Origin of the sequence: Ralstonia sp. 1138, from assembly GCF_040544795.1 — a bacterium.
Taxonomy (GTDB): domain Bacteria; phylum Pseudomonadota; class Gammaproteobacteria; order Burkholderiales; family Burkholderiaceae; genus Ralstonia; species Ralstonia flatus.
The window spans coordinates 1,595,660-1,652,562 of sequence record NZ_JBEPKQ010000001.1; the positions used below are offsets into that span (position 1 = coordinate 1,595,660).

General features: G+C 65.6%; 50 protein-coding genes and 1 tRNA gene (2 of these 51 running past the window's edge). 35 read left to right on the plus strand and 16 right to left on the minus strand.

Features of this window, described 5'->3' with window-relative positions; genetic code table 11:
• The 6 genes from ABIC76_RS07080 to ABIC76_RS07105 all read left to right on the plus strand — a co-directional run.
• Positions 1-354, plus strand: partial view of a winged helix-turn-helix transcriptional regulator gene (locus ABIC76_RS07080; protein WP_354533442.1) — the 3' portion only. The gene continues 48 nt to the left of window position 1, outside the view; the window shows 354 of its 402 coding nt (coding positions 49-402); the start codon falls outside the window, past its left edge; the stop codon is at positions 352-354.
• Positions 355-418: 64 nt separating this feature from the next.
• Positions 419-946 (plus strand): hypothetical protein, encoded by a 528-nt coding sequence (locus ABIC76_RS07085; protein ID WP_354533443.1) that lies wholly within the window; start codon positions 419-421, stop codon positions 944-946.
• A gap of 113 nt (positions 947-1,059) precedes the next feature.
• The gene (locus tag ABIC76_RS07090) at positions 1,060-2,406 is read left to right on the plus strand and encodes a TolC family protein (RefSeq protein WP_354533444.1); all 1,347 of its coding nucleotides are present in this window, start codon (positions 1,060-1,062) and stop codon (positions 2,404-2,406) included.
• Entirely contained in the window at positions 2,403-3,623 is a 1,221-nt protein-coding gene (locus ABIC76_RS07095; protein ID WP_354533445.1) for an efflux RND transporter periplasmic adaptor subunit, read from the plus strand. The genes ABIC76_RS07090 and ABIC76_RS07095 overlap by 4 nt, the downstream gene beginning before the upstream one ends.
• Positions 3,620-6,769: an efflux RND transporter permease subunit gene (locus ABIC76_RS07100; protein ID WP_354533446.1), complete on the plus strand. Its 3,150-nt coding sequence runs from the start codon at positions 3,620-3,622 to the stop codon at positions 6,767-6,769. The genes ABIC76_RS07095 and ABIC76_RS07100 overlap by 4 nt, the downstream gene beginning before the upstream one ends.
• Entirely contained in the window at positions 6,766-7,089 is a 324-nt protein-coding gene (locus ABIC76_RS07105) for a P-II family nitrogen regulator (RefSeq protein WP_102065294.1), read from the plus strand. The genes ABIC76_RS07100 and ABIC76_RS07105 overlap by 4 nt, the downstream gene beginning before the upstream one ends.
• Positions 7,090-7,196: 107 nt before the next feature.
• On the opposite strand, the gene ABIC76_RS07110 is transcribed toward ABIC76_RS07105, so the two are convergent.
• On the minus strand, positions 7,197-9,437 hold the full coding sequence (locus ABIC76_RS07110) for a M1 family metallopeptidase (protein ID WP_354533447.1): 2,241 nt from the start codon (positions 9,435-9,437) through the stop codon (positions 7,197-7,199).
• A 294-nt stretch (positions 9,438-9,731) separates the two neighbouring features.
• Between ABIC76_RS07110 and ABIC76_RS07115 the strand changes: the two genes are divergently transcribed.
• The 4 genes from ABIC76_RS07115 to ABIC76_RS07130 all read left to right on the plus strand — a co-directional run bounded on the left by ABIC76_RS07115 (position 9,732) and on the right by ABIC76_RS07130 (position 13,142).
• Positions 9,732-9,920 carry a hypothetical protein gene (locus tag ABIC76_RS07115; RefSeq protein ID WP_354533448.1) on the plus strand — a complete coding sequence of 63 codons (189 nt, stop codon included), beginning with the start codon at positions 9,732-9,734 and terminating at the stop codon, positions 9,918-9,920.
• An 81-nt stretch (positions 9,921-10,001) separates the two neighbouring features.
• The gene (locus ABIC76_RS07120; protein ID WP_354533449.1) at positions 10,002-11,474 is read left to right on the plus strand and encodes a sensor domain-containing diguanylate cyclase; all 1,473 of its coding nucleotides are present in this window, start codon (positions 10,002-10,004) and stop codon (positions 11,472-11,474) included.
• A 108-nt stretch (positions 11,475-11,582) separates the two neighbouring features.
• The gene (locus ABIC76_RS07125; protein ID WP_354533450.1) at positions 11,583-12,185 is read left to right on the plus strand and encodes a cysteine hydrolase family protein; all 603 of its coding nucleotides are present in this window, start codon (positions 11,583-11,585) and stop codon (positions 12,183-12,185) included.
• A 63-nt stretch (positions 12,186-12,248) separates the two neighbouring features.
• Complete coding sequence (locus ABIC76_RS07130) at positions 12,249-13,142, plus strand: LysR family transcriptional regulator (protein ID WP_102065290.1); 894 nt, start codon at positions 12,249-12,251, stop codon at positions 13,140-13,142.
• Between the two features lie 15 nt (positions 13,143-13,157).
• Here the strand turns inward: ABIC76_RS07130 and ABIC76_RS07135 are convergent, their stop codons facing one another.
• The gene (locus ABIC76_RS07135) at positions 13,158-13,994 is read right to left on the minus strand and encodes a class I SAM-dependent methyltransferase (RefSeq protein WP_354533451.1); all 837 of its coding nucleotides are present in this window, start codon (positions 13,992-13,994) and stop codon (positions 13,158-13,160) included.
• A gap of 219 nt (positions 13,995-14,213) precedes the next feature.
• Here ABIC76_RS07135 and ABIC76_RS07140 point away from each other — a divergent pair, with 219 nt between their 5' ends.
• Complete coding sequence (locus tag ABIC76_RS07140) at positions 14,214-15,476, plus strand: TIGR03862 family flavoprotein (protein ID WP_354533452.1); 1,263 nt, start codon at positions 14,214-14,216, stop codon at positions 15,474-15,476.
• 9 nt (positions 15,477-15,485) lie between these two features.
• Here ABIC76_RS07140 and ABIC76_RS07145 read toward each other — a convergent pair whose 3' ends face one another.
• Positions 15,486-16,640 carry a methyltransferase gene (locus ABIC76_RS07145; protein ID WP_354533453.1) on the minus strand — a complete coding sequence of 385 codons (1,155 nt, stop codon included), beginning with the start codon at positions 16,638-16,640 and terminating at the stop codon, positions 15,486-15,488.
• Between the two features lie 298 nt (positions 16,641-16,938).
• Here ABIC76_RS07145 and ABIC76_RS07150 point away from each other — a divergent pair, with 298 nt between their 5' ends.
• The 4 genes from ABIC76_RS07150 to ABIC76_RS07165 are packed head-to-tail and all read left to right on the plus strand — an operon-like array spanning position 16,939 to position 21,267.
• The gene (locus ABIC76_RS07150) at positions 16,939-17,673 is read left to right on the plus strand and encodes a DUF3348 domain-containing protein (RefSeq protein WP_354533454.1); all 735 of its coding nucleotides are present in this window, start codon (positions 16,939-16,941) and stop codon (positions 17,671-17,673) included.
• A gap of 18 nt (positions 17,674-17,691) precedes the next feature.
• Complete coding sequence (locus ABIC76_RS07155) at positions 17,692-19,998, plus strand: DUF802 domain-containing protein (RefSeq protein ID WP_354533455.1); 2,307 nt, start codon at positions 17,692-17,694, stop codon at positions 19,996-19,998.
• Positions 19,995-20,648, plus strand: coding sequence for an OmpA family protein (locus ABIC76_RS07160; protein WP_009239900.1), 654 nt, complete (start codon positions 19,995-19,997; stop codon positions 20,646-20,648). Before ABIC76_RS07155 ends, ABIC76_RS07160 begins: the two co-directional genes overlap by 4 nt.
• Complete coding sequence (locus tag ABIC76_RS07165; RefSeq protein WP_502947844.1) at positions 20,626-21,267, plus strand: DUF2894 domain-containing protein; 642 nt, start codon at positions 20,626-20,628, stop codon at positions 21,265-21,267. The genes ABIC76_RS07160 and ABIC76_RS07165 overlap by 23 nt, the downstream gene beginning before the upstream one ends.
• Before the next feature lie 116 nt (positions 21,268-21,383).
• On the opposite strand, the gene ABIC76_RS07170 is transcribed toward ABIC76_RS07165, so the two are convergent.
• Positions 21,384-21,809, minus strand: coding sequence for an HU family DNA-binding protein (locus ABIC76_RS07170; RefSeq protein WP_232039144.1), 426 nt, complete (start codon positions 21,807-21,809; stop codon positions 21,384-21,386).
• A 193-nt stretch (positions 21,810-22,002) separates the two neighbouring features.
• Between ABIC76_RS07170 and ABIC76_RS07175 the strand changes: the two genes are divergently transcribed.
• Complete coding sequence (locus ABIC76_RS07175; RefSeq protein WP_354533456.1) at positions 22,003-23,205, plus strand: DUF2252 family protein; 1,203 nt, start codon at positions 22,003-22,005, stop codon at positions 23,203-23,205.
• Between the two features lie 149 nt (positions 23,206-23,354).
• On the plus strand, positions 23,355-24,212 hold the full coding sequence (locus tag ABIC76_RS07180; protein ID WP_354533564.1) for an NmrA family NAD(P)-binding protein: 858 nt from the start codon (positions 23,355-23,357) through the stop codon (positions 24,210-24,212).
• 33 nt (positions 24,213-24,245) lie between these two features.
• Here ABIC76_RS07180 and ABIC76_RS07185 read toward each other — a convergent pair whose 3' ends face one another.
• The gene (locus ABIC76_RS07185) at positions 24,246-25,541 is read right to left on the minus strand and encodes an Nramp family divalent metal transporter (protein WP_354533457.1); all 1,296 of its coding nucleotides are present in this window, start codon (positions 25,539-25,541) and stop codon (positions 24,246-24,248) included.
• Positions 25,542-25,685: 144 nt separating this feature from the next.
• Between ABIC76_RS07185 and ABIC76_RS07190 the strand changes: the two genes are divergently transcribed.
• From ABIC76_RS07190 to ABIC76_RS07205, 4 genes are all read left to right on the plus strand, one after another.
• On the plus strand, positions 25,686-26,555 hold the full coding sequence (locus ABIC76_RS07190; RefSeq protein WP_102065279.1) for a manganese catalase family protein: 870 nt from the start codon (positions 25,686-25,688) through the stop codon (positions 26,553-26,555).
• A 107-nt stretch (positions 26,556-26,662) separates the two neighbouring features.
• A complete protein-coding gene (locus ABIC76_RS07195; RefSeq protein ID WP_354533458.1) occupies positions 26,663-26,833 on the plus strand; it encodes a hypothetical protein in 171 nt (56 codons plus the stop codon).
• Positions 26,830-27,075, plus strand: a complete 246-nt coding sequence (locus tag ABIC76_RS07200; protein WP_143708227.1) for a DUF6566 family protein — start codon at positions 26,830-26,832, stop codon at positions 27,073-27,075. The genes ABIC76_RS07195 and ABIC76_RS07200 overlap by 4 nt, the downstream gene beginning before the upstream one ends.
• A gap of 89 nt (positions 27,076-27,164) precedes the next feature.
• Entirely contained in the window at positions 27,165-28,340 is a 1,176-nt protein-coding gene (locus tag ABIC76_RS07205; protein ID WP_354533459.1) for a zinc-dependent alcohol dehydrogenase, read from the plus strand.
• Between the two features lie 26 nt (positions 28,341-28,366).
• Here ABIC76_RS07205 and pdeM read toward each other — a convergent pair whose 3' ends face one another.
• The 6 genes from pdeM to ABIC76_RS07235 form a co-directional block, all read right to left on the minus strand.
• Positions 28,367-29,026, minus strand: coding sequence for a ligase-associated DNA damage response endonuclease PdeM (pdeM, locus tag ABIC76_RS07210; RefSeq protein WP_354533460.1), 660 nt, complete (start codon positions 29,024-29,026; stop codon positions 28,367-28,369).
• Entirely contained in the window at positions 29,023-31,638 is a 2,616-nt protein-coding gene (locus ABIC76_RS07215; RefSeq protein WP_354533461.1) for a ligase-associated DNA damage response DEXH box helicase, read from the minus strand. Before ABIC76_RS07215 ends, pdeM begins: the two co-directional genes overlap by 4 nt.
• Positions 31,635-33,281 carry an ATP-dependent DNA ligase gene (locus ABIC76_RS07220; RefSeq protein WP_354533462.1) on the minus strand — a complete coding sequence of 549 codons (1,647 nt, stop codon included), beginning with the start codon at positions 33,279-33,281 and terminating at the stop codon, positions 31,635-31,637. The genes ABIC76_RS07215 and ABIC76_RS07220 overlap by 4 nt, the downstream gene beginning before the upstream one ends.
• The gene (locus tag ABIC76_RS07225) at positions 33,278-34,342 is read right to left on the minus strand and encodes a ligase-associated DNA damage response exonuclease (RefSeq protein WP_354533463.1); all 1,065 of its coding nucleotides are present in this window, start codon (positions 34,340-34,342) and stop codon (positions 33,278-33,280) included. The genes ABIC76_RS07220 and ABIC76_RS07225 overlap by 4 nt, the downstream gene beginning before the upstream one ends.
• A 1,070-nt stretch (positions 34,343-35,412) precedes the next feature.
• A tRNA-OTHER gene (locus ABIC76_RS07230) sits at positions 35,413-35,489 on the minus strand.
• 98 nt (positions 35,490-35,587) lie between these two features.
• Positions 35,588-36,649 (minus strand): SDR family oxidoreductase, encoded by a 1,062-nt coding sequence (locus ABIC76_RS07235; protein WP_354533464.1) that lies wholly within the window; start codon positions 36,647-36,649, stop codon positions 35,588-35,590.
• Between the two features lie 105 nt (positions 36,650-36,754).
• On the opposite strand from ABIC76_RS07235, the gene ABIC76_RS07240 reads away from it, so the two are divergent.
• On the plus strand, positions 36,755-37,660 hold the full coding sequence (locus tag ABIC76_RS07240) for a LysR family transcriptional regulator (protein ID WP_354533466.1): 906 nt from the start codon (positions 36,755-36,757) through the stop codon (positions 37,658-37,660).
• A 127-nt stretch (positions 37,661-37,787) separates the two neighbouring features.
• Complete coding sequence (locus ABIC76_RS07245) at positions 37,788-38,741, plus strand: chemotaxis protein (RefSeq protein WP_027680031.1); 954 nt, start codon at positions 37,788-37,790, stop codon at positions 38,739-38,741.
• Positions 38,742-38,814: 73 nt separating this feature from the next.
• On the opposite strand, the gene ABIC76_RS07250 is transcribed toward ABIC76_RS07245, so the two are convergent.
• Positions 38,815-39,327: a hypothetical protein gene (locus ABIC76_RS07250; protein ID WP_354533467.1), complete on the minus strand. Its 513-nt coding sequence runs from the start codon at positions 39,325-39,327 to the stop codon at positions 38,815-38,817.
• A 111-nt stretch (positions 39,328-39,438) separates the two neighbouring features.
• Complete coding sequence (locus ABIC76_RS07255; RefSeq protein ID WP_354533468.1) at positions 39,439-40,572, minus strand: zinc-binding metallopeptidase family protein; 1,134 nt, start codon at positions 40,570-40,572, stop codon at positions 39,439-39,441.
• Between the two features lie 239 nt (positions 40,573-40,811).
• On the opposite strand from ABIC76_RS07255, the gene ABIC76_RS07260 reads away from it, so the two are divergent.
• From ABIC76_RS07260 to ABIC76_RS07275, 4 genes are read left to right on the plus strand one after another with little or no spacing between them, the layout of a single operon-like run.
• Positions 40,812-44,240 carry a transglutaminase family protein gene (locus ABIC76_RS07260; protein ID WP_354533469.1) on the plus strand — a complete coding sequence of 1,143 codons (3,429 nt, stop codon included), beginning with the start codon at positions 40,812-40,814 and terminating at the stop codon, positions 44,238-44,240.
• Between the two features lie 21 nt (positions 44,241-44,261).
• Positions 44,262-46,832, plus strand: coding sequence for a circularly permuted type 2 ATP-grasp protein (locus ABIC76_RS07265; protein WP_354533470.1), 2,571 nt, complete (start codon positions 44,262-44,264; stop codon positions 46,830-46,832).
• Positions 46,832-47,746 (plus strand): transglutaminase family protein, encoded by a 915-nt coding sequence (locus ABIC76_RS07270; RefSeq protein ID WP_354533471.1) that lies wholly within the window; start codon positions 46,832-46,834, stop codon positions 47,744-47,746. Before ABIC76_RS07265 ends, ABIC76_RS07270 begins: the two co-directional genes overlap by 1 nt.
• A gap of 34 nt (positions 47,747-47,780) precedes the next feature.
• A complete protein-coding gene (locus ABIC76_RS07275; RefSeq protein WP_027680038.1) occupies positions 47,781-48,065 on the plus strand; it encodes a hypothetical protein in 285 nt (94 codons plus the stop codon).
• Here ABIC76_RS07275 and ABIC76_RS07280 read toward each other — a convergent pair whose 3' ends face one another.
• The 3 genes from ABIC76_RS07280 to ABIC76_RS07290 form a co-directional block, all read right to left on the minus strand.
• The gene (locus tag ABIC76_RS07280) at positions 48,066-49,451 is read right to left on the minus strand and encodes an LLM class flavin-dependent oxidoreductase (protein WP_354533472.1); all 1,386 of its coding nucleotides are present in this window, start codon (positions 49,449-49,451) and stop codon (positions 48,066-48,068) included.
• A 5-nt stretch (positions 49,452-49,456) separates the two neighbouring features.
• Positions 49,457-50,296 carry a hypothetical protein gene (locus ABIC76_RS07285; protein WP_316874412.1) on the minus strand — a complete coding sequence of 280 codons (840 nt, stop codon included), beginning with the start codon at positions 50,294-50,296 and terminating at the stop codon, positions 49,457-49,459.
• A gap of 160 nt (positions 50,297-50,456) precedes the next feature.
• On the minus strand, positions 50,457-51,101 hold the full coding sequence (locus tag ABIC76_RS07290) for a TetR/AcrR family transcriptional regulator (protein ID WP_354533473.1): 645 nt from the start codon (positions 51,099-51,101) through the stop codon (positions 50,457-50,459).
• A gap of 125 nt (positions 51,102-51,226) precedes the next feature.
• Here ABIC76_RS07290 and ABIC76_RS07295 point away from each other — a divergent pair, with 125 nt between their 5' ends.
• The 8 genes from ABIC76_RS07295 to paaD form a co-directional block, all read left to right on the plus strand.
• A complete protein-coding gene (locus ABIC76_RS07295) occupies positions 51,227-51,658 on the plus strand; it encodes a YybH family protein (protein ID WP_354533474.1) in 432 nt (143 codons plus the stop codon).
• A 97-nt stretch (positions 51,659-51,755) separates the two neighbouring features.
• Entirely contained in the window at positions 51,756-52,187 is a 432-nt protein-coding gene (locus tag ABIC76_RS07300; protein ID WP_009239862.1) for a VOC family protein, read from the plus strand.
• A 234-nt stretch (positions 52,188-52,421) separates the two neighbouring features.
• Positions 52,422-52,949, plus strand: coding sequence for an SRPBCC family protein (locus tag ABIC76_RS07305; RefSeq protein ID WP_354533475.1), 528 nt, complete (start codon positions 52,422-52,424; stop codon positions 52,947-52,949).
• A gap of 40 nt (positions 52,950-52,989) precedes the next feature.
• The gene (locus ABIC76_RS07310; protein WP_004635038.1) at positions 52,990-54,438 is read left to right on the plus strand and encodes a DHA2 family efflux MFS transporter permease subunit; all 1,449 of its coding nucleotides are present in this window, start codon (positions 52,990-52,992) and stop codon (positions 54,436-54,438) included.
• A 166-nt stretch (positions 54,439-54,604) separates the two neighbouring features.
• Positions 54,605-55,624: a 1,2-phenylacetyl-CoA epoxidase subunit PaaA gene (gene paaA / locus ABIC76_RS07315; RefSeq protein WP_004635036.1), complete on the plus strand. Its 1,020-nt coding sequence runs from the start codon at positions 54,605-54,607 to the stop codon at positions 55,622-55,624.
• A gap of 17 nt (positions 55,625-55,641) precedes the next feature.
• Positions 55,642-55,929: a 1,2-phenylacetyl-CoA epoxidase subunit PaaB gene (gene paaB, locus ABIC76_RS07320; protein ID WP_004635034.1), complete on the plus strand. Its 288-nt coding sequence runs from the start codon at positions 55,642-55,644 to the stop codon at positions 55,927-55,929.
• Between the two features lie 9 nt (positions 55,930-55,938).
• Positions 55,939-56,739, plus strand: coding sequence for a 1,2-phenylacetyl-CoA epoxidase subunit PaaC (paaC, locus tag ABIC76_RS07325; RefSeq protein ID WP_354533476.1), 801 nt, complete (start codon positions 55,939-55,941; stop codon positions 56,737-56,739).
• Positions 56,733-56,903 carry the beginning of a 1,2-phenylacetyl-CoA epoxidase subunit PaaD gene (gene paaD, locus ABIC76_RS07330; protein ID WP_180815200.1) on the plus strand. It continues 342 nt past the right edge of the window, so 171 of the gene's 513 nt are visible here — the first part of the coding sequence; the start codon lies at positions 56,733-56,735; its stop codon lies off the right edge, out of view. Before paaC ends, paaD begins: the two co-directional genes overlap by 7 nt.

The window sequence follows — 56,903 nt, forward strand, 5'->3', positions numbered from 1 at the left end:
GCTGAAGGCGGCGTGGAAGCCTGCCCGTCCACGCGCGCACTCGAACTGGTCGCGGGCAAATGGGCGCTGCGCATCTTCCCCGCGCTGGAAAACGGCCCCGTGCGCAACAACGAACTCCTGCGCCGCGTGGGCGACGGCGTCTCGCAAAAAATGCTCACGCAGACGCTGCGCGAGCTGGAAGCCAACGGCCTCATCCTGCGCACGATTTACGACAGCGTCCCGCCGCACGTGGAATACCGCCTCAGCCCCCTGGGTGAATCGCTCAACCGCACGCTCGTCGGCCTGGACGACTGGGTGCGTGCGCATTGGCCTGAGATGGAACGGATTCGCAAAAGCCAGGTCGATTCCGATTGACATGCGTGCGATCTGCCCGACGTTGTGTGCAGATGCAGCATTTTTCCGATAGTATTCGGGGCCCATGTTTGTGACGAATCTTTCCTCCGCCTTGTCGACGTTGTCTCGCGCCACCGCGCGCGGCGTGCTGTCGCGCGCGCGCGGCGTGCGGTGGATCGTCACGATCTGGTGCCTGTTGTTCACAGTTTCGGTATTCTCGGCCACGCATTTCCCCGACGGCCAGGCTGCGGACGACGCGCTGGAAGCCATCGAAGCCGTGGTCGACGACATGCCCGGTGATGCCCCGCCGGTTGCCAAGCCCAGCAAGGGTTTCGAGCGCGCCATCAAGGTCGCGCTCGGCAAGGCGGTCAAGCAGCCCGGCCAGTGCTTCAGCGTCGAACATTGGGTGGCGCACGCATCCGATGGGCCCGATGCGCCCACGACCAGCGCCGCCGCCCCCGATCACCCCAGCGACGCGCCAGAACTCTGGCTGCCGCCGCCTCCCATGGTGTTGACGCCCGGCCTGCGTGTCGCGCGTGTCCGTGTTTCGCTTCCTCCGTTCCAGGCCGGCCCCACGCCGGCCCCCATGCTGCGCCCGCCCGCACGCGCCTGATCTCCGGCACTCGCCGGAAACCATCCCCTTGAGTTGCTAGTGCTGCACCAACCGGTTCATTGACCGGCTGGGCGTTCGCGCTTGCCTGTTCTTCTTTTTCAGGATGATTTCGGATGTTGTCCAATCAGGATGCGGCCAACCCGCGCCCCGCAGCAGGCGCGCGCGTGTCGCGGCGTGCTGTTCTTTCCGCTGTGCTGGCCGCGATGGCTGTCCATGCCAATGCAGCGCCCCCGACACCGTCGCCACGGGGTGCCCAGACCGCCACCGCCCGTGCCGACGAGGCGCTCCCGCAGCCGCGCTACACCTTGCAGCAGTTGTTGGAACTGGCACGCGCCAACCACCCGGCGCTCGCCGCTTCACAGGCGCAGGTGCAGGCGGCCCAGGCGGGCATCGCCACCGCACGCGCCTGGCCCAACCCCGAGGTGGAAGCCATGGCCGGCCGCCAGCGTGCTCGCATGCCGGGTGCGGCGGAAGGCCGCACCAATAGCGTGTCGATCACGCAAAAGCTCGATTTGCCGTGGCAGCGCGCCGCCCGTACGCAAGCCGCTGATGCCGCGTACGAAGCGTCGCAGGCGACCGCCCGATCGCAGGCGCGCGACGTAGAGGCCGATCTCAAGCTGCGCTTTTACGACGTGGTGCGCCGCGAGGCCGAGCAGCGCAACGCGCGCGAAGACGTGACGCTGGTCGAGCAGATCCGCCGTGGCGTGGCCGTGCGTGTGGAAACCGGCGAAGCCCCGCGCTACGAACTCATCCGTGGCGACGCGGAGTTGCTCAACGCGCAGCGCAACGAGCAGGCCGCCGCACTGCGTGTGCAGCAGGCGCTGGCTGAACTGCGCCGCGCCGTGGGTGCCGATTTGCCGCAGACGTTCGATGTCGATGCCGGTGCGGAGACGCCGTCCGTCGCGCATCTGCCGCCGCTGGCCGATCTCGTCAGCACGGTGCTCGCCACGCACCCGGAGCTGGAAGCCGACCGCGCCGCCGTGCGCGAGGCCGAAGCGCGTCTTGCGCACGAGCGCAGCCAGCGTTGGCCGTCGCTCGCGCTGCGCGGGTCGGTCGACCGCCAGCCCGATCTGCAGGACAGCCGTGTGGGCCTGGTGATGTCGATTCCGCTGTTCGACCGCCGCGATGGTCCCGTCGGTGAAGCTGTGGCGGCCCGCGAACGTGCCCGTGCCCTGTTGCGCGACCGGGAGTTGCGCACGCGCCAGGCGGTGGAATCGGCCTATCGCCAATACGAGATTGCGGAGTCGCAAGTCAGCGCACTGGAATCCGGCGTCATCAAGCAGGCCGAATCGGCGCTGCGCGTGGCCGAAGCCGCATACCGCCACGGCGAGCGCGGGATTCTCGACTACCTCGATGCCCAGCGCGTCTTCCGCCAGGCCCGCAATGACCTGATTGCCGCACGCGCAGACCTGCGCGCCGCTGCCGTTGAACTCGACCGCCTGCGCCCGGAGGCCCAATGAAACGCCCGAGCCATCGCGTTGCCTCCCGAACTCACGAATCCAGCCAGACCATGACCGCACCTTCTTCTTTCTCTTCTTCGATCCGGCTGGCCGGCGTTGCCCTGGCGGCGATGCTGCTGCTGGGTGCCTGCGGCAAAGATGCCGCCAACGATGCCAAGGCTGCGCAACAGGCCGTCGACCCGAACCTCGTGGTTGCCCAGCCCACGCTGGTGCAGCGTCTGAAAGTGGCGCCGGTGGGCAAGCAGCCGATTGCCGAGCGCCTGCGCGTGCCGGGGCAGATTGCGTTCGACGAACAGCGCGTGGCGCGCATCGGCGCCACCGTCACGGGGCGTGTGACCGAGCTGGTCGCCACGCCGGGGCAGAGCGTCAAGGCAGGCGACATCCTCGCGCAACTGCACAGCACCGAGCTTGGCGCCGCGCAACTCGCCTACCAGAAGGCCGCCGCGCAGCGCGACCTGCAGGCACGTGCGCTGGAGCGCGCCAAGCTGCTGCTGGCCGCAGACGTGATCGGCTCGGCCGAATTGCAGAAACGCCAGAGTGAACTCGCGATGGCCGATGCCGAAGTGCGCGCGGCCGTCGACCAATTGCGCGTGATGGGCGTATCGCCCGGCACGCTGGCGAAGATGCGAACGGGCGGCATGTCGTCGATCTCGCCCGTGGTGGCGAGCATCAGCGGCACGGTGGTGGAGCGCAAGGTGACGCGGGGCCAGGTGGTGCAGCCGGCCGACGAGCTGTTCACCGTGGCCGATCTGTCGCGCGTGTGGGTGGTGGGTGAAGTGCCCGAAAACGCCGCTGCCGGCGTGCGCGCAGGCCAGGCCGTGGAGATCGACACCGGCGCGGGCGATCGTATTGTCGGCAAGCTGATCTGGGTGTCGGATATTGTCGACCCGCAAACGCGGACGGTCACGGTGCGCACCGAAGTGGACAACGCGGAGCGCACGCTCAAGCCGTCGATGCTGGCCACGCTGCTCATCCAGTCGCGGCCGGAAGAACGCGTGGTGGTGCCGACGTCCGCCGTGGTGCGTGAAGATAACCGCGACTACGTGTTCGTGCGCGCCAGCGAGACGAACTACCAGCTCACGCCGGTCAAGCTGGGCGATGAATCGAACGGGGTGCGCCCGGTCATTTCCGGCGTGCAAGCTGGGCAGCCGATCGTCGTTGAAGGCGGTTTCCATCTGAACAACGAGCGCAAGCGCGCCGAGATGGAGGGCGCATGATCGACGCATTGATTCGCGGCGCGCTCAAGCAACGGCTCGTGGTGGCGGTGATCGCTGCCGTGCTGCTGTTCTTCGGGTTGGATGCCGCACGCAAGTTGTCGCTTGACGCGTTTCCGGACGTGACCAACGTGCAGGTGCAGATCGCCACAGAGGCGCCGGGCCGCTCGCCGGAAGAGGTCGAACGCTTTGTGACCGTGCCGGTGGAAATGGCGATGACCGGCCTGCCGGCGCTGACCGAGATGCGCTCGCTCAACAAGCCGGGCCTGTCGCTCATCACGCTCGTCTTTACCGACGAAACCGATGTGTACTTCGCGCGCCAGCTCGTGATGGAGCGGCTGATCGAGGTGCAGTCGCGCATGCCGACGGGCGTGACACCGGTGCTCGGCCCCGTATCGACGGGCCTGGGCGAGGTGTATCAGTACACGCTCGACAAACCGGATGACGGCGACAAGGAGCTTTCGGTCGAGGAACTCACCCAACGCCGCATTGCGCAGGACTGGGTGGTGCGACCGCTGCTGCGCTCCATTCCGGGCGTGGCCGAGATCAACTCGCAAGGCGGTTACGAGAAGCAGTACCAGGTGCTCGTCAATCCGGAGCGCCTGCGCCACCACAACGTGACGGTCAAGCAGGTGTTCGAGGCGCTGGCCGCCAACAACGCCAACTCGGGCGGCGGTGTGCTGCCGCACTTTGCGGAGCAGTACCTGATCCGCGGCGTGGGTTTGGTGCGCGACACCAACGACATTGGCGCCATCGTGCTCAAGGAGGTCAACGGCACACCACTCACGATTCGCGATGTGGCCGATGTGAAGATCGGCACGGCGGTGCGCGCGGGGGCGGTGGTCAAGAACGGCGTGACGGAATCCGTCGGCGGCGTCGTGATGATGATGCGCGGCGGCAACGCGAAGGAAGTCGTCGCCCGCATCCAGGATCGCGTGAAGGCCATCAACAACGACGGCATGCTGCCCGACGGCCTGAAGATCGTGCCGTACTACGAGCGTTCGGAGCTGGTGGATTCGGCCTTGCAGACCGTCATCAAGGTGCTGGCCGAAGGCGTGGTGCTGGTGGTGATCGTGCTGTTGCTGTTCCTTGGCGACATCCGTTCATCGCTTATCGTGGTCGGCACGCTGATCCTTACGCCGCTGCTGACGTTCATGGCGATGAACAAGCTTGGCATCTCGGCCAATCTGATGTCATTGGGCGGCTTGGCGATCGCCATCGGCTTGATGGTCGATGGCTCGGTGGTCGTGGTGGAGAACGCCTTTGCGCACCTCGCCAAGCCGCGCGATCCGAACGAGAGCCGCGCGCGTGTGATCCTGCATGCCGTGACGGAAGTGGCCACGCCCGTGATCTTTGGCGTGGGCATCATCATCCTGGTGTTCCTGCCGCTGATGACGCTGGAGGGCATGGAGGGCAAGATGTTTGCGCCGCTGGCCTTCACGATTGCGATTGCACTGTTCTTCTCGCTGGTGCTGTCGCTCACGTTGACGCCGGTGTTGTCGTCGTATCTGCTCAAGCCCAAGGCGCACAAGCACGTGGAAGGCGAACACAGCGACGACCCCCACGCCGAGCACGACGCGCATGACACGTGGTTGATCCGCAAGATGAAGAAGCCGTATCTGCGCTTGCTGGAGTTGAGCCTGAACAACGGCCGCAAGACCGTCGTCGTGGCCGTGGCCGTGTTTCTGGCCACCGGTGCGCTGATGCCGTTCCTCGGCACGGCGTTCATTCCGGAGATGAAGGAAGGCTCGGTGGTGCCCGGCATCAACCGCGCGCCGAACATCTCGCTGGAAGAGTCGATCCGCATGGAGATGGAAGCCATGCGCCTGGTGATGCAGGTGCCGGGCGTGAAGTCGGCGGTTTCTGGCGTGGGCCGCGGCGAGTCTCCGGCCGACCCGCAGGGCCAGAACGAATCGACGCCGATCGTGTCGCTGAAACCGCGCGATGAGTGGCCCAAGGGCTGGAACCAGGACGACATTGCCGAGGCGATGCGCAAGGCGCTGCAGGTACTGCCCGGCGTACAGATCGTCATGGCACAGCCGATTTCCGATCGCGTGGACGAGATGGTGACCGGCGTGCGTTCCGACGTGGCCATCAAGGTGTTCGGCGACGACCTGAACACCTTGCGCGAGAAGGCCGAAGCGATTGCCAAGGTGGCGCAGGGCATCCAGGGTGCGCAGGACATGCGCGTGGAGCGGATCACCGGCCAGCAGTATCTGCAGATCGCGATCGACCGCCAGGCCATTGCGCGCCACGGCCTGAACGCGGCCGATGTGCACAACGTGATCGAGACTGCCATTGGCGGCAAGGAAGCCACGGAAATCTTCGAGGGCGAGCGCCGCTTCAGCGCGGTGGTGCGCCTGCCGGACGCATATCGCGGCAGCGTGGAGGCCATCCGCAACCTGATCGTGGCCGCACCCAACGGCGCACAGGTGCCGATGGAAAGCATCGCCCGCATCGATGTGACTGACGGCCCCGCGCAGATCAGCCGTGAGCTGGGCAAGCGCCGCGTGGTGGTGGGCGTGAACGTGCGCGACCGCGACTTGGGCGGCTTCGTGGCCGAGCTGCAGGCCGCCGTCGCACAGAAGGTCAAGCTGCCGGAGGGCTATTACCTGGAGTGGGGCGGCCAGTTCCAGAACATGGAACGCGCCATGGGTCACCTGAAGGTGATCGTGCCGATCACGGTGGCGGCCATCTTCTTCCTGCTCTTCCTGCTGTTCAATTCCGTGCGCTATGCCACGCTGATCATTCTGGTGCTGCCGTTCGCCTCGGTGGGCGGGATCATTGGCCTGTTCGTCACGGGCGAATACCTCTCCGTGCCGGCATCGGTCGGCTTTGTGGCGCTATGGGGCATCGCGGTGCTCAACGGCGTGGTGCTGGTCAGCACGATCCGTAGTCTGCGCGAGCAAGGCATGTCGGTGGAGGAATCCGTGCGGCTGGGTTCACGCATGCGCTTCCGGCCCGTGATGATGACGGCCACCGTGGCCATGCTGGGCCTGATCCCGTTCCTGTTCGCCACAGGGCCGGGCTCGGAAGTGCAGCGGCCGCTGGCCATCGTGGTGATCGGCGGTCTGCTGACCTGCACGCTGCTGACGCTGGTGATGCTGCCCACGCTGTACAAATGGTTTGATGAGGAGTCGAAGGCATGAAGGAAATCCGCATCGTAGTGCGCCCGCAACTGCTGGAACGCATGCATGAAGCGCTGCGCAGTTGCCCGGGTTTTCCGGGCATGACGGTGGGCGAGGTGAATGCCTATCCGCCAGCGGCTTCACAGCCCGGCGCGCATTCCATCAAGGAAGACCTGACGGAGTTTGTGCCGCGCGTGCGCATCGAGATCATCGCTTCCGATGCGCTGGCCAGCGTGCTGTTCGAAAGCGCCGTCAAGGTGCTGGAGCACGGCCAGACCGGCGAGAGCGCCATCTGGATGACCGACGTGATTCAGGCCACCTTCCTGCATCGCACGGGTTGATGGTCGTGTGACGCGCGCATGAAAAACGGCGGACCATGTCCGCCGGAAATCAGGAGCCACCCTTGCAGCGGGCCGCATCGTAAGACGCGGCCCGCTTGCTTTGGCGCTTACCGCTTGATGTCGGTCAGATGCTTCATGAGACCTTCGTAGCGGAACTTGTGGATCGGGCGATCCATCGACTGCATCTCCTGCAGCTGCACCGCTTGCGGACGCAGCGAGCCGGTCGGCTTCACAGACTGTGCGGCCAGTGTTGCCACCGCAGGCTGGAAGTTCTTGATGCCGACGATCTGGTCGTACTGCGCCTTGGTGATGAGCTGCGCGTTATACAGCTGCGTGGCGTCGCCTGCGATGTTGGTCTTGGCCGCATCGCTGCTGATGGCGCCGGCCTGCGCCAGCAGGTTGGTCCACAGCGTCGGGCTGTAGTTGGTCACGTAGTAGTCCAGGCCCGACGGGTTGGCCAGCACAGCCGAGCACGTCGGCAACGTGACCTGCGCGGTCTGCTGGTCGAGCACGATGGTCTGCGATTGACCAAAGTTGTCGCCATAGGCCAGCGTGAGCGGCACGTTCCACTGGTAGCCAGAATAGACGTTCTTGTTCGGGAAGGCCTTCTGCGTGATCGTCAGCACGTTCTGGTTGGTGGCCGGATTGCACTGCGCATCGATGGTGACGAGCGGCAGGCCGGTCTGGCGCACGAAGCTGTCGCCCACCTTGCCCACCGGCTTGCCGCTGGCCGCTTCCAGTTCTGCCCACAGGCGCGGCGGCGTGCCGTTACCGAACTTGTATTTGTTCAGGTAGCTCTGCAGGCCCTTGCGCATGGCGTCCTTGCCGACGTAGTTCTCGAGCATCTGCAGGACATGGCCGCCCTTGTTGTAGGCAAAGCTGTCGAGGAAGTCCATCGAGCCGGCGTCGCTCAGGTTGTGCTGCACCGGCACGGCTGTCGGCTGCAGATCCAGCGTGATCACGCGTTGCTTGACCGCCGCGTAGTTGGCCCACGTGTTGCCCTGGAACTCGGGGTGCAGCGTGATCTTCGTGACGTTCTCGAACCAGTTGGCGAAGGACTCGTTCAGCCAGATGTCGTCCCACCAGTCCAGCGTGACCAGGTCACCAAACCATTGGTGGGCCAGTTCATGCGACACCACGACAAACGAGCGCGCCTTGCCCATCGAGTGGACCGTCGTCGGTGCGCCATCGGGCGGCACCAGAACCTGGTCGGCAAACTCGAAGATGGCGCCCCAGTTCTCCATGCCGCCAAAGCCGGCATTCTTGTTGTCGTAGCTGTCGTTGGCGACGATGGTGTCCATCTTGTCGAACGGCAGCGGGATCTGGAAGTAGTTGTAGTAGTGGTTCAGCGCTTCCTTCGTGAACTGCATGCCGGCCACCGCCGAGTGCGCCTCGCCAGGCGGCACCCACCAGCGCAGGCGCATGCTGCTGCCATCGAGCGGGTTGGTGAACTGGTCTTCCAGGATGTCGAACTTGCCGCCGCCGAAGAACAGCAGGTACGCCGGCATCGACGGTGTCTTGGCAAACGACACCTGCTGATAGCCATCCGGCAGCTTGGTGGCGCCCGTCTGCCTGCCGTTGGCCACGGCCTTCCAGTCGCCCGGAATTTCCGCCGTCACTTCGAAGGTGTTGCGGAAGGCCGGCTCATCCCAGCTCGGGAACCATTCACGCGCGAAGTTCGATTCGCCCTGCGTGACGATGGCGTCCGAACTCTCACCCGTTGCCGCCTGCAGGCCCAGCTTGAAGATGCCCTCGGCCTTGGTGAAGTTGATCGTGCCCGTCCATTCCATGTGCAGCACGTAGTTGCCGGGCTTGATGTCTCCGGTCGGGTCGCGCAGGTCGTAGAAGGCGCCTTGCGATTGCGGAATCGGCACCAGCACGCGCGACGCGCCGTTGCCCGAAGTGGGCGTGAGCGTCAGGCGCGAGGCGTCGAGCTTGAGGTCGCGCACGGCCAGCGTCACGGCGCCGGTCTGCTTGGTGACCTTGATCTCCACATCGGCGCGGCCGGAGAAGCTGTTCAGGTCTGCGCTCGGGCGGAACCACAGCTTGTAGTTGACCGGCCTGATGTAGTCCGGCAGTTCCACCGGCGGCACTGTTGCGTCGACGGCGGGCGCCTGCGCGTTGGTGTTGCCGGTATTGGTATTGCCCTGCTGCTGCGAGCCGTTTGCGTCCAGCTTGCCGCCGGCCGGCGTGAGCGCGTCATCTCCGCCGCCGCCGCAGGCGGCCAGAATCAGCGCGGCCGCGGCCTGAGCCACGAGTGCCAGCTTGAACGAACGACGTGTCCGGGCGTTGTACGCGCGCCCGGAGTGTGTCGTGGCCGTACGACGGTGCGTTGTCGAATCCCGCATTGCATTTCTCCTGAGGTGGAAACGAATCGGCGGCCCAGGGCTCAAAAGAAATTGGGGGGCAGGCCGCAGAATCGGGACAAGGAATTACCCGCTTCTTGCGCGGTGCAAATCACAGCCCGCGCACGGGATGCACGGATTCTGGAGGAAACGGCCTGCGAATCGAGACGAAGTTTTTTAAATCACGTGCGAGAGAATCTGCTGCGAAATTTGCAGTTTTTGGTATGCGCATCCACGAAGCTGCGCGCGCCCTTCCGAGCGTTGGGTGACTTCTGCAAAGTGCGTTGAAAAAACGAAATGCGTCTCCCGCTTCATGAAAAACTCTTAAAAATCGAAGCGGCGATTTTTACAACGCCAGATAAAGTAAAACTAAATACGGCGCAGCGTCGGAAAATCCCGCCGGGGAACTTTCCCGGCATTCGACGAGGTATTGCGCTGCAGCAGCAGACCGCGCATCGCCTGCATGGGGGTAATCCTTCCGGATGAGCGAGGCGCTGTGCGCGGCTTTACACAAAACCGGTACGCTCGCAACGTTTGCAAAGTGTTTTTGTTTCCGTAGAGCGATTCATGCAATCCGCGTCCGATAGCGTCAGCAGCCCGGCGGCTGTGGGTGTCAACCTGATCGACTTCTTCGATGTCACCCCCACGTCATTGTGGCTGGAGGACTACAGCGATCTGCACCGCCTCTTTGCCCAATGGCGGGCGGCCGGCGTGACCGACCTGCAGCGCTTTCTGGAAGAGGACACCTCCCGCGTGGCGGCCTGTTCGGCCTGCATCAAGGTGCTGCGCGTGAACCGGCGTACGTTGTCCATGTACGCCGCCCCGGATGCCGAAACGCTCACCGCGCGGCTGGCCGACGTCCTGCGCGACGACATGCTCGAGGCCCACGTGGGCGAACTCGTGCAGCTCTGGTCTGGCGAGCCGTCGTTCGAGAGCCGCAGCGTCAACTACACGCTCGACGGCCGCCGTCTCGACATCCTGCTCAAGGGCGTGGTCCTGCCCGATCACGATCAGCCGTGGGACCGCGTGCTGGTGGCCGTGGACGACATCACCGAACTCGAAGACGCCCGCCGCCGTGCCGCGGCCAGCCAACTTTATGCGCGCGGCGTGTTCGAGCATGCGCCGGTGTCGCTGTGGGTGGAAAACTTCAGCACCATCAAGATGCTGCTGGACGAAGTGCGCATGCAGGGCATCACCGACTTCCGCACCTTTACCGACGTGCATCCGGAGTTTGTCGAACGGTGCATGCAGGAAATCCAGGTGCTCGACGTCAACGGCTTCACGCTGGAGATGTTCAAGGCGCGCAACCGCAACGACCTCCTTGCCCGCTTGCCGGAAATCTTTCGCGACGACATGCGCCCGCACTTTCGCGAGCAGTTGATCGACCTGTGGGAGGGCAAGCTCTTCCAGCAGCGCGAGGTCGTCAATTACGGGCTGGATGGCCACCCGCTGAACATCCACCTGCAGTTCTCGGTGTTCCCCGGCCGCGAGAAGGATTGGGACATGGTGCTGCTGGCGCTGACCGACATCACCGCGCGCAAAAAGGCGGAGTCGTACCTGGAATATCTCGGCAAGCACGACGTGTTGACCAAGCTGAAGAACCGCTCGTTCTACGTGGACGAGATCAACCGGCTGGAGCGCAAGGGCCCGTTCCCGGTCACGGTCATCATGATCGACCTGAACGACTTGAAGCGCGTGAACGACCAGCTCGGCCACGCCGCGGGTGACGCGCTGCTGCGGCGCGCCGGCGAGGTGCTCGGCAAGGCCATCGACAAACCGGCACACGCCGCGCGCATTGGCGGGGACGAGTTTGCCGTGCTGCTGCCGGGCGCCGACGCGCAGGCCGGCACGGCGCTGGTGGAAAGCCTGCGCAAGCTGGTGGAACTCAACAATCAGTTCTATCCAGGCGCGGAGCTTGGGTTTTCCATGGGCTGCGCCACCTGCCACGAAGGCGGGCGTCTGGAAGAAACGCTGCGCGAGGCCGATGTCGCGATGTACGAAGACAAGCGGATGCAGCACGAAGGCAAACGCTCGACATAACAACGGCAATTTGTGCGTGGGATGCACAGATCCTGTGCCACGGGCTGTCTGGTCGCGGCGCCGACGCGCTGAGAGACTGCGCTCCTGACAACTTTTTCAGGAGCCAGCATGTCCGGTCACACACTGCGCAGCATTCTCGGCGCGACCACGCCCACGGCGCTACCCGCACACGGCACTGCGTTGCTCGTCATCGATTTCCAGGACGAATACTTCACCGGTGCACTGCCGATTCCTCATGGCGCACAGGCGCTGCGCAACGCCAATACCCTGATTGATTTTGCCGACCACCAGGGCTGGCCTGTCGTACACATTCAGCACGTGGCGCCAGCCGAAGCGCCGATCTTCGCCAAGCACGTCGCAATTCATGCGGATGTACGTCAGAAGCCCAACCACCGCCGCGTACAGAAGACGTCGGTCAGCGTGTTTGCCAGCACCGACCTCGCAAACGAGCTGACGGCGGAGGGGATGACGCATCTCGTCATCTGCGGGCTCATGACGCACGCCTGCGTGGCTGGCGCCGCGCGCGATGCGGTGCCAGCCGGGTTTGAGGTGATTGTGGTGGACGATGCCAGCGCCACGCGTGACATCGTGGTCAACGAGTCGCTACGTGTGTCGCACGACGTGCTGCATCGCGCCGCACTGGCGGAGATTTCCGACACGTTCGGCGCGGTGCTGCGCACGCAAGAGGTGTTGTCGCTGAAGGCGGCCTAGCCCGGTTTGGCGCAGGGCAGCGTGATAGCATCCGACGCCTTGGCAACACGGGCACATTCGACCATGGATCAGTTGCTTGCGATGCGCGTGTTCTGCGCCATCGTCGAGGCGCAAGGGTTTTCCGCTGCAGCGGAGCGCCTCGACAGCACGCATTCCTCCGTGTCACGACAGTTGAAGCGGCTCGAAGCCGAGCTTGGCGTGCAACTGCTCAACCGGACGACGCGCCGCTTTGCATTGACGGCCGCCGGCCAGCGTTACTACGAGGCCTGCGTCGATATTCTGCAGCGGGTGGAGTCTGCATCGCAGGCCATGGCAAACGAGCATCAGCGTGTTGCCGGTACGTTGCGCGTCAGCGTTCCGCTGGCGATCGGCACGCTCGAGCTTTCCGCTTGGCTGCCGGCATTCCAGCAGCGCTATCCCGACCTGCACCTCGATTTGTCTTGCCGTGATGAGATGATCGATCTCGTCGCAGAGGGCTTTGACGTTGCGTTGCGGATCAGCCAGCCACTGGGTGATAGCAGCCTCGTCGCCCGCAAGCTGGTCGAATCGGACATCGTGCTCGTTGCCTCGCCAGGCTATCTCGCGCGTCGGCGCCCGCCAGCAGTGCCGAGCGATTTGCGCGAGCATGAATTGATCACCTTCTCGGGCTCGCACACCGCAACGGAATGGGCGATTGAACCCGCGCAAGGTGAGGCGGTGCACGTGTCGCTGCAAGGGCGGTTGATGACGGATGCCATTACGGCTGCGTATTCCGCGGTATTGGCCGGCCTCGGCATCGCGGCTTTTACGTGGAACACCGTGCGGCAGGAGCTGGCGCAGGGGCGTCTGGTGCAAGTGCTGCCGGGCTGCACGCTGGGCACGCGCATCTATTACGCGCTGTATCCGCATACGCGGCATGTTGCGCCCAAGGTGCGCGCGTTTGTCGATTACATGAGCGAGTACTATCGCGCCCGCTAGGGCACGGCAGTGCGCTCAAGCCGGCGCAAAAAACCGTTCGTGCAGTTCCTCCAGCCCCAGCGTGCTGATCACCTCGTTCAGCCGCTCGGTCGGGCGGCGGCGCGGCAGGTCTTTGTACTGCGCGATGATCAGCTCGTTCTTCATCGAGTGTTCCCATCCGACGAGTTCCGTCACGCTGACCTGATAGCCGTGCGCTTCAAGCTGCAGGCAGCGCAGCACGTTGGTGACCTGGCTGCCGAATTCGCGCGTATGCAACGGGTGGCGCCAGATTTCCGTCAGCGCATTGCCGAGCGACTTGCCCTTGTTCTTGCGTAGCACGCCGGCCACCTCCGCCTGGCAGCACGGCACCAGCACGATGTACTGCGCCTTCTTCTCCAGCGCGAAGCGGATCGCATCGTCCGTGGCGGTATTGCACGCATGCAGCGCGGTCACGATGTCGATCGTCGCGGGCAGTCGGTCAGAGGTAATCGACTCCGCAACCGACAGGTTCAGGAACGACATCCCCTTGAAGCCGAGCCGCGCGGCCAGTTCGGTCGACTTGGCGACCAGTTCTTCGCGCGTTTCGATACCGTAAATGTGCGAGGTTCCATCGCCCGGCTGCTCCTTGCAGAACAGGTCGTACAGGATGAAGCCGAGGTACGACTTGCCCGCGCCGTGGTCGACCAGCGTGACATGCCCCTTGGCTCGCTGCACGTCGGCCATCAATGGTTCGATGAACTGGAACAGGTGATAGACCTGCTTGAGCTTGCGGCGGCTGTCCTGGTTCATCTTGCCGTCGCGCGTCAGGATGTGCAGTTCCTTGAGCAGTTCAATCGACTGGTTTGGGCGGATTTCGTGGGTCTTGTTGGACATCGTCAGGACAGCCTGGGCGACATGTCGCACGGAGTGGGATCGGTGCGGCGGCGCGGAGACAAACGGAAAGAGGGCGCCAGTTTACCGAAAAGCGGGGTGGGCGACGGCAAGCGCACCCCAGGCGGCGTCATGCGCGACCTCGTTTGCCCGCGCCCAGTGGGGATGTGACAATAGCGCCCCGCTTGTCTGCCCCGCGTCATTCGATCCGTCCAACCCCGCATGTCCGAAACATCCAACGCCCCTCTCGTTGCCGTCATCGGCGCCGGCCCCGCCGGGCTCATGGCCGCTGAAGTCCTGTCGCGCAATGGCGTGCGTGTGGAGGTGTTTGACGCCATGCCTTCGGCCGGCCGCAAGTTCCTGCTGGCGGGCATCGGCGGGATGAACATCACGCATTCGGAGCCGATCGACGCGTTTCTCGGCCGGTATCGCACGCGGCGCGAGGCGCTGGCGCCGTTCATTGGCCGCTTCAGCCCCGATGCCCTGCGTGCGTGGATCCATGGGCTGGGCATCGATACGTTTGTCGGCAGTTCGGGACGAGTCTTTCCGACCGAGATGAAGGCCGCGCCCTTGCTGCGCGCATGGCTGCACCGGCTGCGCGAGGCGGGCGTGCAGCTGCACATGCGGCATCGCTGGGTGGGCTGGGCAGAACCGTCAGACCACGCGCAGGTGCTGCGCTTTGAAACCACCGATGTTGAACGGCTGGTGCAAGCCGATGCCGTGGTGCTCGCCATGGGCGGCGGCAGTTGGCCGCGCTTGGGTTCTGACGGCGCCTGGGTGCCGTTGCTGGAGGCGCGCGGCGTGCAGGTGCAGCCATTGCAGCCGGCCAACTGCGGGTTCGACGCCGATTGGAGCGCGTTTTTCCAGGAGCGGTTCGCGGGGCAGCCCGTCAAGTCGGTCGCCATCGGTTTGCCGTCGGGTGATGACGGCGCGCTGCAATTCCGCCAGGGCGAGTTCGTCGTCACGCAGACGGGCATCGAAGGCAGCCTCGTCTATGCGTTGTCCGCGTCCATCCGTGAGGCGCTGGCCGCAGAGGGCAGTGCGACGATCTGGCTCGACCTTGCGCCAGGCTGGAGTGCGCAACGTGTGACGGATGAACTGATGCGCCCGCGCGGCGCGCGTTCGATGTCGAGCCATCTGCAAAGCAAGCTGAATATCACGGGCGTCAAGCTCGGCCTGCTGCGCGAGTGCCTGAGCAAGGAAGCGTTTGCCGACTTGGCGCAATTGGCCAAAGCCATCAAGGCGCTGCCGCTGCGGCTCATACGCACGCGGCCCATCGACGAGGCGATCAGCACCGCAGGCGGCGTTGCATTTGAAGCGCTGGATGCGAAGCTGATGATCGAGCGTCTGCCGGGCGTGTTCTGCGCCGGCGAGATGCTCGACTGGGAGGCACCCACCGGCGGCTATCTGCTGACGGCGTGCTTCGCGAGCGGCGCCGCTGCAGGGCAGGGCGCACTCGACTACCTGGCGACGATGGCGCGCTGATTTAACGGTTTATTGGCGCGCCTTCAGGCGCCACAGCGACGTGACCTCGGCAACGCGGGCGCGATAGAGCGGGTCGCTTTCATCGGATGCCTTCGGGTGCTTCGGCTTGATGTCTTCCCTGCCCACCACCTGCAGGCCGGCAGCGTCGATCATCGCCAGCAGGGCATCGCGCGTGCGCAGGCCCAGGTGCTCGGCAAAGTCCGACAGGATCAACCAGCCCTCGCCATTCGGCTCCAGATGGGCGGCCAGGCCATCCAGAAAACCACGCAGCATGCGGCTGTCGGGGTCGTAGACGGCGCGCTCGATGGGCGAGCTGGGTCGTGCCGGCAGCCACGGCGGGTTGCACACGATCAGCGGCGCACGGCCTTCCGGAAACAGATCCGCATCGACAACGTCCACCTGTGCCTGCAACCCGAGACGTGCCAGGTTATCGCGCGCACAGGCCAGGGCACGCGGGTCCTGATCGGTGCCGATAACGCGCTTGACGCCGCGTTTGGCCAGCACCGCCGCGAGCACGCCCGTGCCCGTGCCGATATCGAAGGCCAGGGTTTTCGACGGCAACGGCGCACTCGCCACCAAGTCGATGTATTCACCGCGCACGGGCGAGAACACGCCGTAGTGCGGATGGATCCGCTCACCACCGAGCGCCGGAATCTCGACACCCTTCTTGCGCCACTCATGCGCGCCGATCAAACCAAGCAGTTCGCGCAGCGAGACGACGGAGGCAGCGTGGCTCGTGCCGTAAGCCTCGGTGCACGCCTCGCGCATGTCGGGGGCGCGGCGCAGCGGGACGGTGTAATCCGCATCCAGCGGAATCAGCAGCATGCCGAGCGTGCGGGCGCGCTGCGATTGCGCCTGTCGATGCAGGTTGAACGCATCGATGGGCGAGGCGGGTTCCTTGCGCGCCTTGCCGGGTTTGCGATCCGTGCGGCGGGACATGGCCTGCAGCAGTTGGCGTGCGTTCTGGAAGTCGCCTTGCCAGAGCAATGCCGTGCCTTCGCAGGCGAGGCGGTAGGCGGTATCGGCCGGGGTCCGATCATCTGCGATGACCACACGCTTGGGCGGCGGGTTGCCGGCCTCGGAGCGCCAGACGGCGGTATGGACGGCGTCGCTGCTGGCTTCAGGGCGGTCGTCGGTCCAGGTGAGGGTGGGGTGATCGGTCACGGGGGATATGGGCGGGAAAGCGGGGAGGGTGCGGTAGTGGGCGACACGATACCGCTGTCGGCCTGATCGCACAAATGCTGGCGGGCCACTGAGCGGCGCGGCACTGATGCCGTTTCGGTGGGGCCCCTGTCAGAAAAGGCCTAATGCCGGGCAATGTGCTGAAGGACGTCGCCCCGTATTGCCCGCGAGCCGATTGACCGCTGCGATTCTTCTGGTGAAGTGATTCTCCTGCCACCCGAAGACGCCAGTCCGGCCCGGCAGGCAGTGTAAACTCCAGCCTTTTTTCGGCACTCGTAGCATGGCGCACGCCCAGCAACGCAGGGCGCTCAGCGGCCCCGCGCTGATCCGCATTCTTGCTCGCCTGACGGACGTCGACGTTTCCGCATCTGCGCAGCCCCTTTCGGACCGGTTGAGCCAATGGCTCAGCTGGACGGATGCCATCACGCTTTCGTCGGCATTGAGCGCGGCACCGCCCGCCGGCGCGTCCAGCACGCGCACCGTCGGGCCGGACGCCGAGACCATCGGTGGCCGCGTCCGTGCGGCGTTGACGAAATCCATCGCGTCCAGCTGCGCGCCAGAGACAAGGCCCGGGCCACGCGCACCGATCCAGAACGCGGCGGTGCCGGTGGTGGTCGACTATGCCGACTTCCGGCAGCGCTACGTGCTGATGCAGCAGACGATGGAGCTGGAGATCGGCGACCTGCGTGGCCGCCTGCGGCGCCTGCTGGCTGCCAGGACGCCCGACCTCGCGCGGCTTGCGGTGCTGGATGCCAGCATGGAGCAGGCGCTCGCCGGCCGCGAACGTTCGTTGCTGGGGGCCATTCCGTCGATGCTCGGGCCGTACTTCGAGCGCCTGCGCGCGGCCGAGCAGCAGCGGCAGGCCGAGTTGCCCGCAGAGGGCCAGGCCACCCCATCCACATCCCGCGCCTGGCTGGACGCGTTCCGCAAGGATATGCAGAGCGTGCTCCTGGCCGAGCTTGATGTTCGTTTTCAACCGATCGACGGGTTGCTCGCAGCCCTTCGCCCCCGCTAAGCGGGACAGACACCATTCATGTCCAGACATCACCTGAATCTCATCGTTTTTTCTGTCGGGCTGGCGGCCTTGGGGTGGATTGCCGGCGGCTACGTCGTCGGCGGAAACCTGCTGGCGCTGGCGGTCACGCTCGTGATCGGTGCCGCCTATGTGGCAGGCGCGCTCGAGCTGCGCCGCTATCGCCAGGCGACGGGCACGGTCACGCAGGCCGTGGCGGGGCTGACCGAGCCACCGTCCAATCTGGCGGCGTGGCTGGAGCCACTGCACCCGAGCGTGCGCAATGCCGTGCGCCTGCGTGTGGAAGGCGAGCGCGTTGCGCTCCCGGCGCCCGCGCTGACGCCGTATCTGGTGGGCCTGCTGGTGCTGCTTGGCATGCTTGGCACGCTGCTCGGCATGGTGGTGACGCTCAAGGGCACGGGCGCGGCGCTGGAAAGCGCGACGGATCTGCAGGCGATCCGCGCATCGCTGGCCGCCCCCATCAAGGGTTTGGGGTTCTCGTTCGGGACCTCGATTGCCGGGGTGGCGACGTCGGCCATGCTGGGGCTGCTGTCGGCGCTGTGCCGGCGCGAGCGGCTGCAGGCGGTCCAGGCGCTCGACACGAAGATCGCCACCACGCTGCGCATCTATTCGCATGCGCATCAGCGTGAAGAGACGTTCAAGCTGCTGCAGCGGCAAGCCGATGTGATGCCCGCATTGGTGGACCGACTGCAGGCGATGATGGTGTCGCTGGAGCAGCAGGGCGCAGCCAGCAGCGAGCGGCAGGTCGCCGCGCAGCAAGCGTTTCTCGACAAGACGGAAGTGGCCTACAGCCAGCTTGCGTCTTCGGTTGGCCAGTCGTTGAAGGACAGCGCAGCGGAAAGCGCGCGCGTTGCCAGCGCGGCGCTGCAGCCTGTGGTGGAAACGACGATGGCGGGCCTCGCGCGTGAATCGTCCGCGCTGCAGGAGACGGTCACGCAGGCGGTGCAGCGTCAGCTGGATGGCTTGTCGACGCGCTTCGAAGCTACAGCCGAGGCGGTCTCCGGCATCTGGAGCAACGCCCTGTCGGCGCATCAACGCTCGAGTGAGGCGCTGGTCGGTCAGGTCGGCTCGTCGCTGGACCGGTTTGCCGAGACATTCGAGCAACGCTCGGCGCGGTTGCTCGATGGCGTTGCCGAGCGCCTGGATGCGACCGCAGGCGGCCTTTCCACGGCTTGGCGCGATGCGCTGGCCCGCCAGGAACATGCCCACGCCGAGCTGGCGACCCAGAACCAGCGCGCGCTCGAGGCGGCTGCCGCCACGTTCGAGCAGCACGCCGTGTCGTTGCAAGACGCATCGCGCCAGTCGCATACGGCGCTGCAAGCCGCACTGGAAGCACGAGACGCGCAACGTCTGGTGGCCTGGACCGAGGCGCTCAGCGCAACGGCCGAAAAGCTGAGCCAGGCGTGGGAGAAGGCGGGCGCCGATACGGCGAACCGTCAACAAGACATCTGCGATGCATTGGCGCAGACAGCGCGCGATATCGCCGCGCAGCAGGACGCGTCGCGCCAGTCGCAAGCCGCGTTGCAAGCTGCGCTGGAAGCACGAGATGCACAACGTTTGACTGCCTGGACCGATGCCCTCGGCGCCATGGGAGAGAAGCTGACCCAGGCATGGGAAAAGGCCGGCGCCGATACGGCGAGCCGCCAGCAGCAGATTTGCGACGCACTGGCGCAGACCGCGCGCGACATTTCCGCGCAAACGCAGGCGCACGCCAACGACACGATCGGCGAGATTTCGCGCCTGGTCCAAGCCGCGTCGGAAGCGCCAAAGGCCGCGGCCGAAGTGGTGGCCGAACTGCGCCAGAAGCTGTCCGACAGCATGGTGCGCGATACCGCGATGCTGGACGAGCGTGCGCGCCTGCTGGGCACGCTGGAAACGCTGCTCGACGCCGTCAACCATGCGTCGACCGAGCAGCGCACGGCGGTGGATGCGCTCGTGGCGACGTCTGCAGATCTGCTGGAGCGCGTTGGCGTGCGGTTCACCGATCGGGTGGAAGCGGAGACCGGCAAGCTTGGCGCGGTGGCTGCGCAGGTGACCGGCAGTGCGGTGGAGGTGGCGAGCCTGGGCGAGGCGTTCGGCGCCGCTGTGCAGCTGTTTGGCGAGTCGAACGACAAGCTTGCAGCCCAGTTGCAGCGCATCGAAGCCGCGCTCGACAAGTCGCTCACCCGCAGCGACGAACAGCTTGCCTACTACGTGGCCCAGGCGCGTGAGGTGATCGACCTGAGCATGCTGTCCCAAAAGCAGATCCTCGAAGACCTGCAGCGCCTGGGTGACCAGCGCGCGCTGGCCGGGGCCGAAGCGGCATGAACGACGAGATCGACGGTGGCATCGAGGCCACGGCGCCGGTCTGGGCCGCGTTTGGCGACCTGATGTCGGTGCTGCTGGGCGCGTTTGTGCTGATTTTGGTCGGTGTGATCGGCGTGCAGCTGGAGCTGTCGTCCAAGCTGGAAAACGAGGTCAAGCAGCGCGAGGCCGAAGCCCAGCGCCGCAAGACGCTGGAGCAGGCGCTGGCCGGCCCGCTGGCGGCCGGGCGCGTGACGCTCGTCAACGGGCGCATCGGCATCAACGGCAATGTGCTGTTCGCGATCAACTCCGATCAGTTGCAGCCGGAAGGCCGCGCGCTGATGAAGAGCCTGGCGGGGCCGCTGGCTGCGTATCTCACGTCGCGTGAAGAGATCCTGATGGTGAGCGGCTTTTCCGACGACCAGCAGGTGCGTGCCGGCAATCGGCTGTTTGCCGATAACTGGGAGCTGTCCGCCAAGCGCGCCTTGACGGTGACGCGTGCGTTGATCGACGAGGGCATTCCGGCGTCGAGCGTGTTCGCGGCAGCGTTTGGATCGCAGCAGCCGGTGAGTTCCAATGCAGACGACGTCGGGCGCGCCAAGAACCGGCGTGTGGAAATCGCACCCGTGCCGAGGCAGGCTGCTTCCAACGGTGGACGTCGTGAGCCGCATTGAGGCGTCGACGCAGGCCATGCTCGACAGCTGGCGCGCCAGCGGCGCGGACCGGCTGGACCGCGTGCGCTTTTGCTTCATCGAGGCATTGCATCGGCGTGCGGCCGGACAAACCGGCGAGGCGCGACGCATCCTCGACGCGCGGCTCGGCGAGCTGATCGCGGCCTACGCGGCAGATCTCGATCGCACGACGGCAACGTCCGACGCGAGCGACGCAAAAGCGCCTGCCGACAGCGCGTTGGCCGAACTGCTGCGTGACATTGCCGGCCGGCAACGCACGGATGTCGGCAAGGCTGCGGATGGCGGGTCTGGGCCGCATCCCCGTGCATTGCCGGAGCTGAAGATTCTCGAAGACGTGCGCGACACGTGGTCGCGCGTCAGCGCCGAGAAACAGTTGCGCGACGCGCTGGACAAGGTGCCGGTCAATGCCGGTCCGCTGAATTCAAGCAGTCTTGTGCATCGTTCATTGCTATTGATGCGCGAGGTCTCGCCCGATTATCTGCGGCAGTTTCTATCGTATGTCGACGCGCTTTCCTGGCTGGAACGCATGAGCGGGGAAGGCGCCGCCGGTGGCCAGGAAGCGGCCCGCAGCGGCGGGAAGGCGGCGCGCAAGGCGCGCTAAGCATCACAGCGCAGCGCCATCCGGGAGGGTGGATTGATCTGCCCGCCTGCCGCGTCTTTCGGCCGGCAAGCACGCAAAAAAGGGAGCCGAGGCTCCCTTTTTCTTTGTGCTGGCGATCAGCCGTTGATGGCTGCGTCCTTGACCTTTTTCAGGGCGCGGACCTTGACGCGCACGGTTGCCGGTTTGGCTTCGAACCACTGGTCCACGCCGGTAAAGGGGTTCTTGCCGAAGCGACGCTTGGTTGCCGGCACCTTGACCGACGTCACCTTGAACAGGCCCGGCAGCGTGAATTCGCCAGCGCCCTTCTTGTGCAGCGAAGCCACGATGGTGTTCTCCAGATGGAGCAGCACCGCCTTCACCGCCTTGGCGTCGACGGCAGCCTGTTCAGCCAGATGGCTCACCAGGCTCGCCTTGGTGAACGTGTCCTTCAAGGGCTTGAGGGTCGGCGTCGTTGCAGCAGGCTTCTTTGCCGGCGCGGCCTTCTTTGCCGGCGAGGCCTTCTTTGCAGCGGTCTTGGCAGCGGTCTTGGTTTTGGTGGCCATAGTGAAAGTAGATGGTTGGGTAAAGTTGACCATTCAATGGAAGCAACGCCTGTGCAGCGCGCTTCGAGCAAGCATAGCAAAGGTTGAGCGCCGTGGAAGCGTTATCTAGGCTGTTTTGAGGCCGCGGAACGCTTATTGCAAGGGATTTCGGGCGTGTATCACCCAGCTGAAGCATCCCAGGTTCAGCACAGACATGCCCCAACGAAAATCGTCGCAGAGCGTGGTGAGCCCCAAAAACCGCGCCCCCATACTCGCCCAGCTGCGCCAATCGAAGATGACGCGCTCCACCCATGCGTACGTTCGCGGCAGCACCGTGAAGTTCTACGAGTGGTTGAGCGAGGTGCAGTCGCACACGTTTCCAGAGGGGCCCACCATCTGGATTTGCGGCGATTGCCATGTCGGCAACCTCGGTCCGATCGGCGATGCTTCCGGTGCTACGCGCATACAGATCCGCGATCTGGATCAGACGGTGCTCGGCAATCCCGCGCACGACCTGATCCGGCTTGGCGTTTCGCTGGCAACGGCCGCGCGCGGGTCCGACCTGCCAGGCATCGTGACGGCAAGAATGGTCGAGGCGCTGATGGCCGGCTACCTGAACGGCATCGACCCGGATGCGGCGGTGCATCTGCCGCCGCGCCCCGCATCCGTGCGCACCGCGATGAAAGCCGCGACCGCGCGTACGTGGAAACAGCTGGCCAGGGAGCGGCTTGATGACACGTCTCCATCCATTCCTCTCGGGCGCCATTTCTGGCCGCTCTCCCGCGAAGAGCGGCGCGAACTGAAACAGCTGGTAAGCCAGCATGAGGTGCTTGCGCTGGTGGCGCGTCTTTACGAGATGCCCGGCGAAGCCTCGGTCAGCGTTGTCGATGCTGCCTACTGGGTCAAAGGGTGCAGCTCGCTCGGGCGGCGGCGCTATGCCGTCTTGCTGGCGGTCGATCAGGACCGCGGGCCGCGGTATCGGCTGATCGATATCAAGGAGGCAGGAAAGCCAGCGGCGCCCACTGCCCCTGCCACCGAAATGCCACGGTTGAATGGCGAACGCGTGGTGACGGGCGCGCGCGCTCTTGCTCCCGATCTGGGCGATCGAATGGCGTGGGGGCGCATGCTCGGTAGCAGCTTTTTCATGCGCGAGCTGCAGCCGCAAGACCTGAAGCTGTCGGTGGACAAGCTCGAGCACAAGGACGCCACGGTGCTGGCCGCGTATCTGGGCAATGTCGTGGGCCTTGCGCATGGCAGCCAGATGCCGCGGGATGTTGCGAAGGCATGGCACCGTGAACTGCGGGCGCGCCATGGGCGCTCCATCAACGCGCCGTTCTGGCTGTGGTCGTCGATTGTCGACCTGCTCGGGCTGCACGAGCGCCAGTACCTCGAGCACTGCCGCGCCTGGGCCGGTTGAACCGTGGGGCTGCATCCGTTGCCGGGCACAAACGCTGCTGGCGACGCAGGCGAGCGGTCGCGCGCCGATCGGCGCGGTGAGGACCGACTGCGTCCGATTGCTGCGGTGCGCAGTCAAAACTTCAGGAAGGAGGCGCAATGTACGTGGTGATGGGGGCAACCGGACATGTAGGCGCTGCAGTTGCGGATGCGCTCCTGGCCGGTGGAGAAGACGTCACGATCGTGACACGGTGGCCGGAGCGCGCAGGCCGGTGGCGGGACAAAGGGGCATCGATCGCGAGGGCGGACGTGGAGGACGTCGCCTCGTTAAAGGCGGCATTCCGACGTGGGCGCCGCGCCTTCCTGCTCAATCCACCCGCCGATACTGCCGGCGACACCGACGCCACGGAGCGCCGCACGATCGCCAACATCCTCGCCGCGCTGGAAGACTCTGGACTGGAGAAAGTGGTGGCCGCTTCAACTTTTGGCGCGCGCCCGGGGCAGGGCATCGGCGACCTCACCACGCTGTGGGAATTGGAAGAAGGCCTGCGCCGCCAGCCCATTCCGGCCGCGATCAATCGCGGCGCTTACTACATGAGCAACTGGACGAGCATGCTCGAGACCGTGGCGGAGACCGGCACGCTGCCGAGCATGTTCCCCGCCGACATGCGCATACCGATGGTGGCGCCCGCCGACCTTGGTGAGGCGGCTGCGGCGCGGCTTCTGACGCCACTTGACGATGTGGGCGTGCGCTACGTCGAGGGCCCGCAGCGCTACACACCGCAGGACGTTGCACGGGCCATGTCGCGCACGCTCGGCCGCGACGTGGTGCTCGAAGTGGTGCCGCGAGACCGATGGGAAGCCGTCTACAAAGGGTGGGGATTCTCTGCCGAAGCGGCGCGCGCCTACGCAAAGATGACCGCCGTGACCCTGGACGAGGATTTCGACCAGCCGGCGGACGTCGTGCGGGGCCATGTTTCGCTGGCCGACTTCATTGCGGCAGCGTGGGTACGCGCGGCTCACGCCTGACCAGACCCGCTGCGCCGCCGCTGTCCCGCATCGCTAGCCGATGAGATGGACGAGCAGCGCGCCGTTCAATCCTGCCACCAGCACGGCTCCCACCGTTGCCAGCCCCACCAGGCCGCGACTGGCGGCATGCTGGCCCATCAGGTCTGGCCGGCGTGCCAGCCAGATCAGCGCCGCCATCGGAAACGGCACCACGATGCTCAGCACCACCTGGCTGAGTACGAGTGCGCGTGTGACATCCATGCCCGCGCCGATGACGATGAACGCCGGCACCATGGTGATCAGTCGGCGCATCCATACCGGCAGGCGCACACGCAGGAAACCTTGCAACACCATCTGGCCCGCCATCGTCCCGACCACGGAGCTTGAAAGCCCCGATGCGATCAGCCCAACCAGAAACACCAGCCCGGCCGATGCCCCAAACAACGGCGCCAGGGTGATATAGGCATCCTCAATGCCGGCCACCTCTGCATGTGTGCCGTGAAACGCGCCTGCCGATACCACCACCATGGCGAGGTTGATGCAGCCCGCAGCGGCCAGCGCTGCCACCACCTCGCGGTTGGAATAGCGCAGCAGTTGCGATGTCTCAGACGCACTCCGTGGGCGCACGCGCGTATTGACCAGTCCCGAATGGAGAAAGAGCGCGTGAGGCATCACCGTGGCCCCGACAATGCCGGCCGCCAACATGAACGCGTCGGGCGGCAGTGCCGTCGGAACAAAGGTTTGCCGCAGCGCCGCCGCCCACGAAACAGGCAAGATCCACACTTGGATGATGTAAGAGATACCGATGACGGCCACGAGCGCGCCAATCATCAGTTCAATGGAACGGAAGCCCCGCCCCTGCAGCATCAGCAAAAGATAAGTCAGCACACCGGCGACGACCATGGCGTGCAGCAGAGGCATCCCGGTCAGGAGTGCGATGCCCACAGCGGCACCGACGAACTCGGCAAGGTCGGTCGCCATGGCGGCAAGCTCGCTGATGAACCACATGCCAAGGCCGGCCGGCGCAGGCAGATGCGTGCGACAGAGTTGCGCCAGATTCTGGCCCGTCACAATGCCCACGCGGGCAGACAGCATCTGGAACAGCATCGCCACCAGGCTCGACGCCAGCACGACCCAGAGCAACTGATAGCCGTAGCGGGCGCCGGCCTCGATGCCCGTGGCGATGTTGCCGGGGTCCGTATACGCCACCGATACCACCACGGCCGGGCCAACGAACGGCGTGAACGTGCGCCAGCCGCGTCGCCGGCCTTCCAGCGCTTCGCGCGCGTGGGCGACAACGCCTCTGGATGCAGAAGAACTGTCGCGTTCAAGCGCGAGGGTGTCGTCCATGGAGGCTCCGGGAGATAGGCGGCGCAAGGCCCTTCGCAACGCGCGTACCCGACGGCGCCACGCGAGGCGTGCGGTACGCGATGGAACGGGGGTTGCGGAAAGGGTTGCGCCATGAAGGCATCCACCCATTCCCGGAGAACATCCATGTTCATGCACAACAAGCGATTGCAATACACCGTTCGGGTCAGCGAATCCGATCCCGGATTGGCCAATCTGCTGCTGGAGCAGTTCGGCGGCCCGCAAGGCGAGCTTGCCGCGGCGATGCGCTACTTCACGCAAGCCGTTGCAGAAGAGGATGCAGGCCGCAAGGACATGCTGTACGACATCGCGACGGAGGAACTCAGTCACCTCGAGATCATCGGCTCCATCGTCGCCATGTTGAATCGCGGTGCTAAAGGCGAACTGGCCGAAGCGGTGGATGAGCAGGCGGAGTTGTATCGCAAGCTCAATGGCGCCGGTAACGACAGCCATGTGACGCAGGTGCTCTACGGCGGGGGCCCATCGCTGACGAACTCCGGGGGCGTTCCATGGACGGCCGCCTACATCGATTCGATCGGCGAGCCCACGGCGGACCTGCGCTCGAACATTGCGGCCGAAGCACGCGCCAAGATCATCTACGAACGATTGATCAACGTTACCGATGACCCGGGTGTGCGCGAAGCACTCGGCTTTCTCATGACGCGCGAGGTGGCGCACCAGAAGTCGTTCGAGAAGGCGCTCTACGCCATCAACGGCAACTTCCCGCCGGGCAAGCTGCCGCCGGTGCCGGAGTTCAGCGACGCGTATTTCAAGATGTCGCGCGGTGGCCCGATCGTGCAGGCACCGTGGAATAGCGGCACGGGTCTTGAGCTGGTGGCAGACCCGCCGGTGCCCGCGGACGGCGGAGACGGCAACGCAGCGGTCAACCTGACCGATGCCGAACTCGAAACGCTGGAGGCCATGAAGACGCGTCTGGCTTCAGACCCGGCGGTCGATCCGACCACCGGCGCGGAGCTGGGTGAAGCGAAGGCGTAACGACCGCCTTCAGGTCCGCAGGCCCGGGCGCAGCGCCGCCCGGGCCTGGACATTGCGGCTGCGCCAGGCACCGCCTGTTTCAAGCACGAACAGACATGGAGGCACTCATGCAGATGCAAGAACTCCTTGCGATCGCGGCGCTCACGCTTGCCGTGATTGCCATGTATTCGCTCGCCCGCGGCTTGCCTGCCGGCGTGTTCGGGGCCGGTGTGCAATCCGTCGCGCCGGTGTATTCGGGTGTTCAGCCCCCGCACCCATTCCTGAACGGAAAGCGATGATGCAGAACGAGACGACGCACGAAGGCGAAGCGCGCTTCGAGTGTGCGGGCCAGACCGTGACGGTGACTGCGGAGCAGGACGCGCAGGGCGTGTGGGTGCCCCGCATCTCGGTCGCAAACGGGGCGCGGCAGTTCGAAATCCGAGAAATATCCCAGACATGGCGAGGCTGGCACACCGAAGGCGAGGCCGTTCGAGACGGCATGGAGCAAGCCCGGCTGCTGCTCACGCACGGGCGGTCCTGAGTTCTGGACCGCACAACTGAACCGCGCAACTGCGCGGCACGGCTTCGGCATGGCGCCGTCGCCCCGACTGAATCGACAAGGAGTTTGTGATGAAGGCACTCTGCTGGCACGGCAAACATGACATCCGCTGCGACACCGTTCCGGACCCGACGATCCAACACGGCCGCGACGCCATCATCAAGGTCACGGCGTGCGCCATCTGCGGGTCGGACTTGCACCTCTTCGACGGTGTCATGCCCGGCATGGAAAGCGGCGATGTGGTCGGCCACGAAACGATGGGCGAAGTCGTGGAGGTGGGGCCCGAGAACACGAAGCTGAAAGTCGGCGACCGCGTTGTCGTGCCGTTCACCATTTCCTGCGGCGAGTGCTTTTTCTGCAAGCGCGGGTTCTACTCCGGATGCGAGCGAACCAACCCTGACCACGCCAAGGCCGCCAAGCTGTGGGGTCACTCGCCGGCGGGTTTGTTTGGCTACTCGCACCTGCTCGGCGGATATGCCGGCTGCCAGGCGGAATATCTGCGTGTGCCGTACGCAGACGTCGGGCCCATTCGCGTGCCGGACGGTGTGGACGACGAGACCTTGTTGTTCCTGTCCGACATCTTCCCCACCGGCTACATGGCCGCCGAGAACTGCAATATCCAGCCCGGCGACACCATCGCCGTGTGGGGCTGCGGGCCTGTGGGCCAATTCGCCATCCGAAGCGCCTTCCTGCTCGGGGCGGAACGCGTGATCGCCATCGATACGGTGCCCGAGCGCTTGGCCATGGCGCGCGCGGCCGGCGCACAGACGCTCGATTTCAAAGCCAGCGATGTGCAGGAGGCGCTCAACGAAATGACGCAGGGCCGCGGCCCCGATGCCTGCATCGATGCAGTGGGCACCGAACCCGAGACGACCGCCAGCTTCGACTCCGTGGTCGACCGCATCAAAGTCGCCACCGCGCTCGGTACGGATCGGCCCCACGTGCTGCGGCAGGCCATTCAGTGCTGCCGCAACTTCGGTACGGTCTCGATCGTCGGCGTGTATGGCGGGTTGCTCGACAAGGTGCCGTTTGGGTCAGCCATCAATCGCGGGCTGACGTTCCGGATGGCGCAAACACCGGTTCAGCGGTATCTGCCGCTATTGCTCGAACGCATCGAGCGCGGCGAGATCGACCCGTCGTTCGTGGTGACGCATCGCGGCACGCTGGCGGATGGCCCGGACCTGTACAAAACCTTCCGCGACAAGCAGGACGGGTGTGTGAAGGTGGTGCTGAAGCCCTGGGGCTAGGGCGCTTTTGCGCTGCAGGAAGCGCCCTAACTGCGCAGCGGCCAGACCCGGTCGTCGGCGACAGCAAAGAGCACTTCTCCGGGCTTAGCCGGAGCCGTCCACAAACCGGTGAACTCGCCGAACGCGGGGAGCAGGGCGCCATTTGCCCCAAACCGGAAACACGGCAGCCGGAGGCGGTCCCGAGCCGGCCCGCTGATGACGACGCCCGGGTGCACATGTCCGGCGATGACGTAGCGATCGGGCACCGCCTGCGGCTCGTGGCATAGCGCGAAGGGCCCGATCGCCCAGGGCTCTTCGACCACATTGAAGCGCAGGTCGGCAGGTGGGTCGCCCGCGTGGCTGTCGTGGTTGCCGCGGACCAGCGTGCACGCGACATCGGTGTGGCGCGCGCGCCAGGCGGCGAGTGCATCGATGGCGGCGTGCGCCTCGCGCGCGTGGAGAAGGTCGCCCAGCCACGCGATATGCGCCACCGGCAATCGGGCGAGCATGGCGTCCAGGCGGGCGACCGCCTGGCTGGTGCTGCCGGCCGGCACCGGCACCCCGCGCGCGCGAAAGGTCGCCGCCTTGCCGAAGTGCGCATCGGCCACCATCAGCATGCGTTGCGCTGGCCACCAGAGCGCGCGCTCGGGGAGCAGCCATACCGTCTCGCCTGCGCACTGCATGGCGACGTCATTGGGGGCAGTCATAGCAGTGGCAGCGGCTTCGATGTCTTGCGTGGCCGGCGCGCGCGGCGGGTGGATTTGCCGGCAGTGTCGGGCGATTCAGTCAGGCGCAGCGCAGCTTGTACATCTGTCTCGATCTCCGGCCGTGTCGCGGCATCCGGATCGGTGGGTTCGGGGCCGGCGGCACGCTCCGCTTCGGCCAGCATGCGTGCGATCCGATCAGCGAGTTTCTCCGTCGAAAGCTGCTCGCGAAACCGCTCCACCATCAACGGAAAACCGAACGGCGAAGGCCGCTTCAGTGCGCAAAGCTGGAGTTGCAAGCCGCGCATGCGGATGAGGGCCGCTTCGATGCGGTCGAGGTCCAGTTCCTGGCGCAGCACTTCGGTTTCGGCCTGCGACAGCAGCAGGTTGTCCGGGTCGTGGCGCCGGAAGACTTCATAGAACAGGCCAGAAGATGCCTGCAGCTGGCGCGCGCTCTTGTGCGCGCCGGGGTAGCCCTGAAACACCAGCCCGGACACACGGGCGATCTCGCGAAAGCGTCGTTGCGCCAGTTCTCCGGCGTTGAGGCTGGCCAGCACATCCTGCATGAGCGTGTGGGTGGCAAAGAGTTCGCCGCTGGCCAGCAGCGCCGGCCAGTCGATGGGCGTGGCCGACAGCAGTTCGAGGCCGTAATCGTTGAACGCCAGTGAGAAAGTCGCCGGCGTGCGATTGGCCGCGCGCCAGCCAAGCAGGCTCGCGAGCCCCAGGTGCGCATGCCGCCCGGCAAACGGATACAGAAACAGATGCCAGCCCTCGCGCGAGTGCAGTGTCTCGGCCACCAGCGTTGCGGTGGTGGGCAGCGCTGACCAGCGCGCCTGCAACTCCAGCAAGGGGCGCGCGGCCTGCATTTCGGGGCTGTCGAAGCGGGCATGTGCCGCCGCATCAAGCTGCGCCACCACCGCGTGTGCGAGTTCGGTGGACAGCGGCATGCGACCGCCGTTCCAGCGCGGCACGGCAGCGCGTTTGCCGGTGGCGCGCCGCACATAGGCGGTCATGTCCTGCACGCGCACCAGCTCCAGCAGGCGGCCTGCAAACAGGAAGTTGTCACCGGGGCGCAACCGCGCAATGAAACCTTCCTCGATCGACCCCAGTGCGCCGCCACCGGATGCGTGCCACCAGCGCACGGTCATCGTTGCATCGCTGACGATGGTGCCGATGCTCATGCGGTGTCGCCGCGCAAGGCGCGCGTCGGGCACGCGCCAGATGCCGTGTTCGTCGGGCACGACGCGGTGGTAGTCGGGATACGCCGTGAGCGAGTGTCCGCCCTGTCGAACGAAGTCCAGCGCCCATTGCCATTCGTCGTCGCGCAAGTCGCGGTAGGCCCAGGCGCGGCGCACTTCCTCCAACAGCGCGTTGGGCACGAAGCCACCGCCCAGCGCCACCGTCACCAGATGCTGCACCAACACGTCCAGCGGCTTATGCGGCGAGGTGCGGGCCTCCACCTGGCCCGACATGGCCGCTGCGCGCGCGGCCGCGCCTTCCACGAGTTCAAGGCTGTGCGTCGGCACCACCGTTACGCGAGACGGGCGGCCGGGCGCGTGGCCGGATCGCCCAGCGCGCTGCAACAGTCTCGCCACGCCCTTGGGCGAACCGATCTGCAGTACGCGTTCCACGGGCAGAAAGTCGACACCGAGATCGAGGCTCGACGTGCAGAACACGGCCTTGAGCAGCCCTTGCTTGAGGCCGGTCTCGACCCAGTCGCGCGTAGCGCGGTCCAGCGAGCCGTGATGCAACGCAATCAGCCCCGCCCATTCCGGCCGCGCATTGATGACAGCCTGATACCACAGCTCCGCTTGCGACCGCGTGTTGAGAAACACCAGCGCGGTGCGGGCGCTTTCCAGCTCTTCCAGCACATGCGGCAGCATCGCCATGCCCAGATGCCCGGCCCACGGAAACCGCCCCACGCCGTCGGGGAGCAGCGTATCGATCTCCATGCGCTTGGGCAGGTGGCCCTGCACCAGCGTGCCTGGGGTGGGGGTTCCTGCATCGCACAGCGCGTCCATGGCTTCCGCCAGGTTGCCCAGCGTGGCGGACAACCCCCACACGATCAGGTCTGGCGACCACGTGCGCAGCCGGGCCAGCGCCAACTGCACCTGCACGCCGCGCTTGTTGCCGACGAGTTCATGCCATTCATCCACGACCACCACGCGCACCGAGCCCAGGGCCTCGCGGGCATCGGCACGTGCGAGCAGCAACGACAGGCTTTCGGGTGTGGTCACCAGGGCGGTGGGCAAGCGGCGTGATTGCGCGGCGCGTTCGGCGCTGCCGGTGTCGCCGGTGCGCAAGCCGAGCGTCCAGTGCGGCGCCAGTGCCTGTGCAGCTTCGGTCAATGCGCGCGTGGTGTCGGCCGCCAGCGCCCGCATGGGCGTGAGCCACAGCACCGACAACGGCGGTGCGCTGCCACGTCCGCGCACCTGCGCCAGCCGCTGCAACGCCCCGAGCCACACCGCATAGGTTTTCCCCGCGCCGGTGGTGGCATGCAGCAGGCCCGATTCGCCGCGCGCCATGGCCGACCACACGGTGCGCTGGAACGGCATGGGCGTCCAGCCACGCGCAGCAAACCACGTATCAAGATCGGGCGGTGCAGGTGCGTTCATGACGGCGGTAGCAGGCTTTCCAGCGTCTGCAGCGTATCGGCTTCTGCGACGGGCTTGTCGTGTCGCCAGCGCAGCATACGCGGAAACCGCACCGCGATGCCGCTCTTGTGCCGAGGGCTGCGCGCAATGCCCTCAAAGCCCAGTTCGAACACCAGCGTCGGCGCCACGCTGCGCACGGGGCCAAAGCTCTCCACCGTGGTCTTGCGGATGAGGGCGTCGACCTGGCGGATCTCTGCGTCGCTCAGGCCGGAGTACGCCTTGGCAAACGGCACCAGCTTGCGCTCGGGCACATCGGGCGGCGCATCCCACACGGCGAAGGTGTAGTCGGTGTACAGGCTCGCGCGCCGGCCGTGGCCGCGTTGTGCATAGATCAGGACGGCGTCGACCGAGAACGGATCGATCTTCCACTTCCACCACACGCCCACATCCTTGGTGCGGCCCACGCCGTAGCGCGCGTCGCGCCGCTTGAGCATCAGCCCCTCCACGCCAAGCTCGCGCGACGCTTCGCGCTGCTGGGCAAGATGCTGCCAGTCGTCGCCTTGCAGCAAAGGTGACAGCTCCAGCGCCGGATGGATGCATTCCGCAATCACGCGTTCGAGTTGCGCGCGCCGTTCGCTCTGCGGGCGCTCACGCAGATCCTGCCCCTGCCATTCCAGCAGGTCATACGCCAGCAGCACGGCCGGCGCATCGCGCAGCACGCGTGCATTCAGCGTCTTGCGGCCGATACGCTGCTGAAGCAGGGCAAACGGCTGCACGCGGCCCGCCTGCCAGACCACGATCTCGCCGTCGAGCACGGTCCCTGGCGGCAGCACCTCCGCCATGGCGGACAGTTCTGGAAAGCGATCGGTAATGAGTTCCTCGCCGCGCGACCACAGCCATGCGCTGTCGGCGCGACGCACGAGCTGCGCGCGGATGCCATCCCACTTCCATTCGATTTGCCATTCAGCAGGCGTGCCGAGCAGGGTGTCGAAGGCCTCCAGGTCAGCCTGCAGCGGGTGCGCGAGAAAGAACGGATAGGGGTGTCCGGTATCGAGCGCGTGGCCATCGACGCTGGCATCGGCCAGCAGCGCGCGATAGCGCTCGGCGGTGGGCGCCTGGCCGATGTCGGTATAGCCCATCAGCCGTTGCGCCACGTGCTTGGGGTCGGTGCCGCCCACCTCCGCCAGCGCGCGCGTGACCAGCAGCTTTGACACCCCCACGCGAAACGCCCCCGTGATCAGCTTCATCAACACCAGCCGCGCATGCAGCGGGAGCCCGCGGCACAGCTCCGCCAGGCGCGGCAGCACCACTTCGGGCGGCTGCCCGCGCAACGGCAGCAGGCGGGCCTCCATCCATTCGGCCAGGCTGGCGTCGTCTGCGTGATCTGCATCGGGCAGGACGAGGGCGATGGTCTCGGCCAGGTCCCCCACGGCCTGGTAGCACTCGTCAAACAGCCATTCGGGCAGGCCGGAGGTGGTCTGCGCAAAGCTGGCGAGCACGCGCACCGGCACCAGCTGGCGCGGCTTGCCTCCCGCCAGGAAGTAGACCGCCCACGCGGCGTCGGCATCGGGCGCCGTACGGAGATAGGCCACCAGTGCGGCCAGCTTGCCGTTGCTCGATGTGGTGGCGTCGAGCTGCGCGTACAGGTCGGCGAAGGCTTTCATGACGCGGGCGTGTCCTCTGGCGCGCTTGCCGTGGGCATATCAGCTGTTTCAGCGGCATTGCCTTCTTCGGCCTCGTCGCCATACTCGGTGGCGAAGGCGCGCGCATCCAGGCCCCGTTCGCACAGCCAGCGCACCATCGGCGCGACTTGCCCATGCGTGACATAGACCCGCGTGGCGCCTGTGGCGTCGATGGCCTGCAGCAGGCCGGGCCAGTCGGCATGATCGGACAGCACGATGCCGCGATCGACGCCGCGCCGCCGACGTGCACCGCGAAGCTGCATCCAGCCGCTGGCAAACGCATCGGCGTAGTCGCCAAAACGCCGCATCCACGCCGTGCGTTGTGCGGAGGGCGGTGCCAGCACGAGCGCGCGTCGCAAGTCCGCGCGCGGCACGTCGGTGGCGAGCTGCGTGGGCGGCAGCGCCACGCCCGCGTGCCGATACGCGGCATCCAGTTGCAGCATCGCGCCGTGCGAAACGATGGGCCCGATGCCGGTATCGAGCCCGGAGAGAATGCGCTGCGCCTTGCCGAAGGCGTAGCAGAACACCACGCTTGCCCGGCCCGCGTCGGCGTTGTCGCGCCACCATGCGTTGAGTTGCGCAAAGATCTCGGTCTGCGGGCGCCAGCGGTAGATCGGCAGCCCGAAGGTGGATTCGGTGATGAAGGTATTGCATCGCACCGACTCGAACGGCGTGCAGGTGCTGTCAGCCTCCACCTTGTAATCGCCGGAAACGACCCACACGTCGCCGCCGTATTCCAGCCGCACCTGCGCAGAGCCCAGCACGTGCCCCGCCGGATGAAAGCTCAACCGGACCCCGTGGTGGACGATGGATTCGCCATACGGCAGCGTCTGCAGGGGGATGTCGGCACCCAGGCGCGCGCGCAGCACGCCCGCCCCCGGAGCGGCCGCCAGGTAATGCTGGTGCCCGACGCGGGCATGGTCACTGTGGGCGTGTGTGATGACGGCGCGGTCAACCGGCCGCCATGGGTCAACGTAGAAGTCGCCTGCCGGGCAATACAGGCCGCTGGGCGTGGTTACGATCAGGTCCGCTGCGCTGGTCATCGATTGCTCTCATTGGATGCCCCTCATCCGACGCCCGGGACAGCCGCCCGCGACAGCATTAGCGCAATGGCTGCTTGCGCACCGGCTCGGCACGCATGTCAGCTGGGCCCCCGGGGCCTGCGGCGGCGGCACTGGGGCCGGCCGAATCGCCGCCCCCAGGCTGGCGCGTTCCCGCGGAAGCGTCCGCGGACTGCGCGGCGGGCGCCCTTGGCGGCGAGGCCGGCATGGTGTCCGGATACCGTGACAAGGAGTGCTTTGCCGTCTTGGATTGAGCCGTCGGAGCGGCGTCTGCAGACGCCGGGTGCGGCTCAGTGGGTTGCGCGAGCGAAAGCCCGCTGCCCGTTGTCGATACCAGAAAGAATAGCCAACCTGCGGCTGCTTGTTTTGTCGCTCGTAATGCCTGATGCATGCGTTGCCTCCGTTGCGCTCTCGTGGCGGGAAGCAGTCGGCATGCCAGGGGGTGTGGGGCCGGGGTTGCGGTGTGGCCGGTGTGGAGGCTGCGTGGCGGCCGGGCGTTTTTTCAATGATGAGGAAAAAGCGGCGCTCGGCTGCCGACAAGCTCGACTGCCCGAGGCAATCTGCCGCACTCGACATCAGCATGGAACCGGCAAGCATGGGCCTGAAGCCATCGACGACGGAGGTTTGTGGCCCGGACGTGAGAACGGTTGTACGCGCGTAGAGCGCACCCTGATGCTGTTATGAGGCCGGACGAACAACGGACGGTCCCATTCTGGTCGCCATTCAAACCAAAATCGCACTCAGTTCCGATTCAGCGCTGACAGGCAATCGACGAGGCCGCGTATTTGCGTTGCGTTCTTCTGTGGGTTGTCGAACATGGGAGTACGCAGGCAGTTAGCTACCCCCGCAATTGCGTCTCCTCTGCGCCTGCGTCTTCCGACGTCCATTTCGAAGGCAAAGGCGTCAGCGCCCGGTGTGCAGGGCGCATTTTTTTTGATTGAGGTGCGAGCCGCCGGCGGGCTGGCGTGCCGACTTCTTGCGAAGACAATCGCCCGCACAGCCCGGTCATGGCGCGATTACTGAGTGTTGTCGTTCCTCAATCAATCGTCAGATGGTGGGACGTACAGGATTTGAACCTGCCTGCCTGCGCCGGTAAACCGCCGCCGCTCGACCCATGAGCTACCGTCCCGTCTTCACTATATCGACGCTTCCTGTGGAAACCCGAGTCGGGACATCCCCCTAGCCGGATCGGCCGGTGTGCCTCGCAGGCGGGGGCATCCGGATGCTCTACGCCGGAATGATTCTGCGCCGGCGCAAGTCGTCGAAGATGCGCATGAACATCGCTTCCGTCTCCACGTATTCGTGAAAACCGAAGCGGCGTGCCTTGGAGCCGTCGCCGAACATGTCGTAATCCCACGAGAAGACGAAGTCGGCAAAGCGCCACGAAGACACATCGCGGTAGGGCGTGTTCGCCAAGCCATGCCTAGCGATCATGCTCTGCCAGAGCGGCGCCTTGTCGGCCATGACGGTGTCGAGCGACAAGGGCAGCGGCGGTGCGACTTCCAGGTCAAAGTACCGCGCGATCCGGGGCCACATTTCGCTCCAGCGGAACAGGTCGCCGTTGTTGATGTTGAAGGCCTGGTTGGCGCAGCGCGGGTCGGTGGCAGCCCACACGGTGGCGCGGGCAAGCAGGCCGGCGTCAGTCATTTCCAGCAGGTGGTCGTACGCGCCGGGTTTGCCGGGAAACCGCAGCGGCAGGCCCAGCTCTTTCGAGATCGACGCATACATGGCAATGGCCACGGCCAGGTTCATCGGGTTGCCCAGCGCAAAGCCGCCCACCACCGATGGGCGGATGGCCGACCACGTCCACGCCTTGCCCTGCTGGCGTGCTTCCAGAAAGGTCTGCTGATCGAACATGAATTCGGGCCGCATGAAGTGCGCATCGGTTTCGCGCGCCGGCGTTTTGAATGGCCCGAGGTGACCGCCGTAGACCTTGTAGCCCTGCATCAGGCCGATGTGCGCAAGGCGGGGCGACGCGGCCTCGATGGCGTCGACGACGTTGGTCAGCATGGCGAGGTTGGGCGGCACCAGCTCGGCCCAGGTGGGGCGGTCCTGGTACGCGGCGTAGAAGACGTGGGTGACGTTGCCCAGTGCGCCCAGCTTGATGCGCGTGTCAGTCGCGTCGAGCAGGTCGACGGCGATGTGCCGGATGCGCTCTGTCGATTCACCGCCGCGACGCGACAGGCCCACGATGCGCCAGTCGTCCAACGTGGCGAGGTGCTCGATCAGGTTGCGGCCGATCACGCCCTGCGCGCCCACGACGAGCGCGACTTTGTCCTGTGCAGTCATGTTGGTGTTGGGTGAAACCGAATCAGCAATGACCACCAGTATGAGAACGCCAGCATCTGTGCGATAGACTGCGTGTCAGCACAATATCTATGAATTGAAATCACAATGGCGCGGCTCGATGTCAATCGCTTTGGCGAGATGGAAGTCTTCGTGCGGGTGGTGGAAGAGGGCGGGTTTTCGGCTGCGGCGCGCGCGTGCCGGATGACGCCGTCGGCGGTGAGCAAGCTGGTGGCGCGGCTGGAGGCCCGCCTTGGCGCACGGCTGGTGAACCGCTCCACGCGGCGCTTCCAGCTCACGCCTGAAGGGGCGGCGTTCTACGAGCGCAGCGTGTCGGTGCTGGCCGATCTAGACGAGGCGGAGCGCGAAGCGTCCGCCGGGGCGCAGCCCTCGGGGCGCTTGCGCATCAACGCGAATGTGCCGGTCGGCACGCATGTGCTGCTGCCGATCGTGCCGGCGTTTCTGGCGTGTCATCCGGAGGTGTCGCTCGACATTGCGCTCACGGATCGTGTGGTCGATCTGCTGGAGGACCGCACCGATGTTGCACTGCGCAGCGGGCCGCTGAAGAGTTCGCGGCTGGTGGCGCGCAAGCTGGGGCAGACCCGTTTGATGGTGGTGGCGTCGCCTGCCTATCTGGCGCGCGCCGGCACGCCGCGCACGCCGGATGATTTGGCAAGCCACAACTGCCTGACGTTCAGCTATGTACGCGCCGCAAACGCCTGGCCCTTTATCAAGCGCGGCCGCCGCACCGAATTCACGCCGCGGGGCAACACGCAGATCAGCGATGGCGAGGCGCTGCGGGCGGTGGCGGTCGCCGGCCTAGGCCTGGCTCGCCTGGCCGAGTTTCAGGTGCGCGCCGATCTAGAGGCAGGCCGCCTCGTCCCCGTGCTGGAGGATTACAACCCCGGCGAGACCGAAGACATCCATGCCGTCTATGTCGGCCAGGGCGCGCATCTGCCCGCGCGCGTGCGGGCGTTTCTCGATTTTCTGGTCGCGCACGCGAAGATTGCCTAGGCGCGCTTCCCCGTCCCATACCCCACCCTGGAAGGGCGTGAGCTTCACATTCTCAAAACGCCTTCAAGTTGCCAAATGCCGTGCCGTTTACCGCCACATAACGTGTGCATGAACGGGGGAAGACGCGATGTCACAGCATTCGCAGCACGAAGTCGATGAACGGACCAATCTGACGAACAACAACCGCTTTGAACTGTTGTTGTTCCGCCTGGGCGAATCTGCGCGCTCCAATCAGCGCGAGATGTTCGGCATTAATGTGTTCAAGGTGCGCGAGATCATGGTCATGCCGCCTGTGACGCATGTGGCGGACGCCGGCGCCCATATCCTCGGTGCGGTCAACGTGCGCGGCCAGATCATTCCCGTGATCGACCTTGCCAGCGTGATCGGCACCCGGAACGGCAACGCGAACATCCTGTTGATTACCGAATACGCACGCTCCACCCAAGGTTTTGCGGTGGAAGAAGTGGACGAGATCGTGCGCCTGGAATGGAGCCAGATCTTCCCGGCCGAGGCGAGCGTGGGCAGCAGCAATATCACCAGCCTGGCGCGCCTGGATGGCAATGCCGACAACTCGCGCCTGGCGCAGGTGATCGACGTTGAGCAGATCCTGGTGGATGTCTTCCCGACGCGCCACACTGATCTGGCGCCCGACAATGACGAGCGTCCGATCAAGCTGCCGCCGGGTGCCAAGCTGCTGGTGGCGGATGACTCCGGTCTCGCACGTTCGCTGATCGCCAACGGCCTGGAAGCGATGGGCGCACCGTACGTCATGACCAAGAGCGGCCAGGAAGCGTGGGATACGCTGCAGAACATCGCACGTGACGCCGCCCGCGAAGGCAAGACCGTGCGCGACAAGATCGCGCTGGTGCTGACCGATCTGGAAATGCCGGAGATGGACGGCTTCACGCTCACGCGCAAGATCAAGACCGAGCCGGCGTTCCAGTCGATTCCGGTGGTGATCCACTCGTCGCTGTCGGGCTCCGCCAATGAAGACCACGTGCGCCGCGTTGGCGCCAACGGCTACGTCGCCAAGTTCGAAGCCAACGAACTCGCACAGGCCATCGCTTCTGCACTGGGCTAAGGCTGAGGCTCAGACCAAGCGCTGAGCCAGCATCAGGGCCCGGGCGGCGTGCAATGCGCCCCCGGGCCCTGTGTCATTTCCGGCTGTGGTGGCCGCCGCCTAGCGGATCGACGACGATCATGGTGCGATCGAGCAGACCGTTGTCGTCAAACAGGGCATTGAAGTGCGCCTGCTGAGACCCGAGGACGTACATCCGATATGACCACGCCTCCCGCTTCATGAGCGGGTAGTACTGCGTCGGCTCTTTCGGCGTGCCGAAGCGCTCGAGCACATCGCGTTTGGTCCACACGCCGGGGCGCGCCTCGTAGATTTCCTTTTCCGTCAGCATCTGCCGATAGTTGGTGAGCTTGCCGTTGGCGTCAAAGTCGGCGGCATAGACCTCGTGCCCGAGCGGCTGCTTGGAGTAGATCCAGCGGTGCGTGCCGTCCGCGAGCTGATAGGTCTCGGTGGGTGCGCCAAAGGTTTCCCGCACGGCACTTTCCGGCTGGCCGATCATCTTCTGCGCGGTCTGCACGGGGGTGAGCGAGGCACACGCGCACAGGGCGAGTGCCGACAGGGCGATCCATCTGCTGAGTTGTCTTGGCATGGCGTTCTCCGGGGGATGCTGGGATTGACCTTCCGGATGGTAAACGCGGCAGCTGCACGAAATATTCCCCCCGATCCAAACTGGCGCCTGTGCCGCACAACATTGGTGCGATCAACCGGGTTTCTGGGAGGAGGCAGCGATGATGCGGTGCACGAAACGCAGCTTGTCGATCACGGGGGATGCCAGCGTAAACGGGTAACCATCAGGCTGGCCCAGGCTCCGATTGAGGCTGTTGAGCACGTAGGTGAGCGGAAACCAGCGGCTCATCAGGTTGTTGAAGCTCGCTTCTTCCACCGGGGTCTGGTCGGTCAGTTCGGGCTCTTGCGGATGGTCGGGCAGCAGTGCCAGGCCGTATGACACGGCGGTGTCCAGCGCGTCGACCATGTGCAGGTAGTGCGCCCAGGTTTCGGCCCAGTCTTCCCATGGGTGCATGGTGGCGTAGGCGCTGATGTAATGCTGTGCCCAGTCAGCCGGCGGCCCATTGTCGTAATACGCCTTGAGGGCGTCGGCATAGCTGGCGCGTTCATCGCCAAAGCGCTCGCGGAAGGCGGCTTCCCACATCGGCTTGCCGGCAATCAGGCGATCAAAGAAGTAATGCCCGGATTCGTGCCGGAAGTGGCCAAGCAGCGTCCGATAGGGCTCGCGCAGCTCGGTGCGGGCCTTCTCGCGCGCGGCATCGTCGGCTTCGGCAATGTTGAGCGTGATGCGGCCGTGGTTGTGGCCGGTCATCACGGGCCCGCTGTCTTCCTTGCTTTCCAGAAACGCGAACTCCAGCCCAGTCTCGGGGTTCTCCAGCCGCGACTCCAGTGGCAGGCCCAGCGTCATGAGCGTATAGAGCAGCCGGCGCTTGGCCACCTCCATCTTGTACCAATAGAACCGGTTTTCCGGCACGGTCAGGTCGGGGATCGTGTCGGTGAACTGGCAGGCGCGACACAGCGTGTCGGGCGAATCGGCCGGGATCATCCAGTTGCAGACGTTTTCAACCGCGTAGTTGTGGCATTGGCGGTAGAGCTGGCCTTGTACCTCGGGATGCAGGCTGCGCCAGCGCTTATCCTCGGCCGTTGCTGGCTCCGGTGGCTGCCCGTTCTCCGCTGTCTGCGCGGTCTCTGTGGGCTCGTCCACAGGTTCGAACGCGCTGATCTCGCCCACGTCAGGCAGGTAGCCGAGCAGGGCGCCGCAGCGCTCGCACAAGACGTTTTCAAAGAAGACGAGTTGCTGACAACGGTTGCAGTGGAACGTTTTCATGGCGATCCCGTGGCAAGGACTGGCGTTCGGAGTGCTCCCCAACCAAGATGGTGGGATGGCAGCGGTGAGCCGTCCAGCAAGCGTTGTACCGCATCGGCGTGTCATACGCACGGCCATGCACGCATGGCAGGATGGCCTGTCGGCCCAAGCCTGGTAGACCGCACAAACGGCATGAACCTTGCTTGAACCGCCCGCCGGCACCGCGCCGGCACGCCATGACGAGCTACCGAGGAGTCCGTGTGTCGATCCGAGTCGCGCTGAACCACGTTACCCATTATCGCTATGACCGGCTCGTCGAGCTGTCGCCGCAGGTGGTGCGCCTGCGGCCGGCGCCGCACTGCCGCACGCCCATCCATTCGTATTCGATGCGGGTGGAGCCGGCCGAGCATTTCATTAACTGGCAGCAGGACGCGTTTGCCAATTACCAGGCGCGGCTGGTGTTTCCGCACAAGACGCGCGAGTTCAAGGTGACCATCGACCTGGTCGCCGAGATGGCGGTCTACAACCCGTTCGATTTCTTCCTGGCGCCCGAGGCGGAGTCGTTCCCTTTCAGCTACGCCGACGACCTGGCTGCCGAGCTGGCGCCGTATCTCGTCAAGCGCGAGATGACGCCGAACTTTGCGGCGTTTGTTGCCAGCATCGACCGCACGCCGCGCCGGACGGTGGATTTTCTGGTGGGGCTGAACCAGCGCCTGCAGCACGACATCCGCTACCTGATCCGCATGGAGCCCGGGGTGCAGACGCCGGAAGAGACGCTGTCGCTGGGCTCCGGCTCGTGCCGCGATACGGGCTGGCTGATGGTGCAGACGCTGCGGCAACTGGGGCTGGCGGCGCGTTTTGTGTCCGGCTACCTGCTGCAGCTCACGCCCGACGTGAAGGCCGTCGATGGCCCCAGCGGCACCGAGGTCGACTTTACCGACCTGCACGCCTGGTGCGAGGTCTACCTGCCGGGCGCGGGCTGGATCGGCTTTGACCCCACCTCCGGCCTGCTGGCGGGCGAGGGGCATATTCCCGTGGCCTGCACGCCGGAGCCCGGCAGCGCGGCGCCCATCTCGGGCGCGGTGGACGAATGCGAGGTCGAATTCGAGCACACGATGTCGATCACGCGCGTGCTGGAAGCGCCGCGCGTGACCAAGCCCTACACCGAGGCGCACTGGGCCAATGTCGTTCGCATGGGTGCGCAGGTGGACGCCGAACTCGACGCCATGGACGTGCGCCTGACCATGGGCGGCGAGCCCACCTTCGTAGCCGTGCGCGACCGCGATGCCGCCGAGTGGAACACCGATGCCCTCGGCCCCACCAAGCGCAGCTATGCCGTCGGGCTCATGGACAAGCTGCGCCAGCGCTACGGCGCCAACGGCTTCCTGCATATCGGCCAGGGCAAGTGGTACCCGGGCGAGCAACTGCCGCGCTGGGCGCTGTCGCTCTACTGGCGTGCCGACGGCCAGCCCTGCTGGAACGATCCAACCCTGTTTGCCGACGAGCGCGAGCCCGGCCGCTACACCTCTGCCGATGCGCAGCGCTTTTTGCATCATCTGGCGCGCAAGCTGTCGGTGGACGAACAATGCATCCAGGCCGGCTACGAAGACACGTGGTACTACCTCTGGCGCGAGCGGCGTCTGCCCGTGAATGTCGACCCGTTTGATTCACGGCTCGACGATGAACTGGAACGCGTGCGCCTGCGCCGCGTGTTCGACGCGGGCCTGTCGGCCGTCACCGGCTATGTTCTGCCGCTGGCGCGCGAATACGATGCCGCGCTGGCCGGCGCGCGCTGGGTAACGGGCCCGTGGTTCTTCCGCGATGAACGCATGTATCTGATCCCGGGCGATTCGCCGATGGGCTATCGCCTGCCGCTCGACTCGCTGCCGTGGGTCAGCAAGAGCGACTATCCGTATCAGCATGCGCACGATCCGTTCGGCCCGAGTGCGCCGCTGCGCTCGGCAGCGGAATTGCGCATGCAATATCAGGGTGAGTCTGACGGCGTGACGTCCGGGGCCGCAACGAAAGGCTCAACGAAAGCCGCATCGGCCGCACGCGGTATCGGCTCGGCCACGGATGCGCGTATCCCAGCGCACAGCGAATCCGCGTCATGGGTCCATCGCACCGCCCTCTGCGTGGAAGCGCGCGACCCCGCCCGCGCCGCCGGCCCCAAGGTCGAGAACGACACCTTCGGCTCCGGCCACAGCCAGCTGCACGTATTCATGCCGCCGCTGACGGTGTTGGACGACTATCTCGACCTGCTCGCTGCCGTGGAAGCCACCGCCGCCGAGCTGCAGGTCCAGGTCGTCATCGAAGGCTATCCGCCGCCGCGCGACCCGCGCCTGAAGCTGCTGCAGGTGACACCCGACCCCGGCGTGATCGAGGTCAACATCCACCCCGCCAGCAACTGGGAGCAGTTGGTCGACCATACGGAATACCTGTACGAATCGGCCCACCAGTCGTATCTGAGTACGGAGAAGTTCATGCTTGACGGCCGCCACACGGGCACCGGCGGCGGCAACCACTTCGTGCTGGGCGGGGCCACGCCGGCCGACAGCCCGTTCCTGCGCCGGCCCGATCTGCTGGCCAGCCTGATTGCGTACTGGCACAACCATCCGTCGCTGTCCTATCTGTTCTCGGGACTGTTCATCGGCCCGACCAGCCAGGCGCCGCGCGTGGACGAGGCGCGCAACGACCAGGTGTACGAACTGGAGATCGCCTTTGCGGAGCTGCAGCACCAGCTGGACCGCCTGGGCGCCGCCAACATTCCGCCCTGGCTGATCGACCGCATCCTGCGCAACATCCTCATCGACGTGACCGGCAACACGCACCGCGCCGAGTTCTGCATCGACAAGCTCTATTCGCCTGACGGCCCGACGGGGCGCCTGGGCCTGCTGGAGTTGCGCGGCTTCGAAATGCCGCCGCACGCGCGCATGAGCCTGGTGCAGCAACTGCTGCTGCGCGCGCTGGTTGCCCGCTTCTGGAAGACGCCGTACACCACGCGGCTGACGCGTTGGGGCACCGAGCTGCACGATCGCTTCCTGCTCGGCACCTTCGTGCAGATGGACTTCGACGACGTGCTGGCCGATCTGCGTGAAGCGGGTTACGCCTTTGAACGCGAGTGGTTTGCACCGCATTTCTCGTTCCGCTTCCCGCTGGTGGGCGAGCTCCATACGGGCGGGATCTCGCTCACGCTCAGCGGCGCGCTGGAACCCTGGCACGTCATGGGCGAGGAGGGTGCCCAGGGCGGCACCGTGCGCTACGTCGATTCGTCGGTCGAGCGGCTGGAGGTGCGCGTGCTGGGCCTGAACGAAAACCGGCACGTCGTGACGGTCAACGGGATTCCCTTGCCATTGCAACCAACCGGACGCGTGAGCGAGCAGGTGGCGGGGGTGCGGTTCCGGGCGTGGTCGCAGGCGTCGGCGTTGCACCCGACCATCGGCGTGCATGCGCCGCTGACGTTCGACCTGGCCGACACCTGGACTGGCCGCTCGCTGGGCGGTTGCCAGTATCATGTGGCGCATCCGGGTGGGCGCAACTACCAGACGTTTCCCGTCAACGCTTACGAGGCGGAAAGCCGCCGCCGCGCGCGCTTCTTCACCATCGGGCATACGCCCGGACCGCTGCAGGTGCGGTCGCCCGAGCGCAGTCTGGAGTTTCCGTTTACGCTGGATTTGCGCCGCTACTAATTTCATCCAGCCAAGCCGATCTTGTCTTACCAGTCGACCCTGCCGCTCGAACCCACTGCCGCCCACGCGGATGTGCTGGCCCTCCTTCGCATGTTGCCCGGGCGGGAGGGCCACTGGGATGAGCTGCGTGACGCCACGGGCGCGTTGCGCGAACCGTGGCGTCAGTTTTTCGAGCATGTGCGCGAAGGTGGCCTGGTCGGCCTGGAACAGGCCCGCGCCTCTGTCGCGCAGCAGGTGCGCGACAACGACATCAGCTACAACGTCTATGCCGACAAGGGCGAGCCGCGCCCGTGGGCGCTCGACCTGCTGCCTTTCCTGATCGACCACGACAGCTGGGCCGTGATCGAGCAGGGCGTGATGCAGCGCGCGCGGCTGCTCAATGCCATCGTGGCGGATACCTACGGGCCGCAATCGTTGCTCGCGCAGGGGCTGGTGCCGCCCGCGCTGGTGTTTGGCCATCCTGGGTATCTGCGTGCGGTGCGCGGGTTTACGCCGCCGGGTGGCCAGTATCTCCACATCGTGGCAGTGGACTTGGGGCGTACGCCCAGCGGCGAATGGATGGTGGTCGGCCATCGCACCGAAGCCCCTTCGGGCCTTGGCTATGCGCTCGAAAATCGGCTGATCGTCTCCAGCCTGTTTGCCGATGCCTTTCGTGAGTTGCGTGCTACGCGCCTGGCGCCGACGTACTCCCAGCTGATCAGCACGCTGGCCGCCGCCGCGCGCACCACCATGTCCGACGACGAGCCCGGCGATTCGCCGCACATTGCGCTGCTCACGCCCGGCCCTTTCAGCGAGACGTATTTCGAGCATGCCTTCCTGGCGCGATACCTGGGCGTGACCCTGGTGGAGGGCAAGGACCTGACGGTGCGTGGCGACAAGCTTTACCTGAAGACCTTCAACGGCCTCGAACGCGTGCACGCCGTGCTGCGCCGCCTGGACGACGTGTTCTGCGACCCGGTGGAACTGCGCGCCGATTCGACCATCGGCGTACCGGGCCTGTTGCAGGTGATGCGCGCAGGCAACGTGATGGTGTCGAATGTGCCCGGCGCGGGGTTTGTCGAATCGCCCGCCATGCTGGGTTTCCTGCCGGGGATTGCGCAGGCGCTGCTGGGCGAGCCGCTCGCCTTGCCCAGCGTGCCGACATGGTGGTGCGGCGAGGCATTGGCGCGCAATGAGGCGCAGGCCCGCCTGTCTGCCGGGCTGCTGTTGCCGACCTGGCCCGGACACTACCCCGACGGCCCACCCGGTATGGCAAGCGGCCCGCAATCGCTGGCTGACTGGCGCGCACGCATTGACAGCGCGCCGGACACCTTCACCGTGCAGGTCCCGTTGCCGTATTCCTGCACGCCCCGCTACGAGGCGGGCATGCTCGCGGGCCGGCCTTCCGTGTTGCGCGTGTTTGCCATTGCCGATATGGCCGGCGGCTGGCACGTCATGCCCGGCGGCTTTACGCGCCTGGCGGCCGAGCGGCAGGCTTCAGCGTCGATGCAGATGGGCGGCAGCAGCGTCGATACCTGGGTGTTGTCGAATCAGCCGCAGCCGGCAGCGCCGTTTTCCTTGCTGCCGTCGCCGATGCGGCCGGCAGACCTTGCTCGCAAGCACCGTACGGTGTCGAGCCGCGCGGCAGAAAACCTGTTCTGGTCCGGCCGCTATGGCGAGCGCGCTGAAAACGGCGTGCGCCTATGCCGCCTGATTCTCGGCTCGCTGGAGGCCAACGACGCCGACACCATGTTCGGCACGCTGACGGAGCTGGCGGCGGAATGCGGCCTGATCTTCAGCGCCGATGTGTTCGCGCGCAGCAGCCCGAGCGCGTTTGAGCGCGCACTGGTGGCGGGCTTGAGCGAGCAGTCGGGCACGGCCGGGATCGGGCAATGCCTGGCCGCGCAGGCGCGCTCGTCGGGTGAGGTGCGCGGGCGTCTGTCGAACGACCATTGGAGAACCATCCTCGCCGCGCGCAACGATTTTCGCGACGGGCTGGCCAACCTCACGGCCGAAGGCCCGCATGACCGTGTGGCGCTGGTCGATCTGCTCGAATATCTGGCGACGCAACTCTCCGCCATCAGCGGCGCGCAGGGTGACCGCATGACGCGTGACGAGGCGTGGCGCCTGCTGTTTGCGGGCCGCCATATCGAGCGCGTGGGGGCCATGGCGACTTTCCTGCGCGTGATTGCCGAGCAGGGCAAGCTGGCCACCGCCGAAGGCTTTGACCTGCTGCTGCAACTGTTCGACAGCACGCTCACCTACCGGTCGCTGTATCCGGGGCGTCTGGAGGTGCCGGCGCTGCTCGACCTCCTGGTGGTGGAGTCGACCAACCCGCGCGGGCTGTACGGCGTGTACGACCGGCTGCGGACCAAGCTGGCGCAGATCGAACGCGCTGCGTCCGATACGCGCCGTCCGCCGTTTGCCGACCTGATGCCAGCGGTCGATACGCTTGCCTCGTTGGAGGCGCTGTGCGAACCCGATGCCGACGGCCGCTACGCCAACCTCATCGCCCTGTGCGACAAGCTGTGCGACTACGTGGCCGCCGCATCCAACGAGATCAGCGCGCGCTACTTCAGCCACGCCAGCACGCCAACCGCGCAGGTGGCCTGATGGATGCACGCGCGGCGCTGCTGACGGTATCGCACAGCACGATCTATCACTACGCAACGGCCGTCGAGACGGCGCAGCATCTGGCAACCATTCGCCCGCGTGCGTGCCAGTGGCAGGAGGTGCTCGAGCACGCCGAGCAGATCGAGCCTGCGCCCTCGTATCTGACCAGCCGCGTCGATGGCTTTGGCAACGACGTGCTGTATTTCTCGCTCGATACGCCGCACGACAGCCTGCGCATGACCAGCAAGACGACGGTGCGCCTGCAGCCGCGCTGGACCAATCTGGACCCGGCCGCCACGCCGGCATGGGAGTCTGTCGCGCAGCGCCTGCGGTATCAGGCCGGTTCGGTGTTCTATCCCGAGGCCGAGTTCTGCTTTGCCTCGCCCAACATTGCGCTGAGCCCCGAGCTGGAGCGCTACGCACGTGCAAGCTTTGCGGCCGGCACGCCGGTCGTGGCCGGCGCCATCGACCTGATGCATCGCCTGCATGCCGACTTTGAATACGCGCCCACCGCGACCGCTTTCGATACACCGGCCACGCAGGCGTTTGATCTGCGCCGGGGCGTCTGCCAGGACTTTGCGCAAGTGATGATCGGCTGCCTTCGCGCGCTGGGGCTGCCCGCACGCTATGTGAGCGGCTATCTGCGGACCGAACCACCGGCCGGGCAGCCGCGCCTGATTGGCGTCGATGCCTCGCACGCTTGGGTGTCGGTGTTCTGCCCGCAAAGCGGCTGGGTGGATCTTGATCCGACCAACGACGTGCTGGCCGACCTGGACCACGTCACCCTGGCCATCGGACGCGATTACAGCGACGTGTCACTGCTGCGCGGCATGATCCTCGGCGGCGGCGAGCATCAGGTGGACGTGGCGGTCAGCGTGCGGGAAGTGATGAGCGAGGGCCGCCCGAGCGTGTAATCGGAAGGCGGATTGGTAGTGCAGTGGGGGCATCATGAAAAAGGACATCTCTTGGCAAGACCTGCCCGACCCGGCAGACGTGTCGGGCGTCTTCGCCTTTGCCATGTCGTTCAACGGCTATGAAGAGCTGGGCTCGTTTGAAGCCTGCACCAGTGCCGCGCGCGAGCGACGGCGCGCATCGCTGGTGGATTTGCGCAACGAGCTGTTCTGCGCCGCACGCGCGTCGCGCCATACCGGTTCCATCGGCTATCTGGCGACATACGAAGCGTTGCTTCCGCTCTTTCAGCAGATGCTGGGCGCGCCCACGACCAATGCTTAGTCAGGGGTGGTCCGCCAGCTCCTGCGCGGGGTGTCGGCGCCGTCGAGCGCCCGGGTGGGCGTCCGGCAGACGGTCGGTGCCAAACAGCTTGCGGCGCAAGGTGCCCGGCGCATACGCGGTCTTGTAGACACCGCGGTTCTGCAGCTCCGGCACGACCAGGTCGATGAAGTCCGCATAGCTTTCCGGCGTGACCGTACGCGCCAGGTTGAAGCCGTCGATGTCGGTCACATCCATCCACTGCTGCAAAGCGTCTGCGACCTGCTGTGGGTCACCGACGATGGTGGCGTAGCGGCCCCCCAGCGCGAGTTGATCAAGCAGGCGCCGCACGGTGAACTGCGTGTCGCCGCCGGTGGCGCGGCGGATGGATGACTCGATCGCATTCGTCTTCACCGCACGCAGCGGGTCGTCCAGCGCATAGGTCGAATAGTCGACGCCGGAGCCCGCGGAGAAATGCGCAAGACCGGCTTCTGCGCTGGCATAGCGTTGGTATTCGGCGAGTTTTTCACGTGCAAGCTTTTCAGTCTTGTCGACTACGACGGTGATGCCCATGAAGACTTTGACGTCATCCGCCCGGCGCCCGGCCTGCACGGCAGCCTGACGCAACTGCGCCACCTGATCGCGTGTGGCCGATTGGCTCTGGCCCGACAGGAACACGCATTCCGCATGCTGCCCGGCAAAGGTCTGCCCGCGCGCGGACGAGCCCGCCTGGAACAGCACCGGCGTGCGTTGCGGAGACGGCTCGCTCAAGTGGTAGCCCTCCACGTCGTAATAGCGGCCGTGATGCCGGATGCGGTGCACTTTGTCGGGCTGCGCGAACACGCGTGCGGCGCGATCACGCAGCACCGCATCGTCTTCCCAACTGCCTTCCCACAGTTGATAGACCACATCGAGAAACTCATCCGCGCGGTCGTAACGCTCGTCGTGTGCGATCTGCTCGCGCAGGCCCATGGCGCGTGCGGCGCTGTCCAGATAACCGGTGACGATGTTCCAGCCGACGCGGCCTTCGGTCAGGTGGTCGAGCGTGGAGAACCGCCGCGCAAACAGGTACGGTGCTTCATAGGTCAGGTTGACGGTCAGGCCAAAGCCGAGATGCTCCGTCACGCCCGCCATGGCCGACACCAGCATCAGCGGATCATTCACCGGCAGTTGGATCGACTCGCGCAGCGTCAGGTCGGCAGACTGCTGATACACGTCGTACACGCCAACGATATCGGCGATGAACAGACCGTCGAACAAGCCGCGTTCCAGCAGCCTGGCGAGGTCCGTCCAATAGCTGAGCTTGCGGTAGTCGGCCGATGTATCGCGCGGATGGGTCCACAGGCCGTGGTTGATGTGGCCCACGCAGTTCATGTTGAACGCGTTGAGCAGGATCGGTTTCTTGGACATCGCGGTCAGCTGGCGAGGCTGGTGAGGGCGGGCAGGGTGTCGGCGGGGCGTTGCAGCAATACGCCCAGAATCTCGCGCCGCCATGCGTCGTACAGCGGTACGTAGTTGCGCGTGTCGATGCCGGCGGCGCGTTCATTCAGCGCCCACGATTCGCGCAGGTAATCACCGAGGAGCACTTGCAGCCTGTCGTCGGCTTCCAGCACTTCACCGACGAGCTGTTCACGCTCGCCATCCGACGCGGCGTCGAGCCGGTCGTGCCACCATTCGGTGATGAGGATGCGGTGCACCTCCTCGTCCGGCATGATGCGGTTCTCGGCAAAGTCGCGGTTGGCAACATCGAGCACGCGTGAAGTGCGCCGGTTGACCTGCAGCCGCGCGAGGATGTGATGCTCGTAGTGGAATTCCCACGCGAGAAACGCGGCCTGGCTTGTCAGCGGATAGTCGCCAAGGACATCCCAGTGGTGGCGCACATCCCGCGTGATGCGTTCGATCTGGTCATGTCCGGACAGCACGCGAATACGCTCGCGCGAGGCCACTGCGTGAAAGCCGTCATCGCCAATCTGGCGCGACAGCGCGAGCTGAAAGTCGGGCGTGTCGCGAAACAGCCGGTCCAATCCCGCGCTCGCCAGTTGCACGATGAACAAGTCGTGCGCGGCGTTCCACACCGCGTAGTCGATCACGCCTTCGAGTTCTTCCGCCGTCTGTGCGTCGCGCGGCGGTTCCGTGCGCGCGGGCGGCAGGTGCGGCGCATGCACGGCGGCAACGCGGTCGAACAGGTCTTTTTCCAGCGCGGCGCCGTAGCGCGTGTGGGCGGTGGCTATTGTTTCGAGATGGGCTTGGGTCATGCTGACATCCTCGTCGCGGAGGGTCACTCCGGTTGATGGGGCATGCACCGGCCGGGTGAGCGGGTGCAGCGAGGCTGTCATCGTTGCATTGAAGCTTGCGCTGGCAAACGAAGCGTTGCGCATGTCGTCAGACGCTGCACGCACATGGCGTGCTCTAGACCTAGAGGCCGTTCTCCACCATTTCGACCACGCGCAGGGCGATGGCGCCGGTTTGCTCCGGCGGGCGGCTGCGCAGGGGCCCGTCGATGATGAGCAACGCGAGCCCATGCACGGCAGACCAGGCCAGGTATTCGGCGCCGGGGCGGCGCTCGGCAGGCAACACGCCTGCGGCGGTCATGCGATCCAGCGCGAGGCTCAGCAGCTGGAACGGGTTGAGCCCGCTGTCGCCTGCCTTGGCGGGGTCGGCGTCGTTCTCCACCTCGTCGGGCACGGCGAACGCGGTGCGGAACAAGCCGGTCTCCATTTGCGCAAAACGCAGATAACCCACACCGATGGCTCGCAGTGAAGCACGCGCCTGTGCGTCGGCCGGCCACGTGGGGTCGATCGAATCCAGTTCGGCCTCCATGGCGCGTGCGAGCGCCGCGAGTGACGCTGCGCGTACCCCCTGCAGCAAATCGAGCCGCCCCGCGAAGTGGCGGTAGGCGGCATTTGGCGCGACACCGGCACGGCGCGTGGCCTCGCGCAACACGATGGCGTCCGGCCCGCCGGCACGTGCCAGCTCAATGCCTGCGTCAAGCAGCGCGCGCCGCAAGTCGCCATGGCGATACGTTGCACGCACGGGCGGGCGGGGTGGTTCCTGGGTCATGCGATGAAACTCCGCAAAAGCGATGTGGACACTGTCCATTATGTCTGCTATCGTTTGTGGACAGTGTTCACAAATCAACACTAGGTGCTGTCACGCAGGATGCCAAGCACTTTCAGGAGGTCCATATGACAAATGCGAGCGAGGCCGCGGGCGATGCATCGCAGCTGCGCAGCCTGATTGAAGCGTGGGCAGAAGCTGTGCGCGCCAAGGACATCGATGCCGTGATGCATCACTACGCGCCGGACGTAGTGGTCTTTGATGTCATGCCGCCGTTGTTTGTGAAAGGCGCAGAGGCGTATCGCCGTCACTGGCAGGGTTGGTTCGATGCGCTGGATGGTCAGGCGGATTTCCAGTTTGTCGAACTGCACCTCGAGGTGAGCGGCGACCTGGCCTATTGCTTCAGCGTGAATCGCCTGCGTGCGCGGTATCGGGACGGTGCAAAGCACGATGCGCAAACGCGCGCCACCGTGTGCTTTCGCAAGATCGATGGGCGCTGGCTGGTGGTTCACGAACACGCTTCGGTTCCCATGCCGGTACCCGAGACCGCTTGCAGTTGAGTTCAACGAAAGGCGAGCAAACGCTTTCCCCAACCGCGCGTTCAAGTTGCCCGGTGCGCGGCTTTGCAGTCCCCCAAGTCCACCCCAAGGAGTTGTGATGCAAGTTCAACCGTATCTGTTCTTCGAAGGTCGTTGTGAAGAGGCGCTGGAGTTTTACAAGAAGACGCTCAGCGCCAAGGTCGATGTGGTGATGCACTACAAGGACGCGCCCAAGGACGCGCAGCCCACGGCGGAGCAATGTGGCGGCATGGCGCCTCCGCTCGACAAGGTCATGCACGCCGCCTTCCGCGTGGGCGAAACCCAGATCCTGGCATCCGACGGCATGGCTGGCGGCAAGACGGATTTCAAGGGTTTCGGGTTGTCCGTGAGCGTGGCCGACAACGCCGCTGCCGAACGTACCTTCAAGGCGCTTGGCGATGGCGGCCATGTCACGATGCCGATGTCCGAAACGTTTTTCGCCCACGCGTTCGGCATGGTGACCGATCGTTTTGGCATCACGTGGATGGTGATCGCACCCAAGCCGATGTAATGGCCGTGCGTATGAAAACGGCCGCCGCACGGTGGCCGTTCTACGCAAACTCGTAGTCGGCCTGCCTTGGCGCAGGGCCGTGGCCCGGTGCTAGACTGCGCGATCACCGGGGCCTTACCAATATCAACGAAACCACCCCCCCGGGTGACGATCGGCTGTTCTCGCCGCGACCCTTTGCATGGCCTGCGCAAAGGCGTCTATTCACCTGCTGCCCCATCTGTTGGAGCGTTCTTCATGCTGAAGATCATTGCGATCGTCATCGTCGTTGCGATCGTCGCTGTGCTGGGTTTTGCGGCCACGCGTCCGGACACCTTCCGCGTGCAACGCGAGATCGACATCAAGGCGCCGCCTGAAAAGGTGTTTGCCTTGATCGACGATTTCCACCGCTGGACGGCGTGGTCTCCGTGGGAGAAGCGTGACCCGGCGATGAAGCGCACCTATGGCGGGCCGGTCAGTGGCACAGGCGCGAACTATGCGTGGGATGGCTCGCGGGAAGTTGGCGCAGGGCGCATGGAGATCGTCGATGCAGCATCGCCCAGCCGCATCCAGATTCAGCTGGATTTCCTGAAGCCGTTCGAAGCGCACAACACGGCGGAATTCACGCTCAAGCCTGCCGGCGACGTCACCCACGTGACCTGGGCCATGTACGGCCCGAGCCCGTTCATCTCCAAGGTGATGGGCCTGTTTTTCAGTATGGACGCGATGATCGGCAAGGACTTTGAAGCCGGTCTCGCCAACCTCAAATCGGCTGCGCAGTCCTGAGCGACATTCAGGCGCAGCAGCCAAGCATAGGAGTGATTCCATGACGCATGGCATCGACGAACGCAAGCGTTGGCTTGCCCTCATCGTGCTCTGCCTGGGCGTGCTGATGATCGTGCTGGACACGACCATCGTGAACGTTGCGCTGCCGTCCATCCAGGCAGACCTGGGCTTTACCGAAACCTCGCTCGTATGGGTGGTCAACGCCTACATGCTGACGTTTGGCGGCTGTCTGTTGCTCGGCGGGCGATTGGGTGATCTGTTCGGGCATCGCAAGCTGTTCCTGCTGGGGCTGACGCTGTTCACGCTGGCATCGGCCGCATGCGGACTGGCGAATTCGCAAGGGCTGCTGATTACGGCGCGCGCCGTGCAGGGGCTGGGCGGCGCGGTGGTGTCGGCGGTGTCGCTGTCGCTGATCATGAATCTGTTCACTTCGCCGGCGGACCGCGCCAAGGCAATGGGCATCTACGGCTTTGTCTGTGCGGGCGGCGGCAGCATCGGGGTGCTGCTCGGTGGCCTGCTGACGAGCACGTTGAGCTGGCACTGGATCTTCCTGGTCAATCTGCCGATTGGCGTGGCGGTGTACGCCGCCTGCGTGGCGTTGCTGCCGGTGGGCAAGCCGTTGGCCGATCGCACGAAGCTGGACGTGGCAGGCGCGATTGCCGTGACCGCATCGCTGATGCTCGCGGTGTACGCCGTCGTGCACGGCAACGAAGCCGGTTGGACATCCACGCAGACGCTGACGCAGCTGGGCATTGCCATTGCGTTGATGATCGCGTTCCTGGTCATCGAATCCCGCGTGTCGCATCCGCTGATGCCGCTGCATATGTTCGCGCTGCGCAACGTGGCCACGGCCAACGTGGTGGGCGTGCTGTGGGCGGCGGCGATGTTCGCATGGTTCTTCATCTCGGCGCTGTACATGCAGCGGGTGCTCGACTACAGCGCGATGCAGGTCGGGCTGGCCTTCCTGCCGGCCAACATCATCATGGCGGTGTTCTCGCTGGGCTTGTCGGCCAAGCTGGTGATGCGCTTCGGCATTCGCGCGCCGCTGTCGGTGGGTTTGCTGGTGGCAGGCATTGGGCTGGTGCTGTTTGCGCGCGCGCCCGCGGGCGGCAGCTTTGTGCTCGACGTGCTGCCCGGCATGCTGTTGCTCGGCTTGGGGGCTGGTGTGGCGTTCAACCCGGTGCTGCTGGCCGCCATGAGCGACGTGGCGCCCGATGAATCGGGCCTGGCGTCCGGCGTGGTCAACACGTCGTTCATGATGGGCGGTGCGCTGGGCCTGGCCATTCTGGCAAGTCTGGCTGCCGCACGCACCGAAGGTCTGGCTGCGGCCGGGGCCGATGCCACGACGGCACTCAATGGCGGGTATCACCTCGCGTTCCTGCTGGGGGCAGTTGCCGCCGTGCTGGGTTCGGTGCTGGCGGGCGTGTTTGTGCGCACGCGCACGCAAGGGGCCGGGCAGGGCGAAGCCTCGTCGGCAGCGCCAATCTGAGTCACAGAAAAGGAGCCTCAGGAGCCGGGCGCACCGCATGCCTCACACGAGGCATGCGGTGAAAACCGTTATTGACCGACCGGTCGGACGGTTTATAATCGATCCATCCAAAACACGGTGCGCATGACGTACCGTGCACATGCCGCACAAGCGCCCGGAGGATCGCATGTACACCCAAAGCCTCGACCAGCCCGGCGGTCTGCCCACGGAGCAGGAACTGGCCGCCGCCTCTCAAGGCGAAGCCGATCTGCAGGCGCGCTTCGATGCACGCATCGGGGCCGACCACAAGATCGAGCCGCAGGACTGGATGCCGGCGCCGTACCGCAAGACGCTGCTGCGGCAGATTTCGCAGCACGCGCATTCCGAGGTGGTCGGCATGCTGCCCGAGGGCAACTGGATCAGCCGCGCGCCGTCGCTCAAGCGCAAGGCCATCCTCCTGGCCAAGGTGCAGGACGAAGCGGGCCACGGCCTCTATCTCTATTCCGCCGCTGAAACGCTCGGCAGCTCGCGCGACGAGATGATCGACGCGCTGCACGAAGGCCGGGCGAAGTATTCGTCGATCTTCAATTACCCGACGCTCTCCTGGGCGGACGTGGGCGTGATCGGCTGGCTGGTCGACGGTGCAGCCATCATGAATCAGGTGCCGCTGTGCCGTTGCTCGTACGGCCCATATGCGCGCGCCATGATCCGCATCTGCAAGGAAGAGTCGTTTCACCAGCGTCAGGGCTATGAATCGTTGCTGACGATGATGGGCGGCACGCAGGCGCAGCGCGACATGGTGCAGGAAGCCGTCAACCGCTGGTGGTTTCCGGTGCTCATGATGTTCGGGCCGCCCGACACCGCATCGCCCAACAGCGCGCAGACCATGGCCTGGGGCATCAAGCGCATTTCGAACGACGATCTGCGGCAGCGTTTTGTCGATGCCACCGTCGAGCAGGCGCGCGTGCTGGGCGTGACGCTGCCCGACCCCGGCCTTACGTGGAACGAAGCGCGCGGCCATTACGATTTCTCGCCGCTCGATTGGTCCGAATTCAAGCGCGTGCTCGATGGTCACGGTCCGTGCAACCGCGAGCGCCTTGCCACCCGCAAGCGTGCCCACGAAGAAGGCGAGTGGGTGCGCGAAGCTGCGCTGGCCTACGCACGCAAGCAGGCCGAACGCGCCGCCGCCAATCAACAAGCTGCCTGAACCGGAAGGAACCCACCATGCATCAACACGAATGGCCGCTGTGGGAAGTGTTCATCCGCAGCAAGCAGGGCCTGGAGCACAAGCATTGCGGCAGCCTGCACGCCGTGGACGCCAAGCAGGCGCTGCAGATGGCGCGCGATGTCTACACGCGCCGGCAGGAAGGCGTCTCCATCTGGGTGGTGCCGTCGGCCGCCATCACCGCGAGCGAACCTGACGACAAGCCCATGCTGTTTGACCCGATGGCCGACAAGATCTATCGCCACCCGACGTTCTATCGGCTGCCCGATGAAGTCAACCACATGTGAGCCGCGGTGATGACTTCCGACGCGCATCTGCAATACATCCTTCGCCTGGCCGACAACGCGCTCATCCTCGGCCAGCGCAACGCGGAATGGACCGGCCACGGCCCCGTGCTGGAAGAAGACATCGCGCTGTCCAACCTTAGTCTTGATCTGATCGGCCAGGCGCGGTTGCTCTATACGCACGCGGGGCGGATCGAGGGCGAGATCACCGGCGCACCGCGCACGGAAGATGACTATGCCTATTGGCGCGCCGAGCCGGCTTTCCGCAATTACACGCTGCTCGAGCTGCCCCATGCCGGGCCGCTGGTCGCGACATCGGCGACGACGCGCGACTACGCCGTCACCATCGTCCGCCACTTCCTTTATGCCGCGTTGATGGTGCCGTTATGGGACGCATTGACGCGTTCGACCGACGCCGAGCTGGCCGCCATTGCCGCCAAATCAGTGAAGGAGATGCGTTACCACCTCGCCCATACGCGCGACTGGCTCGTGCGCTTCGGTGATGGCACCGAGGAATCGCATGCACGTGCGCAGGCCGCGCTCGATTGGCTGATGCCGTACACGAACGAATTTTTCGCCGCGGACGACGTTGAAACGGCCGCGGCCGAAGCCGGCATCGGCGTGCGTCCGGCAGACCTGCGCGACGCATGGGAGGCGACGGTGCGTGACGCGCTGGACGAGGCCACGCTGCGCTGGCCCGAGCCCGGTCCCTATGTCAGCACCGGCAAGCACGGCGTGCATTCCGAGCATATGGGCTATCTGCTGGCCGAGATGCAGGGATTGGCGCGCCAGTTCCCGGGGGCATCGTGGTAAGCGAGCGATTGCAGCGCGCGCGCATCGCGCTGGAGGCTGTCACCGACCCGGAGATCCCGGTGGTGACGATTGCCGAGCTGGGCATCCTGCGCGATCTCCAGCTCGACGAGGCCGGCACACTGGTCGCGACGATCACGCCCACGTATTCCGGCTGCCCCGCCATG

Coding starts and splice junctions, on each gene's coding strand:
- ABIC76_RS07085 (WP_354533443.1), top strand. CDS start 419: ATGTTTGTGACGAATCTTTCCTCCGCCTTGTCGACGTTGTCTCGCGCC.
- ABIC76_RS07170 (WP_232039144.1), bottom strand. CDS start 21,809: ATGGCCACCAAAACCAAGACCGCTGCCAAGACCGCTGCAAAGAAGGCC.
- ABIC76_RS07155 (WP_354533455.1), top strand. CDS start 17,692: ATGTCCAGACATCACCTGAATCTCATCGTTTTTTCTGTCGGGCTGGCG.
- ABIC76_RS07235 (WP_354533464.1), bottom strand. CDS start 36,649: ATGACTGCACAGGACAAAGTCGCGCTCGTCGTGGGCGCGCAGGGCGTG.
- ABIC76_RS07160 (WP_009239900.1), top strand. CDS start 19,995: ATGAACGACGAGATCGACGGTGGCATCGAGGCCACGGCGCCGGTCTGG.
- ABIC76_RS07310 (WP_004635038.1), top strand. CDS start 52,990: ATGACGCATGGCATCGACGAACGCAAGCGTTGGCTTGCCCTCATCGTG.
- ABIC76_RS07095 (WP_354533445.1), top strand. CDS start 2,403: ATGAAACGCCCGAGCCATCGCGTTGCCTCCCGAACTCACGAATCCAGC.
- ABIC76_RS07105 (WP_102065294.1), top strand. CDS start 6,766: ATGAAGGAAATCCGCATCGTAGTGCGCCCGCAACTGCTGGAACGCATG.
- ABIC76_RS07295 (WP_354533474.1), top strand. CDS start 51,227: ATGACAAATGCGAGCGAGGCCGCGGGCGATGCATCGCAGCTGCGCAGC.
- ABIC76_RS07255 (WP_354533468.1), bottom strand. CDS start 40,572: ATGAAAACGTTCCACTGCAACCGTTGTCAGCAACTCGTCTTCTTTGAA.
- ABIC76_RS07140 (WP_354533452.1), top strand. CDS start 14,214: ATGTCCGAAACATCCAACGCCCCTCTCGTTGCCGTCATCGGCGCCGGC.
- ABIC76_RS07130 (WP_102065290.1), top strand. CDS start 12,249: ATGGATCAGTTGCTTGCGATGCGCGTGTTCTGCGCCATCGTCGAGGCG.
- ABIC76_RS07225 (WP_354533463.1), bottom strand. CDS start 34,342: ATGACCAGCGCAGCGGACCTGATCGTAACCACGCCCAGCGGCCTGTAT.
- ABIC76_RS07110 (WP_354533447.1), bottom strand. CDS start 9,437: ATGCGGGATTCGACAACGCACCGTCGTACGGCCACGACACACTCCGGG.
- ABIC76_RS07280 (WP_354533472.1), bottom strand. CDS start 49,451: ATGTCCAAGAAACCGATCCTGCTCAACGCGTTCAACATGAACTGCGTG.
- ABIC76_RS07135 (WP_354533451.1), bottom strand. CDS start 13,994: ATGTCCAACAAGACCCACGAAATCCGCCCAAACCAGTCGATTGAACTG.
- ABIC76_RS07195 (WP_354533458.1), top strand. CDS start 26,663: ATGCAGATGCAAGAACTCCTTGCGATCGCGGCGCTCACGCTTGCCGTG.
- paaA (WP_004635036.1), top strand. CDS start 54,605: ATGTACACCCAAAGCCTCGACCAGCCCGGCGGTCTGCCCACGGAGCAG.
- ABIC76_RS07125 (WP_354533450.1), top strand. CDS start 11,583: ATGTCCGGTCACACACTGCGCAGCATTCTCGGCGCGACCACGCCCACG.
- ABIC76_RS07220 (WP_354533462.1), bottom strand. CDS start 33,281: ATGAAAGCCTTCGCCGACCTGTACGCGCAGCTCGACGCCACCACATCG.
- ABIC76_RS07300 (WP_009239862.1), top strand. CDS start 51,756: ATGCAAGTTCAACCGTATCTGTTCTTCGAAGGTCGTTGTGAAGAGGCG.
- ABIC76_RS07245 (WP_027680031.1), top strand. CDS start 37,788: ATGTCACAGCATTCGCAGCACGAAGTCGATGAACGGACCAATCTGACG.
- ABIC76_RS07190 (WP_102065279.1), top strand. CDS start 25,686: ATGTTCATGCACAACAAGCGATTGCAATACACCGTTCGGGTCAGCGAA.
- ABIC76_RS07150 (WP_354533454.1), top strand. CDS start 16,939: ATGGCGCACGCCCAGCAACGCAGGGCGCTCAGCGGCCCCGCGCTGATC.
- ABIC76_RS07100 (WP_354533446.1), top strand. CDS start 3,620: ATGATCGACGCATTGATTCGCGGCGCGCTCAAGCAACGGCTCGTGGTG.
- ABIC76_RS07305 (WP_354533475.1), top strand. CDS start 52,422: ATGCTGAAGATCATTGCGATCGTCATCGTCGTTGCGATCGTCGCTGTG.
- ABIC76_RS07115 (WP_354533448.1), top strand. CDS start 9,732: ATGCGTCTCCCGCTTCATGAAAAACTCTTAAAAATCGAAGCGGCGATT.
- ABIC76_RS07250 (WP_354533467.1), bottom strand. CDS start 39,327: ATGCCAAGACAACTCAGCAGATGGATCGCCCTGTCGGCACTCGCCCTG.
- ABIC76_RS07275 (WP_027680038.1), top strand. CDS start 47,781: ATGAAAAAGGACATCTCTTGGCAAGACCTGCCCGACCCGGCAGACGTG.
- ABIC76_RS07200 (WP_143708227.1), top strand. CDS start 26,830: ATGATGCAGAACGAGACGACGCACGAAGGCGAAGCGCGCTTCGAGTGT.
- paaB (WP_004635034.1), top strand. CDS start 55,642: ATGCATCAACACGAATGGCCGCTGTGGGAAGTGTTCATCCGCAGCAAG.
- ABIC76_RS07180 (WP_354533564.1), top strand. CDS start 23,355: ATGGGGGCAACCGGACATGTAGGCGCTGCAGTTGCGGATGCGCTCCTG.
- ABIC76_RS07270 (WP_354533471.1), top strand. CDS start 46,832: ATGGATGCACGCGCGGCGCTGCTGACGGTATCGCACAGCACGATCTAT.
- ABIC76_RS07090 (WP_354533444.1), top strand. CDS start 1,060: ATGTTGTCCAATCAGGATGCGGCCAACCCGCGCCCCGCAGCAGGCGCG.
- ABIC76_RS07175 (WP_354533456.1), top strand. CDS start 22,003: ATGCCCCAACGAAAATCGTCGCAGAGCGTGGTGAGCCCCAAAAACCGC.
- ABIC76_RS07240 (WP_354533466.1), top strand. CDS start 36,755: ATGGCGCGGCTCGATGTCAATCGCTTTGGCGAGATGGAAGTCTTCGTG.
- ABIC76_RS07290 (WP_354533473.1), bottom strand. CDS start 51,101: ATGACCCAGGAACCACCCCGCCCGCCCGTGCGTGCAACGTATCGCCAT.
- ABIC76_RS07285 (WP_316874412.1), bottom strand. CDS start 50,296: ATGACCCAAGCCCATCTCGAAACAATAGCCACCGCCCACACGCGCTAC.
- paaC (WP_354533476.1), top strand. CDS start 55,939: ATGACTTCCGACGCGCATCTGCAATACATCCTTCGCCTGGCCGACAAC.
- ABIC76_RS07120 (WP_354533449.1), top strand. CDS start 10,002: ATGCAATCCGCGTCCGATAGCGTCAGCAGCCCGGCGGCTGTGGGTGTC.
- ABIC76_RS07205 (WP_354533459.1), top strand. CDS start 27,165: ATGAAGGCACTCTGCTGGCACGGCAAACATGACATCCGCTGCGACACC.
- ABIC76_RS07215 (WP_354533461.1), bottom strand. CDS start 31,638: ATGAACGCACCTGCACCGCCCGATCTTGATACGTGGTTTGCTGCGCGT.
- ABIC76_RS07185 (WP_354533457.1), bottom strand. CDS start 25,541: ATGGACGACACCCTCGCGCTTGAACGCGACAGTTCTTCTGCATCCAGA.
- pdeM (WP_354533460.1), bottom strand. CDS start 29,026: ATGACTGCCCCCAATGACGTCGCCATGCAGTGCGCAGGCGAGACGGTA.